Annotated in this window: 48 protein-coding genes (1 of these 48 cut by a window edge); 20 read left to right on the top strand and 28 right to left on the bottom strand. The window is 72.0% G+C overall.

The window, feature by feature from the left end; translation table 11 throughout:
* Positions 1-372 precede the first annotated feature (372 nt).
* The 6 genes from fxsT to ACFYZL_RS04435 form a co-directional block, all read right to left on the bottom strand.
* Entirely contained in the window at positions 373-3,375 is a 3,003-nt protein-coding gene (fxsT, locus tag ACFYZL_RS04460; RefSeq protein ID WP_384756952.1) for an FxSxx-COOH system tetratricopeptide repeat protein, read from the bottom strand.
* Between the two features lie 70 nt (positions 3,376-3,445).
* Positions 3,446-4,765 (bottom strand): HEXXH motif domain-containing protein, encoded by a 1,320-nt coding sequence (locus tag ACFYZL_RS04455; protein ID WP_384756956.1) that lies wholly within the window; start codon positions 4,763-4,765, stop codon positions 3,446-3,448.
* A gap of 90 nt (positions 4,766-4,855) precedes the next feature.
* Positions 4,856-5,047 carry an FxSxx-COOH cyclophane-containing RiPP peptide gene (gene fxsA / locus ACFYZL_RS04450; RefSeq protein ID WP_384591933.1) on the bottom strand — a complete coding sequence of 64 codons (192 nt, stop codon included), beginning with the start codon at positions 5,045-5,047 and terminating at the stop codon, positions 4,856-4,858.
* Between the two features lie 85 nt (positions 5,048-5,132).
* Positions 5,133-8,417, bottom strand: a complete 3,285-nt coding sequence (locus ACFYZL_RS04445) for an SAV_2336 N-terminal domain-related protein (RefSeq protein WP_388675819.1) — start codon at positions 8,415-8,417, stop codon at positions 5,133-5,135.
* Positions 8,418-8,423: 6 nt separating this feature from the next.
* Positions 8,424-9,473, bottom strand: a complete 1,050-nt coding sequence (locus tag ACFYZL_RS04440) for an AAA family ATPase (protein ID WP_384756962.1) — start codon at positions 9,471-9,473, stop codon at positions 8,424-8,426.
* Between the two features lie 32 nt (positions 9,474-9,505).
* Positions 9,506-11,581, bottom strand: a complete 2,076-nt coding sequence (locus ACFYZL_RS04435) for a trypsin-like peptidase domain-containing protein (RefSeq protein ID WP_388675816.1) — start codon at positions 11,579-11,581, stop codon at positions 9,506-9,508.
* Positions 11,582-11,698: 117 nt separating this feature from the next.
* On the opposite strand from ACFYZL_RS04435, the gene ACFYZL_RS04430 reads away from it, so the two are divergent.
* Positions 11,699-11,887, top strand: coding sequence for a DUF6104 family protein (locus ACFYZL_RS04430; RefSeq protein ID WP_030709801.1), 189 nt, complete (start codon positions 11,699-11,701; stop codon positions 11,885-11,887).
* Positions 11,888-12,013: 126 nt separating this feature from the next.
* On the opposite strand, the gene sodN is transcribed toward ACFYZL_RS04430, so the two are convergent.
* Positions 12,014-12,409: a superoxide dismutase, Ni gene (sodN, locus tag ACFYZL_RS04425; protein ID WP_030709803.1), complete on the bottom strand. Its 396-nt coding sequence runs from the start codon at positions 12,407-12,409 to the stop codon at positions 12,014-12,016.
* A 172-nt stretch (positions 12,410-12,581) separates the two neighbouring features.
* Between sodN and sodX the strand changes: the two genes are divergently transcribed.
* Positions 12,582-13,004 carry a nickel-type superoxide dismutase maturation protease gene (gene sodX, locus ACFYZL_RS04420; protein WP_384758068.1) on the top strand — a complete coding sequence of 141 codons (423 nt, stop codon included), beginning with the start codon at positions 12,582-12,584 and terminating at the stop codon, positions 13,002-13,004.
* Here sodX and ACFYZL_RS04415 read toward each other — a convergent pair.
* Positions 12,908-13,537, bottom strand: a complete 630-nt coding sequence (locus ACFYZL_RS04415; protein ID WP_384758065.1) for a CGNR zinc finger domain-containing protein — start codon at positions 13,535-13,537, stop codon at positions 12,908-12,910. The two genes, sodX and ACFYZL_RS04415, sit on opposite strands and share 97 nt — an antisense overlap.
* An 83-nt stretch (positions 13,538-13,620) precedes the next feature.
* Between ACFYZL_RS04415 and ACFYZL_RS04410 the strand changes: the two genes are divergently transcribed.
* Positions 13,621-14,406 (top strand): class I SAM-dependent methyltransferase, encoded by a 786-nt coding sequence (locus tag ACFYZL_RS04410; RefSeq protein ID WP_384758062.1) that lies wholly within the window; start codon positions 13,621-13,623, stop codon positions 14,404-14,406.
* 75 nt (positions 14,407-14,481) lie between these two features.
* Here the strand turns inward: ACFYZL_RS04410 and ACFYZL_RS04405 are convergent, their stop codons facing one another.
* Genes ACFYZL_RS04405 through ACFYZL_RS04395 form a run of 3 tightly spaced genes read right to left on the bottom strand, consistent with a single transcriptional unit; the run spans position 14,482 to position 17,201 of the window.
* Positions 14,482-15,249 (bottom strand): amino acid ABC transporter ATP-binding protein, encoded by a 768-nt coding sequence (locus tag ACFYZL_RS04405; protein WP_384758059.1) that lies wholly within the window; start codon positions 15,247-15,249, stop codon positions 14,482-14,484.
* Complete coding sequence (locus tag ACFYZL_RS04400; protein ID WP_384758056.1) at positions 15,246-16,196, bottom strand: amino acid ABC transporter permease; 951 nt, start codon at positions 16,194-16,196, stop codon at positions 15,246-15,248. The genes ACFYZL_RS04405 and ACFYZL_RS04400 overlap by 4 nt, the downstream gene beginning before the upstream one ends.
* A 45-nt stretch (positions 16,197-16,241) precedes the next feature.
* On the bottom strand, positions 16,242-17,201 hold the full coding sequence (locus ACFYZL_RS04395; protein ID WP_384758053.1) for an ABC transporter substrate-binding protein: 960 nt from the start codon (positions 17,199-17,201) through the stop codon (positions 16,242-16,244).
* 524 nt (positions 17,202-17,725) lie between these two features.
* On the opposite strand from ACFYZL_RS04395, the gene ACFYZL_RS04390 reads away from it, so the two are divergent.
* The 4 genes from ACFYZL_RS04390 (at position 17,726) to ACFYZL_RS04375 (ending at position 20,902) form a co-directional block, all read left to right on the top strand.
* Positions 17,726-18,934 (top strand): NADP-dependent malic enzyme, encoded by a 1,209-nt coding sequence (locus tag ACFYZL_RS04390; RefSeq protein WP_388675809.1) that lies wholly within the window; start codon positions 17,726-17,728, stop codon positions 18,932-18,934.
* 150 nt (positions 18,935-19,084) lie between these two features.
* Positions 19,085-20,047: a zinc-binding dehydrogenase gene (locus ACFYZL_RS04385; RefSeq protein WP_384737089.1), complete on the top strand. Its 963-nt coding sequence runs from the start codon at positions 19,085-19,087 to the stop codon at positions 20,045-20,047.
* A gap of 85 nt (positions 20,048-20,132) precedes the next feature.
* Positions 20,133-20,342 carry a helix-turn-helix domain-containing protein gene (locus ACFYZL_RS04380; protein ID WP_042818984.1) on the top strand — a complete coding sequence of 70 codons (210 nt, stop codon included), beginning with the start codon at positions 20,133-20,135 and terminating at the stop codon, positions 20,340-20,342.
* The gene (locus ACFYZL_RS04375; RefSeq protein ID WP_388675804.1) at positions 20,342-20,902 is read left to right on the top strand and encodes a Clp protease N-terminal domain-containing protein; all 561 of its coding nucleotides are present in this window, start codon (positions 20,342-20,344) and stop codon (positions 20,900-20,902) included. Before ACFYZL_RS04380 ends, ACFYZL_RS04375 begins: the two co-directional genes overlap by 1 nt.
* Positions 20,903-21,007: 105 nt before the next feature.
* On the opposite strand, the gene ACFYZL_RS04370 is transcribed toward ACFYZL_RS04375, so the two are convergent.
* The 3 genes from ACFYZL_RS04370 to ACFYZL_RS04360 form a co-directional block, all read right to left on the bottom strand.
* Positions 21,008-21,928 carry a helix-turn-helix transcriptional regulator gene (locus tag ACFYZL_RS04370; RefSeq protein ID WP_388675801.1) on the bottom strand — a complete coding sequence of 307 codons (921 nt, stop codon included), beginning with the start codon at positions 21,926-21,928 and terminating at the stop codon, positions 21,008-21,010.
* A 1-nt stretch (position 21,929) separates the two neighbouring features.
* Positions 21,930-22,850, bottom strand: coding sequence for a DUF4097 domain-containing protein (locus tag ACFYZL_RS04365; RefSeq protein ID WP_388675798.1), 921 nt, complete (start codon positions 22,848-22,850; stop codon positions 21,930-21,932).
* Positions 22,851-23,581: 731 nt separating this feature from the next.
* A complete protein-coding gene (locus tag ACFYZL_RS04360; RefSeq protein ID WP_384756891.1) occupies positions 23,582-24,517 on the bottom strand; it encodes a LysR substrate-binding domain-containing protein in 936 nt (311 codons plus the stop codon).
* 209 nt (positions 24,518-24,726) lie between these two features.
* Here ACFYZL_RS04360 and snpA point away from each other — a divergent pair, with 209 nt between their 5' ends.
* Positions 24,727-25,383: a snapalysin gene (gene snpA / locus ACFYZL_RS04355; RefSeq protein ID WP_384756894.1), complete on the top strand. Its 657-nt coding sequence runs from the start codon at positions 24,727-24,729 to the stop codon at positions 25,381-25,383.
* 13 nt (positions 25,384-25,396) lie between these two features.
* Here the strand turns inward: snpA and ACFYZL_RS04350 are convergent, their stop codons facing one another.
* From ACFYZL_RS04350 to ACFYZL_RS04330, 5 genes are all read right to left on the bottom strand, one after another.
* Positions 25,397-25,597, bottom strand: coding sequence for a hypothetical protein (locus ACFYZL_RS04350; protein WP_384584586.1), 201 nt, complete (start codon positions 25,595-25,597; stop codon positions 25,397-25,399).
* Positions 25,598-25,633: 36 nt separating this feature from the next.
* Complete coding sequence (locus ACFYZL_RS04345; RefSeq protein ID WP_384756897.1) at positions 25,634-26,218, bottom strand: dihydrofolate reductase family protein; 585 nt, start codon at positions 26,216-26,218, stop codon at positions 25,634-25,636.
* A gap of 89 nt (positions 26,219-26,307) precedes the next feature.
* On the bottom strand, positions 26,308-26,901 hold the full coding sequence (locus ACFYZL_RS04340; RefSeq protein ID WP_384756900.1) for a GNAT family N-acetyltransferase: 594 nt from the start codon (positions 26,899-26,901) through the stop codon (positions 26,308-26,310).
* A gap of 138 nt (positions 26,902-27,039) precedes the next feature.
* Positions 27,040-28,095 carry a family 2 encapsulin nanocompartment cargo protein polyprenyl transferase gene (locus tag ACFYZL_RS04335; protein ID WP_384756903.1) on the bottom strand — a complete coding sequence of 352 codons (1,056 nt, stop codon included), beginning with the start codon at positions 28,093-28,095 and terminating at the stop codon, positions 27,040-27,042.
* 23 nt (positions 28,096-28,118) lie between these two features.
* A complete protein-coding gene (locus ACFYZL_RS04330) occupies positions 28,119-29,525 on the bottom strand; it encodes a family 2B encapsulin nanocompartment shell protein (protein WP_384756906.1) in 1,407 nt (468 codons plus the stop codon).
* Between the two features lie 217 nt (positions 29,526-29,742).
* Between ACFYZL_RS04330 and ACFYZL_RS04325 the strand changes: the two genes are divergently transcribed.
* From ACFYZL_RS04325 to ACFYZL_RS04315, 3 genes are all read left to right on the top strand, one after another.
* Entirely contained in the window at positions 29,743-30,198 is a 456-nt protein-coding gene (locus tag ACFYZL_RS04325; protein WP_384756909.1) for an RrF2 family transcriptional regulator, read from the top strand.
* Between the two features lie 181 nt (positions 30,199-30,379).
* On the top strand, positions 30,380-31,579 hold the full coding sequence (locus ACFYZL_RS04320; RefSeq protein WP_388675790.1) for a globin domain-containing protein: 1,200 nt from the start codon (positions 30,380-30,382) through the stop codon (positions 31,577-31,579).
* A gap of 106 nt (positions 31,580-31,685) precedes the next feature.
* Complete coding sequence (locus ACFYZL_RS04315; protein WP_384756914.1) at positions 31,686-32,276, top strand: N-acetylmuramoyl-L-alanine amidase; 591 nt, start codon at positions 31,686-31,688, stop codon at positions 32,274-32,276.
* 48 nt (positions 32,277-32,324) lie between these two features.
* Here ACFYZL_RS04315 and ACFYZL_RS04310 read toward each other — a convergent pair whose 3' ends face one another.
* On the bottom strand, positions 32,325-33,383 hold the full coding sequence (locus ACFYZL_RS04310) for a helix-turn-helix domain-containing protein (RefSeq protein WP_388675787.1): 1,059 nt from the start codon (positions 33,381-33,383) through the stop codon (positions 32,325-32,327).
* Positions 33,384-33,599: 216 nt separating this feature from the next.
* Between ACFYZL_RS04310 and ACFYZL_RS04305 the strand changes: the two genes are divergently transcribed.
* The gene (locus tag ACFYZL_RS04305; RefSeq protein ID WP_384756919.1) at positions 33,600-33,863 is read left to right on the top strand and encodes a hypothetical protein; all 264 of its coding nucleotides are present in this window, start codon (positions 33,600-33,602) and stop codon (positions 33,861-33,863) included.
* A 102-nt stretch (positions 33,864-33,965) separates the two neighbouring features.
* Positions 33,966-34,859: a 1-aminocyclopropane-1-carboxylate deaminase/D-cysteine desulfhydrase gene (locus ACFYZL_RS04300; RefSeq protein WP_388675784.1), complete on the top strand. Its 894-nt coding sequence runs from the start codon at positions 33,966-33,968 to the stop codon at positions 34,857-34,859.
* Between the two features lie 88 nt (positions 34,860-34,947).
* Here the strand turns inward: ACFYZL_RS04300 and ACFYZL_RS04295 are convergent, their stop codons facing one another.
* A complete protein-coding gene (locus tag ACFYZL_RS04295) occupies positions 34,948-36,525 on the bottom strand; it encodes a Na+/H+ antiporter (RefSeq protein WP_384759172.1) in 1,578 nt (525 codons plus the stop codon).
* 55 nt (positions 36,526-36,580) lie between these two features.
* Between ACFYZL_RS04295 and ACFYZL_RS04290 the strand changes: the two genes are divergently transcribed.
* From ACFYZL_RS04290 to ACFYZL_RS04280, 3 genes are all read left to right on the top strand, one after another.
* Positions 36,581-36,841: a UBP-type zinc finger domain-containing protein gene (locus ACFYZL_RS04290; protein WP_384584551.1), complete on the top strand. Its 261-nt coding sequence runs from the start codon at positions 36,581-36,583 to the stop codon at positions 36,839-36,841.
* A 211-nt stretch (positions 36,842-37,052) separates the two neighbouring features.
* Positions 37,053-37,466 carry an anti-sigma regulatory factor gene (locus ACFYZL_RS04285; RefSeq protein ID WP_365165629.1) on the top strand — a complete coding sequence of 138 codons (414 nt, stop codon included), beginning with the start codon at positions 37,053-37,055 and terminating at the stop codon, positions 37,464-37,466.
* Entirely contained in the window at positions 37,463-38,512 is a 1,050-nt protein-coding gene (locus ACFYZL_RS04280) for an RNA polymerase sigma factor SigF (RefSeq protein WP_388675779.1), read from the top strand. The genes ACFYZL_RS04285 and ACFYZL_RS04280 overlap by 4 nt, the downstream gene beginning before the upstream one ends.
* Positions 38,513-38,542: 30 nt before the next feature.
* On the opposite strand, the gene ACFYZL_RS04275 is transcribed toward ACFYZL_RS04280, so the two are convergent.
* The gene (locus ACFYZL_RS04275) at positions 38,543-39,004 is read right to left on the bottom strand and encodes a hypothetical protein (protein WP_388675776.1); all 462 of its coding nucleotides are present in this window, start codon (positions 39,002-39,004) and stop codon (positions 38,543-38,545) included.
* Positions 39,005-39,088: 84 nt separating this feature from the next.
* Between ACFYZL_RS04275 and ACFYZL_RS04270 the strand changes: the two genes are divergently transcribed.
* Together ACFYZL_RS04270 and ACFYZL_RS04265 are read left to right on the top strand one after the other, a co-directional pair.
* Complete coding sequence (locus tag ACFYZL_RS04270; protein WP_384584542.1) at positions 39,089-40,054, top strand: diacylglycerol/lipid kinase family protein; 966 nt, start codon at positions 39,089-39,091, stop codon at positions 40,052-40,054.
* A gap of 322 nt (positions 40,055-40,376) precedes the next feature.
* The gene (locus ACFYZL_RS04265) at positions 40,377-40,634 is read left to right on the top strand and encodes a WhiB family transcriptional regulator (RefSeq protein WP_003953983.1); all 258 of its coding nucleotides are present in this window, start codon (positions 40,377-40,379) and stop codon (positions 40,632-40,634) included.
* A 147-nt stretch (positions 40,635-40,781) separates the two neighbouring features.
* On the opposite strand, the gene ACFYZL_RS04260 is transcribed toward ACFYZL_RS04265, so the two are convergent.
* Positions 40,782-42,251, bottom strand: coding sequence for a sensor histidine kinase (locus ACFYZL_RS04260; protein ID WP_384758306.1), 1,470 nt, complete (start codon positions 42,249-42,251; stop codon positions 40,782-40,784).
* A gap of 359 nt (positions 42,252-42,610) precedes the next feature.
* Positions 42,611-43,204: a TetR/AcrR family transcriptional regulator gene (locus tag ACFYZL_RS04255; RefSeq protein ID WP_384584538.1), complete on the bottom strand. Its 594-nt coding sequence runs from the start codon at positions 43,202-43,204 to the stop codon at positions 42,611-42,613.
* A gap of 84 nt (positions 43,205-43,288) precedes the next feature.
* Between ACFYZL_RS04255 and ACFYZL_RS04250 the strand changes: the two genes are divergently transcribed.
* A complete protein-coding gene (locus ACFYZL_RS04250; protein WP_384758296.1) occupies positions 43,289-44,050 on the top strand; it encodes an SDR family oxidoreductase in 762 nt (253 codons plus the stop codon).
* 400 nt (positions 44,051-44,450) lie between these two features.
* Positions 44,451-45,236 (top strand): glucosamine-6-phosphate deaminase, encoded by a 786-nt coding sequence (gene nagB / locus ACFYZL_RS04245; RefSeq protein WP_384759369.1) that lies wholly within the window; start codon positions 44,451-44,453, stop codon positions 45,234-45,236.
* Positions 45,237-45,381: 145 nt separating this feature from the next.
* On the opposite strand, the gene ACFYZL_RS04240 is transcribed toward nagB, so the two are convergent.
* The 4 genes from ACFYZL_RS04240 to ACFYZL_RS04225 form a co-directional block, all read right to left on the bottom strand.
* Positions 45,382-46,881 (bottom strand): glycoside hydrolase family 3 protein, encoded by a 1,500-nt coding sequence (locus ACFYZL_RS04240; protein WP_388675772.1) that lies wholly within the window; start codon positions 46,879-46,881, stop codon positions 45,382-45,384.
* A gap of 7 nt (positions 46,882-46,888) precedes the next feature.
* Positions 46,889-47,707 (bottom strand): carbohydrate ABC transporter permease, encoded by an 819-nt coding sequence (locus ACFYZL_RS04235; protein WP_384759151.1) that lies wholly within the window; start codon positions 47,705-47,707, stop codon positions 46,889-46,891.
* A gap of 86 nt (positions 47,708-47,793) precedes the next feature.
* On the bottom strand, positions 47,794-48,813 hold the full coding sequence (locus ACFYZL_RS04230; protein WP_384759144.1) for a carbohydrate ABC transporter permease: 1,020 nt from the start codon (positions 48,811-48,813) through the stop codon (positions 47,794-47,796).
* Positions 48,814-48,942: 129 nt separating this feature from the next.
* Positions 48,943-50,016: the 3' portion of an extracellular solute-binding protein gene (locus tag ACFYZL_RS04225; RefSeq protein ID WP_384751762.1), read on the bottom strand. 210 nt of this gene lie beyond the right edge of the window; the window shows 1,074 of its 1,284 coding nt (coding positions 211-1,284); the start codon falls outside the window, past its right edge; it ends in the stop codon at positions 48,943-48,945.

The following is a 50,016-nucleotide window of genomic DNA, read 5'->3' as shown; positions in this document are numbered from 1 at the left end:
TTCCCGTTGGTCCTTGTCTTTCCGTGGCGGGTCGGTCTGTCAAGGGTCGCCGAAGGCGATCGCGCAGCGACGCGACCGCAGGGAGCGCCCTTGACAGACCGGCCCGACGCGGAAGGACAGTGGGACTGACGGGAAATCCCAACCCTCTCTGGCTGCCGACCGGCCGGGGCACCGACAAACCCCACCCCCGCCGCACTCAGCACCCTCGCCGGGCAGCGCCACCCCCGGATCCCCCGCCCGAAGAATGAGAACCCCCTCCCGCGAGGACACCCGCCACACCCCACCCGCACCCGAGGGGGCGGGTGGGCAACCGCCGAACTGCAGGCGCGGGCAGAGGGGGTGAAAGCCCCGAACGCGGGGCGGGCGTACCGCCTACGGCTGGGGCTCGAAGTCCCAGTACGGGCGGACTCGTTGCTTCGCCGAGATGGTGTGGACGTGCTGGGCGCCCAACGTGCGGGTGAGGGCCTTGATGCCCGCGTCCTCGTGCTTGCCCGCCTCCTCGTCCTCGCGGACGGAGCGCAGGTCCGCGGCCAGGGCGATCTGCGCGCTCAGCGTCATCGGGTGGTCGGGGCCGAGGACCTCCTCCGCGCCGCGCAGGGTCTCCCGGCTCAGGGACAGGGCGTCCTCCCGGTGCCCGGTGATGTTGCGGTGCCCGGTGGCGTTCAGCGCGCAGCCCAGCGTCCACGGGTGGCGGTCGCCGAGCGCGCCCCGCATGCCGACCAGCGCTTGTTCGGCGAGGGAGAGGGCCTCCCTCCGTTCGCCCTGGGCGCGCAGGATCAGGCCCAGGTTGCCGACCGTGCCGATGCTGTACGGGTGGGCGAGGCCGAGTTGCGACTGGTAGCCGCGGACCACGTCCTCGGAGATCCGGCGGGCCTCGCCGACGTCCCCGTACTCCCGCAGGTACGTCGCGTAGTCGGAGGCCACCATCAGCGTCCACGGGTAGTCGACGCCGAAGACGCGCGTGGCCCGCTCCCACACGATCCGCAGCCGCTGGCCCGCGCCGGCGATGTCCCCGGAGCGGCGCAGGCACATGCCGAGGTTGTGCTCGGCCCGCAGGGTCTGCGGGTGGTCGAGTCCCAATACCTGGGTGTTGACCTTGAGGCCCTGTTCCTGGCGGGTCTGCGCCTCCCGGTAGCGGCCCATCAGCCGCAGTCCCATCGCGCAGGCGATGCCCGAGGACAGGGTGGAGATGTGGTGGGCCTTCAGGACGCGTTCGCGGCGGCGCAGGGTGTCCAGGTCGAGGTCGTAGGAGTCCTGGTAGCGGCCGAGGAGGCGGTAGGTGGCGGCGAGGTTGTTCTGGGCGGCCAGGGTGGTGGAGTCGTCCTCGCCGAGCAGTTCGCGGTAGGTGTTCAGGCAGTGCTCGAAGATCTCCCTGGCCGGTTCGAACTTGGCGATGCACAGCAGGACCCCGCCGTACGAGCTGCTGGCGCGCAGGGTTTCCAGGTCCCGGTCGCCGCGTTCCTCGGTGAGTTCGACGGAGCGGGCCCGGGTGAGGATCTCGGCACGCCGGAACAGGCCGAGGTTCCGCAGGGCTCCGCCGTAGTGGTAGCTGAGTTCGCGGACCTTGGGGTGGTCCTCGCCCAGCATGGTCCGCCAGACCTGGTCGGTCTCCTCGGACAGCCTCAGGCAGGTGCGGTACTCGCCGGCGAGGATGAGGTAGCGCAGGCAGTGCAGCAGGAAGGTCTGGATGCGCGGGTTGCTGCTGGTGACGACGCCGGAGGGGCCCAGGTGCGGGATGAGTTCGGCGTACCGGGGCCAGAGCCGGGAGTCGGCGGGCCGGCCGGGGTCGGCGGCGGCGAGGACCTGGCGGACGGCGCGGGAGAGCGGCTCGGCCTCCTCCTCCGAGAGGTTCTCGCGGACGATGCCGTGGACCATGCGGTGCAGCTGCACGGTTTCCAGGCCGCCGCCGCCCTCGTCGACGGACAGGTCCGAGTACTCCAGGCGGACGACGGAGAACTGGACGAGCTTGTTGAGCGCGGCGTTCCACCGGATCTGGTCGTTGATCAGCCCGGCGAGCTGTTCGGGCACGTCGTCGGCGGGGAACTCGCGCAGCAGGCGCAGCGGCACCGGGCCGGGGGCGAAGAAGACGAACAGCCTGAGCAGGGCGAGGGCGTCGGGGAAGTCCTCCCGTACGTTGTTCAGGAGTATGGCCAGGGCGGTGGGGAACGGCAGCGGGTAGTCGTCGGAGACGGTGACGGCCTCGCGGGAGTCCAGCCGGCGCTGGAGCAGCGCCAGGTAGTCGCCGACGGTCAGCGGGGAGTCGGCGAGCCAGCCGGCGGTCTGGTCGAGGGCGAGCGGGTAGTCCTCCAGCGCCTCGGCGAGCTGATCGGCCTCGTCGGTGGTGAGGCGGCGGGCCCGGCGGCGGATGAAGGTGACGGACTCGGGCCGGGCGTAGAGGGGGACTTCGACGAGGCTGGTGTGCCGGGTGGCCCATTCGCGGTTGCGGGAGGTGATGATGACGTCGCCCGCGCCGGAGGGCAGCAGGTCGATGAGGTCGTCGGGGTTGTCGCAGCCGTCGAAGACCATCAGCCAGCGGCTGTACGGGGATCCTCTCCGCAGCGCTTCCAGTACGGCCCGGATCTGCTCGCCGTAGCTGCCCGCGCCGCGCGGCAGGCCGAGGGCGGGGGCGAGGTCGGCGAGGCGTTCGCGCAGGGTGGGCCGGTCCTCCGCGGGGACCCACCACACGACGTCGTACTCGGAGGCGAAGCGGTAGGCGTACTCGGTGGCGACCTGGGTCTTGCCGACGCCGGAGAGCCCGAGGAGGGTGACGGTGGACGCGCCGGGCGGGGCTTCGGCGAGGGCTTCGCGCAGGGTGCCGATGACGTCGTTGCGGCCGGTGAACCGGGGGTTGCGGCGCGGGACGCGGCCCCAGATCTCGGGCGGGTCGTTGGGGAAGCGGGGCCCGCGCCGGCCGGTCTCGGTGCCGATCCGGTCGGTGGGCAGCTCCAGACGGCGCAGCACGCGGTATTCGGCCTCGTAGGCGTCCAGGCCCCACAGGTCGGTCTTCTCCAGCACGGCCACGGCGCTGGGCAGCGGCGCGTCGGTGAGGCAGACCGCCGCGAACCGGTCGGGGTGGTCGTCGGTGACCGTGCGCAGGGCGGCGTTCCACTCCTCGTCGGTGTGGGTGCCGGCGGAGAAGTACCGCTCGGACAGGACGAGGAGGACCCGGCTGCCGGAACGGGCGAGGTCGTCGAGGGCCTGGTCGAGGCCGGTGCTGTTCTGCGGGTCCCAGCGCTGGAGGGAGACGCGGTGGCCGTGCTCCTCCAGGCGGTGGGCGATCCACACGGCCCAGGGGCGGTTGAAGCCCGCGAAGCTGATGACGAAGCGCTGCGGGCCGGTGGCCGGGCCCTGGTCCTGCCGAGTACCGGTGGTCATGCGGCCGTCTCCCTGGAATCCGGGCAGTGGCAGTGGACGGGGTTGAAAACCTACCGCAGCGGACGGTCCGTCAACCCCCGACGAACACGGCGAGTTCGGGGTGTTCCTGGCACCAGGCGCGGCGTTCGCGGTCGACGGCCCGGCGGGCGGCGGCGTGCTGGTCGCCGGGGGGCGGGAGTCCGTCCATGGCCCGTTCCGCGGCGGCCATTGCGTCGGTGAACTCCCGTCCGGCGGGGGTCAGTCGTTCGTGCGAGCACAGCACGGGCAGTACGGCGGCCACCTGTGCGCGGATCCGGGCGTGCTGGGCCCAGGCGCCGCGGGCCCCGTAGAGGGCGGCGTGCTGCCAGTACCCGGCGAGGGCGAGGTGGGCGTAGGTGCCGTGGAGGAGGCCCTCCAGTGGGCGCGGGTCGCCCCGCCAGGGGGCCCAGTGGCGGGGCGTGCGGTCGGCGGTGTGCAGGGTCAGGACGTCGGTGAGGGCGGTCAGTTTGCCGTGCTGCACCTCGTGGACGAGGGTAGCGGCCAGCGCGGGCGGGGCCTGGGCGCGGGCCAGGACGGAGCCCGCGGCGGCGGGGAGGGTGGCGCCGCTGGACCGGGAGCCGCCGCCCAGCGGTACGACGGAGCGCAGCAGCTGGACGGTCTCCTGGGCGCGGGTGGTGTCGTAGCGCTGGAGCAGGGTGAGGGCGCCGGTCCACTGGGTGTCCCAGCGCTTGTGGCCCCTGGGGGTGAGCCGGCGGGCGGGCCGGACGGGTGCGGGGCGGGCGGGGCCGGGTGCCCGGTAGGGGTCGAGGTCGTCGAGGGCGGTGCGGCCGCCGGGGAGGGCGTGCAGGGGCAGGATGCCGGGGTCCTCGGGGTCCCAGGAGCGTTCGGTGAGGGTGAGCGGGCCGGGGCGGTCCGGGCGCAGCAGCCCGAGGGTGGGCAGTACGAGGCGGCCGTGCAGGGGCCGCAGGGTGTGGGTGAAGGCGATGCGGGCGCGCAGGGCGGCGGCGACGGCGAGGGCCCCGAGGTGACCGAGGTCGGCCGGGGGGCCGGAGGGGGCGTGCAGGCGGCGCAGGGTCTCCTCGGCCCAGACCCCGGTGGCCGGGTAGTGCAGTACGTCGCGCACCGCGTCGGGGTCGCGGCGCTCGGCCTCCTCCAGGAGGGCCCAGTGGTCGGCGGCGGCCCCGGAGCGGCCGCCGGGGGCGGCGTCGAGGACGGCGCGCAGCAGGAGCAGCCGCTTGGAGCGCCGTACGTCGCGCACGAGCCGGGTGCCGTCGGCGCTGGGCTCGGTGGAGGCGAGGGCCCGCAGCGTGCGGGAGGGCACGTGGAAGGCGGCGGGCACGGCGCTCACGAGCCGCTCCTCGCCCCGGCCCCTCGGGTCCGCGCCGCTGCCGCTCGTGATCGTCCGGCTCATCGCTGCACCTCCCCGCTGCGGACGGTCCATCCCTGCCCCTCGGCAGGTCCCGGCTAACGGCGGAAAGTGGTCAAACCGCGTGGCCGGACGTCACGTCCCCGGGTCGTCGTAGGCATTCAGGATTTCCGCCGGGTGCGTCACGCGCTCGACCATGCCCTCGATCACGTGGGCGAGCACGGAGTCGTCGATCCCGCGCAGCGCGGCGAGGTCCAGCCCGGAGAGGTCCGGCAGCCTTCCGGAGCACTCGCGGCGCGCGACCGCTTCCTGATGCTGAGTCACCATGGGCTGCCCGTCCCCCTGTTGGTTCGGATTCCTGCGCCTTCGATGGTCCACTGCCCTTTCCCCTCCTCCGGCGTGCGGAAACTGCTCAGAGGTCTGCTTCGAGGGCACGCGTGCGGGCGCGCAGGGCTTCGCGCCGCTCCTCGTCTGCGTCCGGGCCGAGTCGCGTCCACAGGTCCAGTGCGGAGCGGTACGCGTCGAGGGCCGCCCTGGGACGGGCGAGGCGTTCCAGGACCCCTCCGCGCAGCTCCTGCACGTGGGCCGCCAGCCTGAGAGCGCTGTCCGCGCGCTCCTCGTGCTCCTCGCGCTCCCCGTGCTCCAACCGGTCGGCCCGGTCGGCCTCCAGGGCCGCCCGCCAGGCGCGCCGGTAGGAGTCCGCCGCCCGGTCGAGGCGGTCCACGGCCCGGGTGTGGGCGTGGATCTCCTGCTGTACGTCGCCGTGGTCCCGCAGGGCCCGGGCCCGGTCGAGGGGGCTCCGGCTCTGCCGGGCGGCGAGTTCCAGCAGGTGCTCCGCCTCCAGCAGGTCCACCGTGTCGCCCTCGTAGGCGTGGCGCAGCCGCAGGCCGGTGGCCAGGCGCCGCAGTCGGTGTGCGGACCCGGGGTCGGACTGCGGGACCGCCGCCCGGCTGTCGCGCAGTACGCGCACGGCCGCGCCGGTGAACCGGCGCCCGTCGGCGGCGCGTGCCCGCTCCAGGAGTACGTCGCCCCATTCGGGCAGGAGTTCCGCGAAGGCCTCCGCGTCGCGGGGGATCAGACGCCGGGCCCGGCCGTAGGCCTCGGCCGCGTCCTCCAGTGCCGCCGGGTCCGCGTCCCGCGCGTACCGCGCGCGGTGCAGTCGGGCCTGGCACACCAGCGCGGACACCCGCAGTTCCTGGTCCCCGCCGGCTTCCTCCAGCGCGGTGGCCAGCTGCCCGGCCGCCTCCCCCAGCCGCCAGGGCAGGTGGCGCAGCGCTCCCGCCAGCTCGACCCGCACGGCCGCGACCCGTGCGGTGTCGGGGCCGGCGAGGAGGGCGGTGAGGGCCGTGGCCAGGCGGGCCGCGGCCTCCTCGGCGAGGGCCGTGCGGTCGGCCGGGTCCGGGGTGTGCGGCAGCAGCGCCAGCAGGACGCGGCCCAGGGCCAGTTGCAGTTCGGGGTGCGGGACGAAGACCGGGCTCGGGCCGGGGGCGGCGCCCGCCAGGGGTTCGAGGGCGGCGCGGGCCTCGCGCAGGGCGGAGGGGTCCTCGCGCAGGGCGCTCAGCCGGATCAGGGTGTCGGCCCGCCGGACGGCGCAGTCCCGGCGCAGCCGCGGGTCCTCCGTGGCGGCGCCGGCCGCGGCGAACTCCCGGTCGGCCGCCTCCAGCAGCTCTCCGTCGGGTACGGCCGCCAGGGCCCGTTCGTACAGCGCCCGGCCCCGTACGGCCCGCGCGTGCGGGCTCCGCGTGCCGTTCAGGGCCCGCTCGGCCTCGGTGAGCAGCTCCGGGTCCCGCTGGGCGGCCCACAGTCGCAGCAGCGCCCCGGCCAGCTCGGTCTCGGCCTCCTCCGGCGGGTCCCCGGGTCCGGGCGGGGCGGCGACCGCGCGTCGCAGCAGGGCCACGGCCTCGTACAGCGTCCGCGGGTCGCCGTCGATGGCGCCGTCGGCGAGCCGGGCGCGGGCGGCCCGTACGGCCCGGGCCCGTACCGGCGGCGGCAGCGGTGCCCGGACCGGCGCGTCCTCTCCCGGTTCCTCTCCGGGGATCCCCGGGAGGTAGCGGCGTACGACCTTCGCGGAGACCTCGGCGAAGGCCTGCGGGAGCCTGCCGGGGCGTTCCCCGGCGGCGGCGTCCGGCGGGGCCTCGGCGGCGGGGGCCGGCGCTCCGGTGAGCTGGGAGACGGCCAGCGCGGGGAAGTTGCGCACGCCCCGGCCGAAGTGCGCCAGTACGTACTCCGAGCAGTGTTTGAGCACCAGCGCGGCCTCGTCCCGCCCCAGCGGGCCCAGCAGTACGTCCTGTACTCCGGGCACGTACTCGTACCACTGGTCGGCGGTCGGTCCGGTGCGCCGCAGCAGGCCGCCGAGCAGCACCTCGGCGAGGTCCGAGGGCTCCGAGTCGGGCAGCATCGTGCGCTGCACGAGCCGCATAACGGGCAGGGTGAGCGGGGCGGCCGAGAGGTACACGGCGAGTTGTACGGCCCGGGGCGCGGCCGAGGAGCGGAACCGGGCCACCAGTTCGCGCGGCGGCCGGGCGGCCCTGGGCGGCGGCGGGGGCGCGCCGGGGTGGTCGGCGAGCACCCGGCCGACCTCGGCCGGTACCGGTCCGCTGCCCAGGCCGGCGACGAGGCGGGCCCAGGCCCCGAGGGCGGTGGCGCTCGGCGGCAGGACGGGCACGGTCAGCCCGCCGGTGAGCCGTCCGGGCAGTGGCGGCCGGTCGGGCCGGAACCGCAGCTTCCCGCCGCCTCCCTCGACCCGGGCGAGGGTGCCGCGCTCGGTCGGCAGCCAGCTGCGTCCCCAGAGCCGCTGCGGCAGCGGCTGGACGACCACGCAGGGGGTGCATTCGGCCCACCGGTGCAGGAGCCGCTGGGCCGATCCCTCGCGCCACATGGGTCCGGCGCAGTCGGAGACCACCATGGTCAGGGCCCGTCCGGTCGGGTCGCGCAGTTGGTCCGCGGAGCGCGCTCCGGCGCCCGCGACGGGGCCTCGGCCGAGGACCACCGTGCCGTCGTCGAGCCGGTGCAGGTAGTGCGCCTGGACGTCGCGGAAGGCGCCGAGCCGTTCGCAGACGGAGCGCAGTTCCTCGAACATGTCCTGCCAGACCGCCATCGAGGGCGAGGCGTCCATCACCAGCCGTACGATCGCTTCGCGCCGGCTCTCCGGCCTGAGCACCGGGATCACCAGTCCGAGGGCGCGTGCGCTGGCCTCGGCGGTGGCCGGTTCGTCGAGCACCCTGCGGGTGGGCGGGGCGGGCGGCCGGTGCCGCTGGAGGGCGCGCAGGGCCCGTTGGATGTCGAGGATCCGGGGCAGCGCGGCGGCGCCCGGGACACGTACGGGCACGGCGGACCGTCCGGGGAACCCGGGCCCTTGCGTTTCCGTTTCCGCGGGCGGGTGGGATCCGGGTGCGTAGAGCCTGACCTGGTCCTCCTCCGGCTCGGCCCGTTCGGGCTCGGTCGGGGGCGGCCTGACCGGTTCTCCCTCCTCCTCGGTCCCGGGCGCGCGCACCCGCCCCGGGGCGGCTTCGGTCCGCTCCCCCGGGCGCCGGATGCGCCCGGCGAGCCACAGCGCGTCGGCGATCTCCTCGGGGGACGGGTCGAGCCCGGCCGCGCCGAGCAGCGCGGCGAGTTCACGGATGGCGGGTGCGGCCGGTTCGGGCACGGCGGAGGCGGGGGCGGTGGGTTCGGGCGCGGTTGGGTCGGGTTCGGGCACGGCCGGTCACCTCGGGCGGTCGAGGCGCTGGATGAGCAGGTCCGCGAGGTCCTCCCGGGTGGGCGGGGCCGCGTAGTGCGTGAGGTAGACGGCGTTGAGCAGTTGGTCCGCGGCGACGAGTTCCGACTGGGAGCGGCTGAGGAACTCCCGGATCAGGTCGGCGCCCGAGCGGGCTGCCTCCTCGCCGAGGTGGGCGCGGACCATGGTGGCAAGCCGCTTCTCGCCGGGCTGGCCGAGTTTGAGCTGGATGCAGCGGCGCAGCAGGGCGGCCGGGAAGTCCCGTTCGCCGTTGCTGGTCAGGATGATGAAGGGGAAGGCCCGGCACCGGACGCGGCCGCCGCGGACGGTCACCTTCGCGCCGTCGTCGGTGAGGACCCGCACCTCGGGTTCGGTGTCGGCGACCCGTTCGAGCTCGGGGAGGGCGAACTCGCCTTCCTCCAGCACGTTGAGCAGGTCGTTCGGCAGGTCGATGTCGCTCTTGTCGAGCTCGTCGATCAGCAGCACCCTGGGCCGCTCGGTGGGCAGCAGGGCCGTCCCCAGCGGTCCCAGCCGGATGTACTTCCCGATCCCGGGCACGCCGCCGGGGCCTGCGGCGCGGGCGCCTCCGCTCGCGGCGATCTGCACGTCCTGGAGGCGCGCGAGGGCGTCGTAGCGGTACAGGCCGTCCTGGAGCACGGTCCGCGAGACCACGGGCCAGCGCAGCACCCGGCCGAGCTTCAGCTCGTGGGCCACCGCGTGGGCGAGCGTGGACTTGCCGGTGCCGGGGAATCCCGTGACGAGCAGGGGCCGCCGCAGGTACAACGCCGCGTTGATGGCCTCCAGTTCCTCGGGCTCGGGCCGGTGCAGTTCGGCGGCCTGCCGGTGGGCCCCGAGCCGCCGGGCGATGGCCCCGTCGGCGGGCCGGGCGGCCGGGGGCGCGCCGTCGGGTGCTTCCGGGTCGTCCGGTTCGCCGGCGGGGGCGCCGTCGAAGTCCCGCCAGGGCGGCGGGTCGGGCAGTGCGTCGATCCCGTCGTGGGGTTCGCCGACACCGCGGTAGATGAGCCACTCGTCGTTCATGGACTGCTCCCTCTTCGAGTCCCGCCGCGCCGTCACAGATCGCCTTGCAGAGGCTCGTCGTCCGGCAGCGGCCGCGCCGGGTCCTCCCACACCAGTCCCGATCCCGCGGCCCAGTAGGCGTCGGGATCCGCCTCGTACATCCGTCTGCGCAGGAGCTGCAGGCGTCCGGGCAGTGCCTCGCCACGGAGGGCGTCGCCCAGTTCCTCCCGCTGCCCGCGGTGGTACGGCGCGCACGGTGCCGCCGGGTCGGCGGGGGGCCGCCGCAGCATCACGACCCCGTAGCCGGCGTCCCGTACGGCGTGCAGCGAGCCGAGGGCCGGTTCCCGCGCCGGGGCCCGGCAGTGGACGGGCACCGTGTTGTCGGGGAGCCCGGCCAGCCACAACGGGGACGGGCTGCGGGGGCGGCCGCGCACGCAGTCGGCCCGTTCGTCCAGGGCCGGTCCCGCCTGGACGCGGGCCCACCGGGCGGCGGCCGCGGGCGTGGGCGGCCGGCTGCCGGCCGCCCACCGGAAGACGACCGGCCGCTGTACCCCCACGGGCAGGCCGCCCGCCAGCTTCCAGTCGTCCACGGCGGCTCCGAACAGTTCCGGGTCGACGGCGACTTCGAGCATGGCGGGCGCCTCGTCCGTGTCCGCCCGGCGGAAGGCCTCGGCGAGCGGGGCCCTCAGCACCTCGGGCAGCTCCCGCATCAGGGCCCGTACGCCCGAGTCCACCGGGGTCAGCCGTCCCGGGTGCGCGGGGCCGGCGAGCACCGAGACCCGCCAGTCGTACAGGTCGGTCTCCCAGGCGTGTGCCCACAGCTCCAGCAGGGCCGAGGCCCCGGCGGGCAGGCCGCTCTGCTGTCGGGCGGCGGGGCCGCGCTGCACCCGCCCGGCCGGGGCGCGCATGCGCTCCGCCCGGTCCAGCAGGCCTCGTTCCCGGCGTTCGCCCAGTTCGCGCCGCTGGGGGCGCCACAGCCGGACGGCGGCGGCCCGGGTCCACTCCCACAGGTCCTCGTCCGCGCCGGAGGGGGACGGCTCGCGGTGGTCGGCCACGCTCACGTCGGTGGCGTAGCGGAGCATCGCCTCGGCCTCGCCGCGCCCGCTCGGCGGGTCGTACAGCATGCCGATCCCGTCGCGCCAGCTCAGTGGGGCGGGCGGATGGGGGTCGGGTTCCTCCCCGCGGGCCGCTTCGACGAGGGCGCGCACGGCCTCGGAGGAGCCCGGCGGGGGCAGTTCGGCGAGCAGCCCGAACAGCGTGGCGCGTTCGCCGGGGGCGAGCCGGCCGCGGCCGCCGTACGGGTCGCCGTCCGGGGCGGCGAGCTCGTCCTGCACGTCGGTCCAGGTCCGGCGGGTGTCGAGGTCGCTGAGGTGTTCGTCGTAGTGGTGGCGATCGTGGGCCTGCATGACGCGGTGGTAGAGCCCTCCCTGCCCGTGCTCGGCCGCCGGCAGGGTCCTCAGTTGGACCACGGACACGGCGAGTCCGCCGCCACCGCTGTGCCGGCGGGCCTTGACCACGCCGACGACCTCGCCGCGGGCGAGGTCGACCACGGGCCCGCCGGACATCCCGGGCTCGATCTCGTCGTCGTCGCCGAGCCGGATGGCGGCGCCGTTGCCCGCGATGCCGAGCAGCCGGGTGGTGCGCCCGGTGATCTCGGGGGTGCCGAGGTCCTCGGTGCATCCGAAGTAGGCGGCCTCGTCGAAGCGGGGCCTGGAGCGGTCGGTCAGCCAGACGCAGGCGTGCGAGACGGGCGAGAGCACCTTCACGAGGGCCAGGTCGGGCAGGTCCCACAGGGCGCCCCTGGCGGGACGCCGTTCCTCCAGCCGTTCGGGCAGCACGCGTTCCACGCGCCCGACGACGGTGCAGGTGGCGCCGCCGGCGCCGGAGGGGAAGGTGATGCCGACCTCGCGCCCGGTGATGCGCATGGTGGCCCCACCCCCTTCGCCGACCACGTGCGCGCACGTCAGGACCCAGCCGGGGGCGATGAAGAAGCCGCTGCCCCAGGTGGCCCCGGGCCCAGGGGTTCCATACCCGTCCGGCGGCTCGTGGACGCGTACGGTCGCGGCCAGAACGAGGGGCTCCAGGAGCTCGTAGGCGCGTCCGGACCCGCCCGTGCGCCCGTCCGTCATCCGCGCCCCCCGCTCGTGAGGCGTCCAGGCTAGACCCGGGGCCGCCGCCGGCGGGAGGTTCCCGGCGACGGGCGGATTATCCTGGCGGGAAACACCCCCCTGGACACGGAGCCCGACTTGTACTTCACCGATCGCGGCATCGAGGAGCTGGAGAAGCGGCGCGGCGAGGAGGAGGTCACCTTCGAGTGGCTGGCCGAGCAGCTGCGGACCTTCGTCGACCTGAACCCGGACTTCGAGGTCCCGGTCGAGCGCCTGGCGACCTGGCTGGCGCGTCTGGACGACGAGGACGACGACGCCGACGAGTGAGCGCGGGCGCCGGCGGAAACGCCCGCGACGACGAGAACGGCCCGACCGCCATGAGGCGGTCGGGCCGTTCTCGCGTGCGCGCCGGGCAGCGGCGCGCACGGTGCACCGGGTGTGCGGGGCGCCGGATCAGGCGGCCTTGGTCTCCCAGAAGATGCGGTCGATCTCGGCGATGAGCTCGAGGGCCTTCGCGCCGGTCGCCGGGTCGTTCGACGCCTTGGCGGCCGAGAGGGCCTTCAGGGTGTCGTTGACCAGGGTGTGCAGCTGCGGGTACTTCTCGAAGTGCGGGGGCTTGAAGTAGTCGCTCCACAGCACCGAGACGTGGTGCTTCGCGAGCTCGGCGCGCTGCTCCTTGATGGTGATGGCGCGCGCGCGGAAGTCGGCGTCGTCGTTGGCCTGGTACTTCTCCTGCACGGCCTTGACGGACTCGGCCTCGATGCGGGCCTGGGCAGGGTCGTACACGCCGCACGGCAGGTCGCAGTGGGCGGAGACCTTCGCCTTGGGGGCGAAGAGGCGGGAAAGCATTGGAGTGTGTCCTCCTCGTGATCGTCTTCTCAAGGGGGAGATTACTCGCTGGAGAAGAGGATTTCGCGGGCGCCCCCATGGGCTTAGGACAAAAGTCCAGGTGCTCGGCCGGACCGGTGAGCGAACGTACGGGACGGTGCGGCAGCATGCGCGTGTGACGAGGAGGACACGGATGGTGGAGAACAGACGCCCGCGGAAGCAGTTCGGGTTGGTCGAGGTGACGGGGGCGTCGATGGTGCCCACGCTGCTGAGCGGCGACCAACTGCTGGTCCGTTACGGGGCCCGGGTGCGGCCGGGTGCGGTGGTCGTGCTGCGCCACCCCTTCCAGCAGGACCTGCTGGTGGTCAAGCGGGCGACGGAGCGGCGGCCGGGCGGCTGCTGGTGGGTGCTGGGCGACAACCCGTACAACGAGACCGGCGACAGCACCGTCTACGGGCCGGTTCCCGACGAGCTGGTGCTGGCGACGGCGGTGTTGCGGCTACGGGCGCGCGAGGAGGGTCAGCGTTCGCTGAGGGCGTGGCTGTCCTGGGCGGTGTCGGCGCTGCGGCCGTTGCGGGCGGACGCCTCGGCCTCCAGTCGCTTGCGGGCCCGGTAGGCGGCGACGTTGGCGCGGGTGGCGCAGCGGTCGGAGCAGTAGCGCCGGGAGCGGTTGGTGGAGGTGTCGAGGTAGGCGTTGCGGCAGGGGGCGGCCTGGCAGAGGCCGAGGCGGTCGGGGCCGTGCGCGGTGAGGTGGAAGGCCAGCCCGAAGGAGGCGATGGCGGCGTAGCCGGCCGACGCGTTCGAGGGGTGGTCGGCGAGGTGGATGTGCCAGTCGGGGCGTCCGGTCTCGTCGAGGGTCTCGTGGCCGGAGACCTGGGGGCTGACGGGGAACTCCATGAGCAGGGAGTTCAGGAGGTCGACGGCGAGGACGTGGTCGCCGCCGTCGGCGGCCTCGAAGACGGCGCGCAGCCGGGCGCGGACGTTGCGGAAGCGGGTCACGTCGGTGTCGGTGACGCGGCGGGCCATCTGCTGGCTGTCGCCGAACAGGGCGCGGACGGCGTCCACCGAGGTGAGCGAGTCCTTGTTGCGGGCCGGCTCCTCGGTGTTGACCAGGCGCACGGCGAAGTCCGAGTAATGGGCCAGTTCCACTTGTAGTCCTTACGGATGCGGATTAGTGTCTCGGGGTAAGAGCTGAGACGTCTTCGAGGGTATTACGTACGGAGGGGTTCGTGATGGCGGATACGGCGACGACGGCAACACCCGACAACACCGCGGGGTACTGGCAGGCCTGGCAGGACAGCTGGGACCGGCAGCAGGAGTGGTACATGCCCGACCGCGAGGAGCGGTTCCGGGTGATGCTGGACATGGTCGAGGCGCTGGTCGGCCCCACCCCCCGGGTACTTGATCTCGCGTGCGGTACGGGAAGTATTACGGACCGCGTCCTCAAGCGGTTCCCGGGAGCCACCAGTACGGGCGTCGATCTCGACCCGGCCCTGTTGACGATCGCCGGGGGGCACTTCGCCGGCGACCCGCGCGTCACCTTCGTCACCGCCGACCTCAAGGACCCCGACTGGCGCGCCGCGCTCCCCCACGAGACGTACGACGCGGTCCTGACGGCCACGGCCCTGCACTGGCTGCACAGCGAGGACCTCGCCGTCCTCTACGGGCAGCTCGCGCCGCTGGTGGCGCCGGGCGGGGTGTTCATGAACGCCGACCACATGCCCGACCCGGCCACCCCCCGCATCGACGCGGCCGAGCACGCCCACCGGCACGCCGCCATGGACGGGGCCAAGGCGGCCGGGGTCGCGGACTGGCGCGAGTGGTGGGCGCTGGCCGCCGCGGACCCGCTGCTGGCCGAGCCGGTCAAGCGGCGTTTCGCGATCTACGGGGAGCACGCCGACGGCGACACCCCGCCGGAGGCCTGGCACGTCCGCACGCTCCTCGACGCCGGGTTCGCCGAGGCCCGTGCGGTCTGGCGCTCCCCCTCGGACGCACTGGTCCTAGGCCTGAAGCAGTAATTTTCCGGCGGCAGCGGAAAGGGGCGATACGGATGTCCGTACCGCCCCTTTCCGTTTCGCCGTTCCCGCGGAGCGCTAGAGCACCTTGGAGAGGAACGCCTTCGTGCGGTCGTGCTGGGGGTTGCCCAGCACGTCGCGCGGATTGCCGGATTCCACGACGACGCCGCCGTCCATGAAGACGAGGTTGTCGCCGACCTCGCGGGCGAAGCCCATCTCGTGCGTGACCACGATCATGGTCATGCCCGATTCGGCGAGGTCCCGCATGACGTCCAGGACGTCACCCACCAGCTCCGGGTCGAGCGCCGAGGTGGGCTCGTCGAAGAGCATCAGCTTCGGCTCCATGGCCAGCGCGCGGGCGATCGCCACGCGCTGCTGCTGACCGCCGGAGAGCTGGGTGGGGTAGTTCCCGGCCCTGTCTCCGAGGCCCACGCGGTCCAGGAGGCGCACGGCGCGCTCGCGCGCCACCGCCTTGGACTCGCCCTTGACCATGACCGGGGCTTCCATGACGTTCTCGAGGGCCGTCATGTGCGGGAAGAGGTTGAAGCGCTGGAAGACCATGCCGATGTCCCGGCGCTGGGCCGCGACCTCGCTGTCCTTCAGCTCGTAGAGCTTGTCGCCCTTCTGCTTGTACCCCACCAGCTGGCCGTCGACCGAGAGCCGGCCGGCGTTGATGCGCTCCAGGTGGTTGATGCACCGCAGGAAGGTCGACTTGCCGGAGCCGGACGGACCGACCAGGCAGAAGACCTCACGGGGGGCGACCTCCAGGTCGATCCCGCGGAGGATGTGGGCGGCGCCGTACGACTTGTGGACGCCCTCGGCCTTGACCATCGGCTGAGCGGTCATCGCGCGACCTCCGTGCGGCGGAACATGTTCAGGTTGGCCTTCAGACGCTGGAACGGCGTCGGCGGCAGGTTCCGGCTGGAACCACGGGCGAAGCGGCGCTCCAGGTAGTACTGGCCGACGCTGAACACACTGGTCAGGGCCAGGTACCAGAAGGAGGCCACGAACAGCATCTCCATGATGGCACCGGCCGTGTTGCCGATGTTCGACGAGGCCCGCAGGAGTTCCGTGTACTGCACCGCCGAGACCAGGGACGAGGTCTTCAGCATGTTGATGAACTCGTTGCCCGTCGGCGGGATGATCACGCGCATCGCCTGCGGGAGCACGACCCGGCGCATGGTCTTCGTCTGCGACATGCCGAGCGCGTGGGCGGCCTCGGTCTGGCCCTCGTCGACCGACTGGATGCCGGCCCGGACGATCTCCGCCATGTAGGCGCCCTCGTTCAGGCCGAGGCCCAGGAGGGCGACCATGAACGGGGTCATGACGTCGACGGTGTAGTTCTTGTAGATCGGACCGAGGTTGATGTACTGGAAGATCAGCGACAGGTTGAACCACACCAGCAGCTGGACGTACACCGGGGTGCCGCGGAAGAACCAGATGTAGAGCCAGGAGACGGCGCCCGTCACCGGGTTCTTGGACAGGCGCATCACCGCGAACAGGATGCCGAGCGCGAGGCCCAGCGCCATGGCCGAGACGCTGATGATCACGGTGTTGCCGAGACCGCTCAGGACCGCCGGGTCGAACAGCTTGTCACGGACCGTCGCCCAGATGACGTTGCCGTTGGCGAACGCGTAGACGATCCAGCCCAGCAGCGCGACGACGATCACGCCGCTGACGTAGCGGCCGTAGTGCCGCACCGGAATCGCCTTGATGGCCTCGTACGGGGTACCCGAGGCGCCGGGTCCGGCCGGCGGGTTGTCGGCCGGACCCTTTTCGATCTTGTCAGTCACAATGACTGCCCTTCAGTGGAGCGTGAAGCGTGGGGCGGGACTGACCTACTGGCCGGCGTTGATCGTCGCGGACTTGACGGCACTGTCCTGCACGTTCCACTTCTCCAGCGCCTTGGCGTAGGAGCCGTCCTTGATCGCGGCGTCGAGGGCCTGCTTCAGGGCGTCGCGGAGCTGGGTGTTCTCCTTGCTCACGCCGATGCCGAAGAGGCCGACGTCGCTCTGCTGGCCGGCGATCTCGAAGTCGTTGCCGCCACCGGAGGTCTTCACCGTGTAGGCGGCGACCGGGTAGTCGTTCAGGTCGGCGACGGCGCCGCCGGCCTTGACGCGGGTCTGCGCCTCGGCGTCGGTGTCGAAGGCCTGGATGGTGAGCTTCTTGTCGCCGCACTTCTCGGCCTGGGCCTTGAAGGTGTCCTCGTAGATCGTGCCGCGCTGGACGGCCACGGTCTTGCCGCAGAGGTCGTCCATGGACTTGATGCCCTCGGGGTTGCCCTTCTTGACGAGGAGCGAGAGGCCGGAGGAGAAGTAGTCGACGAAGTCGATCCCCTTGCCGATCTTCTGGCCCTTGTCGTCCAGGCCCTCCTGGCGCTTCTTGTTGTCCGTGATCGAGGACATGATCGCGTCCTCGCGGCCCGTGTAGATCGAGGTGATCAGGCCGTCGAAGGTGCCCGCGGTGAACTGGAACTTCACACCGAGCTGCTTGCCCAGCGCCTCGGCGATGTCGGGGTCGACACCGACGATCTTGCCGTTCTCGACGAACTCCATCGGGGCGTAGGCGGAGTCCGTGCCGACCTTGATGACACCGGCGTCCTGGATCTTCTTCGGCAGGGCCGAGAAGAGCGGGGCGGAGCTGTCCTTCTGCGTGCCACCGGAGGGGGTCGAGGAGGAGCTGCTCTTCGTCTGGTCGCCACAGCCGGTGAGGACCAGGGCGCCGGCGACCGCGATCGCGCCGACCGCGGCGATCCGGGACCGGGCGGCGGTCGTACGACGGGTGGTGCTTGCGGTCATGGCTTCGTTCCTCCGGCTGATGGAAAAGGATCGAGAAGCGGTCGGACACGCACCATCGGGTGTCGCGACCTTGTGTGATTACGGCATCTTGCCATTCGGACTGAGACATTCAGGGTGCCCGTCAGGTCAAAATCGCATAACGGGCGACGGGGGTGACCCAACAGGACTGCGGAGCAGGGCCGTCGATGCCGCAGATACTGCCGTGACCAGGGGTTTTCTCAAGAGTTTCTTCTGTCCGTCTCGCCTGTCGGACATCAAGCTTTGGACTTTTGGCCAAAAGCGGGACAGAAGACCTACAGTCGAGGCGGAATCGACTCGTCTGGGTGAGCGTTCTTCGGGTAGAACAGATCCTTACACCCCTCATCCGGGGCTCAGGGCGCGCGTGCGGCGCGCCCGCGCGTACGAACCTCCCCTCCGCGGAGACGGGCCAACCGTCGAAGCGGAGTACGTACTCGGTGCCCGCCCACCCCTTAACCAGGAGTGGCCACCCTCAACGATTCAAAGGACTTAAGGGGTCACATCAAGTGGCAGCGGAGATCGTCAACCCTCGCAGCGACAGCAGCGTTACGGACAACAACCCGGACGCGGTGTTCGCGCTGCACCGGGGCGGCAAGATGGCCGTCCAGGCCACCGTCCCGGTCACCAACAAGGACGACCTGTCCCTGGCTTACACGCCGGGCGTGGCGAAGGTGTGCACCGCCATCGCCGAGCAGCCCGAGCTCGTGAACGAGTACACCTGGAAGTCCAACGTGGTCGCCGTCGTCACCGACGGCACGGCCGTGCTCGGACTCGGTGACATCGGTCCCGAGGCCTCCCTCCCCGTGATGGAGGGCAAGGCAATCCTCTTCAAGCAGTTCGGTGGCGTCGACGCGGTTCCGATCGCGCTCGCGACCAAGGACACGGACGAGATCGTCGAGACGGTCATCCGCCTCGCGCCGTCCTTCGGCGGCGTGAACCTGGAGGACATCTCCGCTCCGCGCTGCTTCGAGATCGAGCGCCGCCTGCAGGAGGCCCTCGACATCCCGATCTTCCACGACGACCAGCACGGCACGGCCATCGTGACGCTGGCCGCCATGCGCAACGCCGCGAAGCTCACCGGGCGCACGCTCGGCGACCTGCGCGCCGTGATCTCGGGCGCCGGCGCCGCGGGCATCGCCATCGCGAAGATCCTCGTGGACGCGGGTATCGGCGACGTCTGCGTCACCGACCGCAAGGGCGTCGTCTCGGCGGACCGCACCGACCTGACGGACGTCAAGGCGGAGATCGCGGGCCTGACCAACAAGACCGGCCAGACCGGTTCGCTGGAGCAGGCGCTGGCCGGCGCGGACGTCTTCATCGGCGTCTCCGGCGGCACCGTTCCGGAGGAGGCCGTGGCCTCGATGGCGAAGGACGCCTTCGTCTTCGCCATGGCGAACCCGAACCCGGAGGTCCACCCGGACGTCGCGCACAAGTACGCGGCGGTCGTGGCCACCGGTCGCTCGGACTTCCCGAACCAGATCAACAACGTTCTGGCGTTCCCGGGCATCTTCGCGGGCGCCTTCAAGGTCCGCGCCTCCCGGATCACCGAGAACATGAAGATCGCGGCCGCCGACGCCATCGCCGGTGTCGTCGCCGACGACGAGCTCACCGCCGACTACGTGATCCCGTCGCCGTTCGACACGCGCGTCGCCGAGGCCGTCGCCACGGCCGTGGCCGCCGCGGCCAAGGCCGACGGCGTGGCCCGCCTGACCTGAGCACCGGGCTGAGCAGTACGGGCGGGGCCCGGCCGGAGTGATCCGGCCGGGCCCCGCCCGCTTTCGTACCGGCACGGTGCGACGAAGACCTCACCGTCCCGGTCCCGGAGGGGCTGGAACCCCGCACCTACCCAGCGGTAGCGTCGCGTCATGTTCGCTGCCTATGCCGCCCGAATCGACCGTGACCAGCCGCTGAACGGCCTCGAGCTGGGCGAACGCCCCGCGCCCGAGGCCCGGCCCGGCTGGGTGACCGTGAACGTCAAGGCCGCCTCCCTCAACCACCACGACCTGTGGTCGCTGCGCGGGGTCGGTCTCGGCGAGGAGAAACTCCCGATGATCCTCGGCTGCGACGCCGCCGGGATCGACCAGGACGGCAACGAGGTCGTCCTGCACTCCGTGATCGGCCAGAGCGGCCACGGAGTCGGCCCGGACGAGCCCCGTTCGATCCTGACCGAGCGCTACCAGGGCACCTTCGCCGAGCAGGTGTCCGTGCCCGCCTGGAACGTGCTGCGCAAGCCCGCCGAGCTGTCCTTCGAGGAGGCCGCCTGCCTTCCGACGGCCTGGCTGACCGCGTACCGCATGCTCTTCACCAACGCGGGCGTCCGCCCCGGGGATTCCGTCCTGGTCCAGGGCGCGGGCGGCGGGGTCGCGACCGCCGCCATCGCCCTGGGCAAGGCGGCCGGCCTGCGGGTCTACGCCACCAGCCGCGACGAGGCCAAGCGCAAGCGGGCCGTGGAACTGGGGGCGGCGGACGCCTTCGAGCCGGGCGCCCGCCTCCCGCACCGCGTCGACGCGGTGATCGAGACGGTCGGCGCGGCGACCTGGTCCCACTCGGTGAAGTCCCTGCGCCCCGGCGGCACCCTGGTCATCTCCGGCGCCACGAGCGGAGACCGCCCGGCGCACGCCGAGCTGACCCGGATCTTCTTCCTGGAGCTGAAGGTCGTCGGCTCGACGATGGGCTCGAAGGACGAGCTGGAGGACCTGCTGTCGTTCTGCGCCACGACGGGCCTGCGGCCGGTCATCGACGAGGTCCTGCCGCTGGACCGGGCTCGCGAGGGCTTCGAGAAGGTCGCGTCGGGCGATCTCTTCGGCAAGGTGGTCCTGACGCCCTGAAGCCCTGAAGCCCTGAAGCCCGCCGCCCGGTCATGCGCGTCAACCGGGGTTGACGACCCTCCCGCGTCAACCTACATTGACACACATGACGGAAGCTACCGATCTCGCCGAACGGGCCGGTGACCGTGACCCGCGCGTGGGCCTGCGTGCCGTGGCCGCCCTCCGCAGACTGCTGGAGCAGTTGGAGGCCGTACAGGTACGCAGCGCCCGCGCGCAGGGGTGGTCCTGGCAGGAGATCGCGGCCGAGCTGGGCGTGAGCCGGCAGGCCGTGCACAAGAAGCACGGGAGGCTTTGATGTTCGAGCGATTCACGAGTGAGGCCCGGTCCACCGTGAAGGGCGCGGTGGACGAGGCCCGGCAGGCGGGCGCCGCCACGGTCACCGAGGAACACCTGCTCCTCTCCCTGCTGGCCTTGGGCGCCCTGGACCCCCTGGGCGTCGACCGGGCCGCGGTGACCGCGGACCTCGCCGCGGCCCGCCGCCGGGGCGGCATGTCCAGGGCGGACGAGGAGGCCCTGGCGGACCTGGGCATCGACCTCGCCGAAATCATCTCCCGCGTGGAGGAGACCCACGGCGAGGGAGCCCTGTCCTCCCCCGCGCCGCGCAAGCGCACCCTGGGCTCCTCGCTCCGCTCGGCCCTGGGCCGCCCGGAACCGGAGGCCCGTCACGTCCCCTTCACGCAGGGCGCGAAGAAGGCCCTGGAACAGTCCCTGCGCATCGCGCTGGGCCGCAAGGACCGCCACATCGGCACCCTGCACCTGCTCCTGGCCCTCCTCTCCCGCCCCGGCACCCCTTCCGAGGTCCTGACGGACCACGGGGTCACGTACACGACGGCGGAATCGACGTTGGCGGCCTGAGGGGTCCACGGGGCGAATCGGACCGCTCGGGGCCCCACCCGGCCCCGCCGGCGTTTGAGGCGCGGGGTCCGGGGCGGAGCCCCGGCGGCGGCGCCGCGGCCGGGCCTACGCCTTGCCGCGGAAGGTCGCCGACAGCCGGGCCGCCGCCGCCGCGAGGTCGGCCCGGGCCTCGGCCACCCGTGCCGCCGTCACCCCGTGGTCGCGCGCCGCATCGCGGACCTCGTCGCGGAAGCGGTCCAGCAGCCGGTCCAGGTCGCGGGCCGGGTCCCCGGACGGGACCAGGTCCTCGGCCCAGTCCGCCGCCGCGGTGGTGGCGGCGGCCCCGGCAGGCGCAGTCGACGTACCGCCACCGGCGCCACCGCCACTGCCACTGCCACTGCCACCGCCCAGCCACGCACCGGCCAGATTCCCCAGCACGCCACCCGACTTGGCGAGCTGCTCCTGCAGCTGCCCCGCGATCCGCTGGACCTCCTCACGGGCCCGCTCCTGCGCCTCCTTGGCCTGGCGGCGTGCCGCCTGCGCCTCCTCGCGGGCCCGGCGGCTCTCGTCCTTCGCCCGGCGCGCCTGTTCCTTCCACTCCGCGCGCGCCTTGCTCATCTCCTCCTTGATCGTCTGCCAGGACTCGTCGTCGACCCGGGTCGCCGAGGCGGACGCCGCGGCCCTCATCTCGCGCCGCAGGTCACCCGCCGCCCCCCGGACGTCGTCGCGGATCTCCGCGGCCAGTTCCGTCACGGAGTCGCGGATCTCCAGCTCCAGATCGGCGAGTTCGCCGGAGCGGTCGGCCAGTTCGGCGCGGCCCGCCTCGGTGATGGAGTACACCTTGCGCCCGCCCTCGGTGGCGTACGTGACCAGGCCTTCGGCCTCCAGTTTGGCCAGGCGCGGGTACACCGTGCCCGCGGAGGGGGCGTAGAGGCCCTGGAAGCGTTCCTCCAGGAGGCGGATCACCTCGTATCCGTGGCGGGGCGCCTCGTCCAGGAGCTTGAGGAGGTAGAGGCGGAGGCGGCCGTGGGCGAAGACGGGCGGCATGTCAGAGCACCTTCTTGTCGAGCGCGAGGGGGGTTTCCGCGGTGTCGGCGGCCGGGCGGCGCAGCAGCGCGATCCCACCGGAGACGGTGGTGGCCCGCAGCGTGCCGGTACCGGCGCCGAGCGTGCCGGTGATCCGCTTGGAGCCGAGGTGGCCGGAGACCCGCAGGTCCTCGAAGGCGTTGGAGACGCCGCCGGTGGCGGTGTTGGCCTCGATGCGCGCGTCGGCGGGGTGCGGGAGGCGGATCGCGACCTGGCCGGAGACCGAGTTGAGGGCGATGTCCACGGGCCGGGCCGCGACCGGGTCGAGGTCCAGGTCGATGAGCATGTCACCGCTGACCGAGTCGGCCCGTACGTTCGTCGCCGTTCCGTCGACCACGGTGAGACCGCCGGAGACCGAGTGGAACCCCAGCTCGCCGGTGACGGACTGGGCCTCGACGCTGCCGGAGACGGTGTGCGCCTTGACCTGGCCGGAGAGAGCCACGAGGGTGGCGTCGCCGGACACCCCGTTGACGTCGGTGCCGCCGGAGATCCCGGACACGAACGTGGTCGCGTCGACCACGCCGACGCGTACGTGCGTCGCGGCGGGGACCATGAGGGTGACCGCGGCGCTGCGCTCCCAGGCCTTGCGGCCGTTGGCGAACTTGCCGGCCCACGCCTTCCACGGCTTGGTGTCGAACCACTCCTTGAAGCCGTGGGAGCCGTTCCAGGGCAGGTCCTCGTAGGAGACGGTGAGGGTGCCGTCCTCCTGCACCACGTACAGCGGCGGCCCGTCGACCTCGGCGATCTCCAGGCGGGCGGGGCCTTCCTCGGTCGCGACGACGTTGACCGTACCGCTCACGAGCCGGACGCGGAGCTCGGTCACCGGCTCCTCGAAGGTGAGCTTCTGCGGTTCGGCGACCGACCACGTCTTCTGCTCTGCCATGGTGCTGATCCTTTCTCGGTGCGTGCGGGGGCCGGACTCTTTGCGACGCTCGCAACATATCGCGTCTTCTGATGAACACGATATATCGCGGTTGCGCGAAGTCAAGGGAATGCGATGACGGGCTCCGCGGGGGGGCGCGCGGGGGGGCGGTCTCGCGGGGGCGCGGGCAGGCCCAGCGCGCCCGGCGGCACGGGCGGGCCCGAGGCCGTGGGCCGGCGGGCGCGGCACGGGCGGGGCCGAGGCCGTGGGCCGGCGGGCCGGGCTGGAGTGGCCGGTGCAGTGGCGCGGGGCGGGGTGAGGGGTTACGGGTGCCGCTGCGCGGAGCCTCTCCCCGCCCCGCCCTTCCACCGTTCCCCGGGCTCCGCCCGGACCCTCCCCCGGCTACCGCCGGGAGGTGCCCCTGCCTCAAACGCCGGCGGGGCTGGATTCGCCTCCGGCGGCTCCTCAAACGCCGGAGGGGCTGAAGTTGCCCTGCGGGCAATCCAGCCGCGCCGGGCGGACGGCAGGAGCGAAATCCAGCCCCGCCGGCGTTTGAGGCGCGGGGTCTGGGGCGGAGCCCCAGGTCTTTGAGCCGCGCCGCGCTTCAGGCGCGGTGGCCGAGGGGCGGAGCCCCGGGCATTCGGGGCGGGAGCCGGGGCGGAGGCCCGGAGGCGGGGCTGGGGCGGAGGCCCAGGGGCGGGGCCCGGGCGGAGGCTCGGGGGTGGGGTCGGGGCGGAGGCCCGGGGGTGGGGTCAGGCCGCTTCCAGGAGGGGGCTTGCGTGGTGGTGGAGCCAGGCACGGTACGGCGCGGCGCGCAGGGCCGCTTCGCGGTACGCGGCGCGGAGGTCCTCGAAGACCTCCGCATGCGCCCCGGGCCGCGTGGCCAACAGCAGCCGCACCGCCAGCGGATCCCCGCACAACGGCCGGATGGCCATGTCGTCCCGCGGCCCGGACGTCGGCTGGCACGGCGCCACCGCCTCGCCGGAGACGATCAGCGAGGTCGCCGTGTGGTAGTCCGCGTGCAGTACCGGCGGGTCGAGCCCGGCCCCCGCGAACACCCGCCGCAGGCCGTCCCATTCGCCGTCCACCGAGGGGTCCACCGTCCATCGGTCCCGCGCGAGGTCCCGTAACGCCACCACCGGCGAGCTCGCGGCCGGATGGTCCTTGGCCATCGACACGAACTGCGGCTCCCGCTCCATCAGCACCCGCAGCTCCAGCCCCGCCGGCACCGTCAGCGGGCTGCCCTCCACCTCGTGCACGAACGCCACGTCCAGCTGCCCGGAAGCCACCATCCGCAGCAGCGCGTTGGCGGATACGTCCACCACGAGGGAGGTCTCGGTGTCCGGCAGCCGCCGGTGCAGCCGGCGCAGCCACCCCGGCAGGGCGCGGCTGGCCGTGGAGCCGATGCTCAGCCGCGGCCCGCGGGCCTGCGCCCGCGCCTCCGCGACGAGCGCGGCCATGTCGGCGAGCAGCGGTCGGGCCCGGCCGAGGACCGCGTGCCCGAAGGGGGTGGGCCGGCAGCCGGTGCGCTCGCGCAGGAACAGGTCGCCCTCCAGGGCCCGTTCGATGCGGCGCAGCTGAGTCGTCAGGGCGGGCTGGCTCACGCCGAGCTGCCGGGCGGCCTTGTGCAGACTGCCGGCGTCGGCGATGGCGCACAGCGCCCGCAGGTGCCTGACCTCAAGCTCCATGCCCAGAGGGTAGGCCGGGCCGGGCGAACCGCACCACCGTCAACGGGCCCCCGAATCCCGCCATTCTCATGGAGGTCGGCCTTCCGAAACCTCCCCGATAAGGCCGCGTTATCGGCGGCTGACATCATCCGCCGTCCGCTTTCGCTCCCGCAGACTCCGGTACCGAACGACCACCCCCCACCGCACCGGACGAGTAGGAGCTCCCCCACATGCGCCACTCCCGTAAGGCCGCGCTGGCCGGAACCATCGGCCTCGGTCTCGCCGCCGCCCTCGGCGGAATCGCCCCGACCGCCAGCGCCGCGCCCGCCGCCGGCAATGCCTCGACGTACTCCGCGTACGCGAACTCCACGGAGAACGAGGCCGCCAACCGCGCCTTCTTCGAGGCCGTGCAGCGTTCGGTCGCCGAGCAGCGCGCCGCGAACCCCGGCGTGCTGGCCGTGACCGTCACGTACAACACCCGCAGCGCGCCGAGCTTCCGTACGCAGATAGCCCGCTCCACCCAGATATGGAACAGCTCGGTGTCCAACGTCAAGCTGCAGGAGGTGTCCTCGGGCGGGAACTTCTCGTACCGCGAGGGCAATGACTCCCGCGGCTCGTACGCGAGCACGGACGGGCACGGCCGGGGCTACATCTTCCTGGACTACCGGCAGAACCAGCAGTACGACTCCACCCGGGTGACCGCGCACGAGACCGGTCACGTGCTCGGCCTGCCGGACCACTACTCGGGCCCGTGCAGCGAGCTGATGTCGGGCGGCGGCCCGGGCACGTCGTGCACGAACCCCTACCCGAACAGCACCGAGCGGTCGCGCGTGAACCAGCTGTGGGCCAATGGCCTGGTCGCCTCCGGCCTGGGGTCGAAGGGCTGATCCGCGCCCCCCGCTAACCCTCCGCGGCGGCGTACTCCGGGCACTCCGGGTTCCGACAGGGGCCCGGGGTCCAGTACGGGATGAAGATCCCCAGTGACTTGCGCCGTCTGAGCACCGTGTCGACGGGGCTCCCGCACGTCGGGCACGTCTGCTGCTCGTGCCCGGCGTGCGGGGCGATCGTCTCGTGCGGGCGCCACTGCTGTTCACCGGCCATACCTCTACGGTAGGCCGGTTTTCCGCTTTTGCCCGGTCAGCGCTTGACGGCGTACGAGGTGATGACCTGGCCGCCGCCGAGGGCGGTGCAGCCGGTGAGCTCCAGCGGGCGCACCCCGAATCCGGCGCGGGACATCGGCATGCCGGTCCCCACGAACACCGGGTACGTCTTGACGATGTACTCGTCGATCTCGTCCACCAGCTGGGCCGCGAGGTCGGCGCCGCCGCAGAGCCAGATGTCCAGGCCGTCCTGCGCCTTGAGCTCGCGGACCTTGGCGACGAGGTCGCCGCTGATCAGCCGCACCTGCGGGTCCGGCGCCTCCACCAGGGAGCGCGAGACGACGTACTGCTCGCGCATGTGGCCGTAGGGGTTGGGCATGCCGACCTTGAGGCCCGGCTCGTACGTGTTCCGCCCCATGATCACCGTGTCGAAGCGCTTGGACGCGGCGTCCGCGATCCCGAGCTGCTCGCGCCCGCCGGCGGAGATGGTCTCCGGGTACTCGACCTTCAGGTGGTCGACGAACTCGGGGTCGACGAACGCGTAGATGAAATCGGCATCGCCGTCCGGGGCTCCGATGAAGCCGTCGACGGTGGTGGCGATGAAGTACGTGAGCTTGCGCAAGCGAATCTCTTCCGTTCGGCAGTGCCACCGCACCGGGGCACGTCGAGTAAAGTACTTCAGCCGTAGTGGTTACGCAAGCACCTATCCGTCTAGGCCCGCGGCTTGCGCCACATCGGCCACATCAGCGGCCCGTCCGGCAGTCGGACCGCCTCCCCCGTGAACTCCCACCCGAGCCGCTCGTAGAGCGCCTTGCTGCGCTCGCTGCTCGCCTCCAGGTACGCCGGCACGCCCTCGCGGTCGCAGCGCTCCAGCACCGGGCGCATCAGCGCGCTGCCCAGCCCCTCTCCCTGCCGGCCGGGGGCGACGGCGATCATCAGCAGGTACTCGTGCTCCTCCGCCGTGGGGTGCACCGCGCCGGTCAGTCGGCCGACCAGCTCGCAGCGCTCGTTGTCCGGGTCGGCGACGGCGCGCATCTTCGCCGGGATCTCGTCCTCGCCCTCCGGCTCCCCCGCCGGGATCCGCAGCCACAGCGCCGCCGCCGAGCCGTCCGCGGCGTAGTCGATGCGGCCCTCGGCGAGCGCCACGTCCACGAAGACCCCGAGGAACTTTCCGTGCACCGCGGCCATGTGGGCGGGCTCCGGGAAGACCCAGCTGCTCACCGGGTCGGTGCGGAAGGCCTCGTCGAGCAGCCGCGCCACCGCGTCCCGGTCCGACCGATCCGCCTGACGTATCTCCAGTACCACTGGGCAAACCCTTCGCTCGAGTCCCAACGTCCTTGAGGGATCCTAGAGTTGGCCCCGGCATGCGGAAAGGCCTGTTCCGGCGCCGTACGGTGCCGGAACAGGCCTTGCCCCTCCCGCTCGCCACGTGTTCACACGTGTTCACCTCGTGCGGCGCGTGACGAACTCCGCCAGCGCCAGCAGCCCGCCCGCCGCCCCCAGGTCCGCGACCGCCCGGGACAGCTGCTGCACCGCCCGGCCCATCCGGTCCGCGGCGTGGGCCTGCGCCCAGTCGCGCCCGCCGGCCCGCTCCACCGCGTCGGCGGCCCTGCGTACGTCCTCCCCGGTCATGGGACCCGCGTACAGGGCGGCCAGCTCCTCGCCCGCCGAGGTGCCCGAGTTGAGGGCGGCGACGACCGGCAGGGACTTCTTGCGGGCGATCAGATCCGCCCCGGCGGGCTTGCCGGTGTGTCCCGGATCCCCCCAGATGCCGATCAGGTCGTCGATCAGCTGGAAGGCCAGCCCGGCCTCCCGGCCGAAGGCGTCCATCGCCTCGACCTCCTCCGACCCGGCACCGGCGTACAGCGCGCCCAGCGCGCAGGCGCAGCCGAGCAGCGCCCCGGTCTTGGCGGTGGCCATGGTGAGGCACTCGTCGAGCGAGACGTGCGGGCGCTGTTCGAAGGCGCAGTCCGCCTGCTGGCCCCCGCACAACTCGATGACGCAGGCCGTGAGCCGGGCCGCGGCCTCCGCCGAGGCCGGGTGCGGGTCCTCGGCGAGCAGCCGCAGCGCGAGCGCCATCATGGCGTCGCCCGTGATGATCGCGTCGGGAATCCCGAAGACGGTCCAGGCCGTGGACCGGCCGCGCCGCTGGACGTCGCGGTCGATGACGTCGTCGTGCAGCAGCGTGAAGTTGTGCGCCAGCTCCACGGCGACCGCCGCCGCCCGTACCGCGTCCTCCACCTCCCCGCCCGGCCCCCGCAGGGCCTGGGCGGCGGCCAGGACCAGGGCCGGCCGGATGGCCTTCCCCGTGCTGCCCGCGGCGGGCGTGCCGTCCGCGTGCTCCCAGCCGAAGTGGTACATCGCGACCCGCCGCATGGAACCGGGCAGGCTCTCGACCGCCCGGCGCAGCTGCGGGTTGACCGTTTCCCTCGTCCGCTCCAGCAGGGCGGCGGCCTCCTGGCCCTCGCCCGCGGTCAGGGCGGCGCTCAAGGCGTTCACGGTGCTCCCCGTGCTCGGCGCGCTCAGCGCCAGCGGCCGATCTCGACGTTCTCCAGTACGCCGATCGCGTCCGGCACCAGCACCGCGGCGGAGAAGTAGGCGGTGACCAGGTACGAGATGATCGCCTGGTCGCTGATCCCCATGAAGCGGACCGACAGGCTCGGCTCGATCTCGTCGGGGATGCCGGGCTGGTGCAGGCCGATCACGCCCTGCTCCTCCTCGCCGGTGCGCATGCAGAGGATGGAGGTGGTGCGGGCGTCACTGATCGGGATCTTGCTGCTCGGGAAGATGGGCACCCCGCGCCAGGACGGCACGCGGTGGCCGTCGACCTCCACCGATTCCGGGTAGAGCCCGCGCTTGTTGCACTCGCGGCCGAAGGCGGCGATCGCCTTGGGGTGCGCGAGGAACATCTTGGAGCCGCGCCGCATGCTGAGCAGCTGGTCCATGTCGTCGGGGCTGGGCGCGCCGTCGTGGGGCTGGATGCGCTGGTCGTAGTCGGCGTTGTGGAGCAGGCCGAAGTCGGTGTTGTTGAGCATCTCGTGCTCCTGGCGCTCGCGCAGCGCCTCGACCGTGAGCCGCAACTGCTGCTCGGTCTGGTTCATCGGCTGGTTGTAGAGGTCGGCGACGCGCGTGTGCACCCGCAGGACCGTCTGCGCGATGGAGAGTTCGTACTCGCGCGGGTGGGCCTCGTAGTCGACGAAGGTCCCGGGGAGCACGGCCTCGCCCTGGTGGCCGGCGGAGAGGTCGATGGCGGCCTCGCCGTACTTGTTGGTGCGCTGCGCGGGCAGGGTCCGTACGCGCTCCACGTGCGCGCGCAGGGAGTCGACGCGGTCGGCGAGCAACTGGAAGTCCTGGCGGGTCAGGACCAGGGCGGTGCCGGAGGTGGCGGCGCGGGCGGTGTACTCCCAAATCGATTCTTCGTCGACGAGCGAGTCCTCGCCGAAGAAGGCGCCGTCGGCGACGGTCTGCAGGACGGCGTCGTCACCGTAGGGGCCGGGGCCGACGTGGTCGATGCGGCCGTGGGCGAGGAGGAACACCTGGTCCGAAGGGCTGCCGAAGGAGGTCAGCTCCTGGCCGGGCTCGAAGTCGATCTGGCGGCAGCGCTGGGCGAGTTCGGTGAGCACCGCCTCGTCCTCGTAGTCGCGCAGGAGGGGGAGTTCGCCGAGCTCGGCGGGGATGACCTGGACCTGGGTGCCGGTTTTGATGAACTCGACGATGCCGTTGCCGACGGAGTAGCTGAGCCGGCGGTTGACGCGGTAGGTGCCGCCCTGCACCGAGACCCACGGGAGCATCTTCAGGAGCCACCGCGAGGTGATTTCCTGCATCTGCGGCGCGGACTTGGTCGTGGTTGCCAAGTTCCGTGCGGCCGAAGTCCCGAGACTGCGCTGCGGCGTCTGGGTCTCGGATTCGGAACCTGCCTGGACCGACATGAATTTTCCCCTTCGATCACTCCATGGATCTGCGGGGTGCAGCCTTTCAGCACGTAGCGCGATGAGACCATTACACAAAAGGGTGGGACTACTCCGTACGGGTGCTGGGCACCCTCTCGGGTCCACCCCCTCCCCCACGCGCCTCCCGCGCCCCTCGGACCCCGCCACTTTCGGCCATTAATTTGCATCAAGGATGCAAGTTTTCTACGGTCGACCCATGAGGCTGACCCGATTCACCGACCTGGCGCTGCGCATCCTGATGCGCCTGGCCGTCGCGGAGACGGACCTGCCGACCACGCGCGACGTCGCGGCGACCATGCGGGTCCCGTACACGCACACTGCCAAAGTGGTCGCCAGGCTGCAGCATCTCGGCCTGGTCGAGGCCCGTCGCGGCCGCGGCGGCGGGCTCGCCCTGACCACCGCCGGGCGGGCCGCCTCGGTGGGCGGGGTGGTCCGCGAACTGGAGGGGCCGGGCGACGTCGTGGACTGCGACGGCACCGTCCCCTGCCCGCTGCGCTCGGCCTGCATCCTGCGCGGCGCGCTGCGCCGGGCACAGGAGGCCTTCTTCGCCGAGCTGGACCCGCTGACGGTGAACGACCTGGTCGCGACCCCGACGGGGCCGCTGCTGCTGGGCATTTCGGGCGGCCCTCCGCCAGGGGCCGAAAGCCCCTGACGATCCGGGCCGGATGGCCGGTTTCCGCCCACCTTCGACCTGCCCGGGCTCAGGCTGACGGCAGGCTCGAACGGAGGTCCGCACCGCGGCGGACCTTTTTTCGGCCTCAAAATACGCATCTCAGATGCCAATTAAATGACCCATCCGCACCGCCGCACCACGCACACGCGAGGAGTCCCACATGCTTTCCGAGAAGTCGACGGCGACCGTACGAGCCACCCTGCCCGCCGTCGGAGCCGCCATCGGCGAGATCACGGGGCTCTTCTACACGAAGCTCTTCGCGGCCCACCCGGAGCTGATCCGCGACCTCTTCAACCGGGGCAACCAGAACGCAGGCCTCCAGAAGCAGGCCCTCGCCGGCTCCATCGCGGCCTTCGCCACGCACCTCGTCGAGCACCCCGACACCCGCCCCGACGTGATGCTGGGCCGCATCGCCCACAAGCACGCCTCGCTCGGCGTCACCCGCGAGCAGTACGCGGTCGTCCACCGGCACCTGTTCGAGGCCATCGTCGAGGTGCTCGGCGAGGCCGTCACCCCCGAGGTCGCCGCCGCCTGGGACGAGGTCTACTGGCTGATGGCGAACGCCCTCATCGCCATCGAGGAGCGCCTCTACGCCGAGCGGCAGGTACTGGCCGGCGACGTCTGGCGCGAGTGGACGGTGACCGAGCGCATCGAGGAGACCGCGGACTGCGCCACCTTCCGGCTCGCCCCGGCGGACGGCGCCCCCGCCCCCGCACACCTGCCCGGCCAGTACGTCTCCGTCCAGGTCGAACTCCCGGACGGCGCCCGCCAGATCCGCCAGTACAGCCTCTCCACCTCCCCCGGCTCCCCGGTCCGCGCCATCACCGTCAAGCGGGTGCACGGCCCGGCCGCCTCGGGTCCCGACGGCGAGGTCTCGGGACACCTGCACGCCCACGTCCGGGCCGGCGACACCCTGCGCGTCTCGGTGCCCTACGGCGACCTGACGCTGCGGGACTCCGCCGCGCCGGTCCTGCTCGCCTCCGCGGGGATCGGCTGCACCCCGATGCTCTCGATGCTGGAGCACCTGGCCGACACCGCGCACCCGGCCCCGGTCACCGTGCTGCACGCCGACCGCTCCCCCGCCGACCACCCGCTGCGCGGCGACCACCGGGCCCTGACCCACAAGCTCGCGGACGCCTCCGCCCACTTCTGGTACGAGGAATCGGCCGAGCCCGGGCACCGCACCGGCCTCATGGACCTCGACCCCGTCCCCGTCGCCCCCGGCACCCAGGCCTACCTCTGCGGCCCGCTCCCCTTCATGCGGGCGGTGCGCGAGCAGTTGCTCGCCAAGGGCGTGGCCGCCGCGGACATCCACTACGAGGTCTTCGGGCCCGACATGTGGCTGGCTTCCGTCCGATAAGTGGCCGGATTCCGCCCTAGCGGCGGAAGGGCTGCCTCCGCTAAACCGTAGCGTGACCATCCGGACACACACGGTGTCCGATTGCACCGCAACGAAGGAGGCGGCCATGGCCGCACCCATGTCCGCGGACCGGTTCATCAACGCACTGAGGCACGAAGGGCTGACCGTCGTCGAGGTCGGCGCCTGGCGCACCCACAACCGCAACCACAAGGGCCCCTGGGGCCCGGTGAACGGTGTGATGATCCACCACACCGTCACCCACGGCACCGCCTACACCGTCCGGCTGTGCCGCGAGGGAGACGAGGACCTCCCCGGCCCCCTCTGCCACGGCGTGATCACCAAGGACGGCCGCGTCCACCTGGTCGGCTACGGCCGGGCCAACCACGCGGGCGCCGGGGACTCCGACGTCCTGGCGGCCGTCATCGCGGAGAAGCGCCTCCCGCCCGACAACGAGGCGGACACCGACGGAAACCGCCACTTCTACGGCTTCGAATGCGAGAACCTCGGCGACGGCAAGGACCCGTGGCCGGCGGTCCAACTGGACGCCATCGCCCGCGCGGCGGCGGCGGTCTGCCGGGTCCACGGCTGGACGTCCCGCTCGGTCATCGGCCACCTGGAATGGCAACCGGGCAAGATCGACCCGAAGGGCTTCACGATGGCCTCCATGCGCGACCGCATCGCGGAACGCCTGAAGTGACCCGGACTGCGCTCCGCCCCGGACCCCGCGCGAGGCGGCGGAGCGCAGCTACGACGACGGGGACTCCATGCCGGGTGGAAGTCGCAGGACGTATTCGCCCGCAGTGGGATCGAACACCCACAGATCGGGCCAATCGACGCCGGGTGGGAGAGTGATCGAGGGCAGGACCGGCTGGTACTCGCCCCGGTTCCACTCCTGCGGGTCCGGTTTCTTCCTCGACGGATCCTGAACGGGAATCAGGACGCTTTTGTAGTAAGGCCGGACCAGGGAAGGGTCCCCGGAAGGACGGGTCTGTCCGTCCTCCGTTCCCCTTCCGTTCCTGGCCTCTTCGAGCAGCCTGATCTTCTCGTTCAGCTCTGCGATCACTTCCAAGTACAGCGTGTCGGGGGCGGATCCCTCCTTCGCGTCTCCGGATTCGGCTTCGCGGACCTCGGCCCGTTCCAGCTGGTGCGCGAGCTGCTCGCATTTCGCATCCGCCAGGACCACCGACTGGTGCGCGTCCGCCAGCTCCAAGCGCAGGGCCTCGACCTGTTGCTCCAGGCGCAGCTTTTCGGCCCGTAACCCCTCCACCTCCCTGAGGTGGTCGGCCATGGCGGCCTCGTGCTCCTCCCGGTCCAGACCGCGCGCGGCCTCCACGGACCGCAGCTGGATCTCTATGGCCGCGACCCGCTGTTGCCGCTCCTGCAACAACTCGACGGCCACGGCCTCGCGCGCACGGAAGCCGTCGACCTCCTGTTCCGCTTCCTCCAACAGGTGTTGCAGCTCCTGCACCCTGTTCGTGGCCCGCCCCGACGGCACCGCACGCCGGTGCACCCTGCGCAGATGGGTCACCGCGTCCCGGGCCGTCGCCTTGCCCAGCCGACGGGCCGACATGGCCATCAGCTTCTCGACGAACGCCCACGGGGGAACGCTCTTCCCGCTCAGATAGCGCGAGACCGCGCTCGGCTCGTACCCGCATTGAGCGGAGAACCTGCGAAGCGAGACGCCCAACCCCGCGTACACGGTCCGCAGCTCTTCCGCCAACAGCCTGGCCTCGGGCGATACGTCGTCGCCGATCGGTTTCAGGCGTCCACCGGCTCCGTCGCCCACGTGTTCCAGCTCGGCCATTTCCCCTCCACGGCTGTTGCGCCAAGAAGTCAACATGTCCGGCTTGCTGCAACGCCCTGTCTCCGAGGGAGCCTTGAACGGCCACCCCCGACACCTCCCACCGACAGGAAGCAGAACCCGGTCATGTGCCACCACCCGGATGATCCCACCGTCCTCCCCGGCTCACCTCGGGAACCGGAGGAGAAGGGGGCGCGCCCCCTGCCGCGAGACCCCTCCATGCCGGCCCGGCTGTGGAACGGAGTGATCTTCGCCGGCATCCTCGTGTTCGTACTCGCCCTCGTACTGCACGGAACGGGCGCGGCGACCCTCGCCGCCGTCGGAGTGCTCGTGGGGGCCTGCGGCCGCGCGTGGCAGTCCATGAACCGCCGCGCCGCCGACCCGGACGGGTTCCGGCGGTCGAAGATTCATTTCAAGGTCGCCGGTGACCGTCCGCTCGGCGAGTACCGGCGCGAAGAGCGGGCCGGTGGGACTTCGCCGTGACCGTCTGACGATCCGGCTCCGGCCCCGCTCACACGCCCCGACGGGTGTCGGCGGGGCTCCGACGTGCGACGCCTCCGGCACGGAGCGCCGCACAATGGACGGGTGGACCATCCCGAACTGCGCCCCCGCCCGCCCTCGCCGCTGCACGAAGTACGTGACGAGCGGTTCGGCCGGCGCGGTGTGCGGCTGCTCCTGAAGCGGGACGACCTCGTCCACCCCGAACTGCCCGGGAACAAGTGGCGCAAGCTCGCGCCGAACCTGCGGGCCGCCCTGGCGGCGGGGCACGGGACCCTGGTCACCTTCGGCGGGGCGTACTCGAACCACCTGCGGGCCACCGCCGCCGCCGGCCGGCTGCTCGGGATGGCGACCGTCGGGATCGTGCGCGGGGACGAACTGGCCGGGCGACCGCTGAACGAATCCCTGGCCCGGTGCGCGGCCGACGGGATGCGGCTGCACTTCGTGACGCGGTCGGAGTACCGGAGCAAGGCCGAGCCGGAGGTGCTGGCGCGGCTGGTGAACGGGGCCGGTGCGGAGGGTGCGTACGTGGTTCCGGAGGGCGGGAGCAACGCCCTCGCCCTGCACGGCTGCGCCGAGCTGGGCCGTGAACTGCGCGGTGCGGCCGATGTGGTCGCCGTGGCCTGCGGGACCGGTGGAACCCTGGCCGGCCTGGCCGCCGGGCTGGCGCCCGGGCAGCGGGCCCTGGGCGTGCCGGTGCTGGCGGGCGGGTTCCTGGGCGCGGAGATACGTTCCCTCCAGGCGGCCGCGTTCGGGGGGCGGGCCGGGGAGTGGAGCCTGGCCGAGGGCTACGACCACGGCGGGTACGCCCGCGTCCCCGCGCCGCTCGAAGCCTTCGCCGCGGACTTCGAGCACCGGCACGCGCTGCCGGTGGAGCGGATCTACGTGGCGAAGCTCCTGTGGGCCCTGACGGACCTCACGACATCCGGTGCCTTCCCTCACGGGAGCACGGTCGCCGCCGTCATCACGGGCCACCCATGACGGTGCGAACCCGGCCCCGCCGGCGTTCGAGGCGCGGGGTCGGGGCCCCGACCGGCAAATCCGGCCCCGCCGGCGGGGGGACAGCGGGTCAGCCCTGTTCGCGGTAGGCCGCCGCTTCCTCCAGGTCCAGACGGCGCAACAGCGCCCTCAGCATCTCGTCGTCGATCCGCCGATGGTCCCGCAGCTGCACGAACACCTCCCGCTCGGCCTCGATCATCTCGCCCGCGAGCCGCCGGTAGATGTCGTCCGCCGACTCCCCCGTCACCGGGTTGACCTCCCCCAGCCGCTCCCACACCGCGTTGCGCCGGCGCTCCAGCACCGTCCGCAGCCGGTCCGCCAGCGGTGGCGGCAGGGTGCTGTTCTCCGGCTGTTCCAGGAGCTCCGACAGGCGGTCCTCCGCCGCCCGCGAGGCCTCGCTCTGCGCCTGTGCCTCGGCCAGGGTCTCCGCCTGCACGTCCTTCGGCGGCAGCTTCAGCAGCCTGATCAGCGGCGGGAGGGTGAGGCCCTGCACGACCAGGGTGCCGATGACCGTCGTGAAGGTCAGGAAGAGGATCAGGTTCCGGTGCGGGACGGTGACCGGGATGGAGAAGGCGATGGCCAGCGAGACCACCCCGCGCATCCCGGCCCAGCCCACGATCACCGGCGCCTTCCAGTCGGTGTCGGGCTCCCGGTCGCGGATCCGTTCCGAGAGCCTCGGCAGGAAGGTCGCCGGGAAGACCCAGACGAAGCGGGCCACCACCACCGCGAGGAACACCGCGATCGCGTACCAGGCCGCGCTCAGGCCCTCGTACTCCGTCAGCCCCTTCAGGACCACCGGCAGTTGGAGGCCGATCAGCGCGAAGACCACCGACTCCAGTACGAAGGCGATCACCTTCCACACCGCCTCCTCCTGGAGCCGGGTCGCGAAGTCGACCTGCCAGTTGCGGTGTCCGAGGTACAGCGCGACGACGACCACCGCGAGCACCCCCGAGGCGTGCACCCGCTCGGCCGCCGCGTACGCCACGAAGGGGATCAGCAGCGACAGGGTGTTCTGGAGCAGCGGCTCCTTCAACCGGGTGCGCAGGTGGTGGATCGGCACCATCAGCAGCAGGCCGACCCCGACCCCGCCCACCGAGGCGACCAGGAATTCCGCGATCCCGCCCGCCCAGCCGGCGCTCGTGCCGATCACCGCCGCCACGGCGACGTTGTACGCGGTGATGGCGGTGGCGTCGTTGACCAGGGACTCGCCCTGGAGGATGGTCGTGATCCGGTTCGGCAGGCCGAGCTTGCGCGCGATCGCCGTGGCGGCGACCGCGTCGGGCGGCGCGATGACCGCGCCGAGCACCAGGGCGACCGGCAGGGTGAGCGCCGGCATCACCAGGTACGCCGCGTAGCCGACGGCGAGCGTCGCGAAGAGCACGTAGCCGACCGAGAGCAGCGCGACGGGCCGGATGTTCGCCCGGAGGTCCAGGTACGAGCTGTCGACCGCGGCGGTGTACAGCAGCGGCGGGAGCAGCAGCGGCAGCACGATGTGCGGGTCGAGGGCGTACGAGGGCACGCCGGGGACGTACGCGGCCACCAGCCCCACCGCGACCAGCAGCAGCGGCGCCGGCACCGGCGTGCGGCGGGCCGCCCCGGCTACGGCGGCGCTGCCCGCGATCAGCGCCACCAGCGGCAATACCTCCATCGAAGATCCATCCTCATCCGTCGCGCGCCCGCACCCTGGCCGTACGCTGGCAATCATGAGCGAGTGCACCCACGTTGCCGAACTGCCGCGCCCCGAGCCCATCCCCTCTGCCCAGACCTGCCCGGAATGTCTGGCGCTCGGAAGCCACCCCGTCCAGCTACGGATGTGCCTGGGGTGCGGACACGTGGCCTGCTGCGACTCCTCGCCCCACCGGCACGCCACGGCGCACCACCAGCAGACCGGTCATCCGGTGATGCGGAGCTTCGAGCCGGGCGAGACCTGGCGGTGGTGTTTTGTCGACGGTTCGATCGTCTGAAGCGGGGTAGGTCAACCCTCCGCCGGTTCCCTTGATTTGGACCCCGCAGACCTCTAGCCACTGTGCGTACCCATGGGCTTACCATCAGTCACTGGGCAGCGGCATGGTCGGCCGGGGTGTTCCAGCGGGGCCACAGGGGTGCCGCGACACGATCGCCCGGATCGCGATAGCGTCACCGGCGAACAGAGCTCGTACCACCTTGGAGGTGAGGGTGTCCCAGATCGCAGGCGAGCCCGGGACCCAGGACTTCGTGGAAGTCCGGCTGCCCGCTGCGGGTGCCTACCTGTCGGTGCTGCGAACGGCCACGGCCGGTCTCGCGGCACGTTTGGACTTCACCCTCGACGAGATCGAGGACCTCCGCATCGCGGTGGACGAGGCCTGCGCGATCCTGCTCCAGCAGGCCGTGCCGGGCTCCGTCCTCAGCTGCGTCTTCCGCCTCATCGGGGATTCGCTGGAGGTGACCGTGTCCGCGCCGACCACCGACGGTCGCGCGCCGGAGCGCGACACGTTCGCGTGGACGGTCCTGTCGGCGCTGGCCGGCAAGGTCGAGGCCACGGTCGAGGAGAACCGGACGGTGAGCATCAGTCTCTACAAACAGCGCGGCGCGGGACCAGGCCCGGCGTGAGCGGCGGGGAGATCCCGGTGCGGGGCGGGGATCGGCCCCGGGTACGGCACGAGGTCGACGGCGGCATCCCTGAACAGCAGCACGCCCGGCCGCACCCGGCTGAAGCGGATGCGGAAGACGGCTTTTTGGACTCGGCGGAGCGACGGGCGGGCCCTATGAGCGAGAACCAGCACGATCAAGTACAGCCGCCGGAGGCCGCTGCCAAGCCTCCGGAGGCCTTCCCCGGCGCCCCGGAGGGCGCCGGGGCGCCGGCGCCACCGGTGCCCCCGGTTTCGCCGGCGCTGCCGGACCCGCGCGACCGGAGCGGTGCGCGGGCCCTCTTCATCGAGCTGCGGGCGCTGCCCGACGGCTCGCCGGAGAAGGCGGAGCTGCGCAACCGCCTGGTGCGGATGCACCTGCCGCTGGTGGAGCACCTGGCGCGGCGGTTCCGCAACCGCGGTGAGCCGCTGGACGACCTGACCCAGGTCGCGACGATCGGTCTGATCAAGTCGGTGGACCGGTTCGACCCGGACCGCGGGGTCGAGTTCTCCACGTACGCCACGCCCACGGTGGTCGGCGAGATCAAGCGCCACTTCCGGGACAAGGGCTGGGCGGTACGGGTCCCCCGACGCCTCCAGGAACTGCGGCTCTCGCTGACGACGGCGACCGCGGAACTGTCCCAGCAGCACGGCCGCTCCCCCACCGTGCACGAGCTGGCCGAGCGGCTGGGGATCTCCGAGGAGGAGGTGCTGGAGGGGCTGGAATCGGCCAACGCCTACAGCACGCTCTCGCTGGACGTCCCGGACACCGACGACGAGTCGCCGGCGGTCGCGGACACCCTGGGCGCGGAGGACGAGGCCCTGGAGGGCGTCGAGTACCGCGAGTCGCTCAAGCCGCTGCTGGAGGGACTGCCGCCCCGAGAGAAGCGGATCCTGTTGCTCCGTTTCTTCGGGAACATGACCCAGTCGCAGATCGCGCAGGAGGTCGGCATCTCCCAGATGCACGTCTCGCGCCTGCTGGCCCGCACCCTGGCCCAGCTCCGCGACAAGCTCCTCGTCGAGGAGTAGGCGGAGCCGGAGGCGTAGGACGTACGAGGGTTATCGGGCCTGCTCGCCGGGCCCGATGCCGAGGGCTTCGGTCGCGGTGGGGTTCACCAGGAGCACCAGGACGGCCACCGCCGCCAGGGCCAGGGCCACGGCGGCGGCGATCATCGCGCCGCCCGTGCTGTACAGGGTGTAGGCCACCGGCAGCGCCATCAGCTGGGTGATCATTGCCGGGCCGCGGCTCCAGCGGCGGCCCAGGCGCAGGCCACGCGCGCCGATCAGCGGCAAGGCGGCCAGGACGAGGAGGGTGATCCCGCCGGTCTCGGCCTGCTGCGGGGAATCGGGGTCTCCCGCGATGCCCACGAAGAGCATGTAGACGCCGAGTCCGGCCAGCGCCAGCCCCTCCAGGGCGGTGAGCGCGGCGGCGGCGGTCAGCCGCCGGGGCAGCGCGGAGGCGGGTGCGGGTGCGGCGGCGGGTGCGGCGGCGGAGGCCTTCTCGGGCTGCTTCTTACTCACCCAAGCAGGGTAGCCGCGCGGCCCGGGCCCCCGAGGGGACGGGCAGTAGGGTCGGCATATGCGGGGGTGGGTAGGCTGGCGCCCATGCGTGCACTTCTCGTGGCCAACCCAGCAGCGACGACCACCAGTGCGCGCACGCGCGACGTCCTGACCCACGCCCTGGCCAGCGAAATGAAGCTGGAGGCGGTGACCACGGAGTACCGGGGGCACGCCCGGGACCTGGGGCGCAAGGCCGCGCACGAAGGACTCGACCTCGTGGTGGCCCTGGGCGGCGACGGCACGGTCAACGAGGTGGTCAACGGGCTGCTGCACGACGGGCCCGATCCGGACAACCTGCCCCGGCTGGCGGTGGTCCCCGGCGGGTCGACCAATGTGTTCGCACGCGCACTCGGTCTGCCGAACGACGCGGTCGAGGCGACCGGCGCCCTGCTGGACGCGCTGCGGGAGCAGCGCGAGCGGACGATCGGTCTGGGCCTGGCGGCCGGCGCCCCCGGCACGGAGGACGAGTCGGTTCCGTCGCGCTGGTTCACGTTCTGCGCCGGCTTCGGATTCGACGCGGGAGTGGTCGGCCGGGTCGAGCAGCAGCGGGAGCGGGGCAAGCGTTCGACGCACGCCCTCTACGTACGACAGCTGATGCGCCAGTTCTGGGAGGAACCCAATCGGCGGCACGGCACGGTCACGCTGGAGCGCCCCGGCGCCGATCCCGTGACCGATCTGGTGCTGTCGATAGTGTGCAACACCTCACCGTGGACGTATCTGGGGAATCGTCCGCTTTACGCCTCCCCGGAGGCGTCGTTCGATACTGCGCTTGACGTATTGGCGCTGGACCGTTTGTCAACTCCGGCGGTCGCTCGGTACGCGACACAGCTCCTGACCTCGACTCCTGAGCGGGGTCCACACGGCAAGCACGCGGTGTCTCTGCACGATCTGACCGACTTCACCTTGCATTCGAAGGTTCCGCTCCCGTTCCAGATGGACGGCGATCACCTCGGCTTGCGCACCAGCGTTCGGTTCGCAGGCGTTCGGCGAGCACTGCGTGTGATTGTGTGAGTAGAAGGGCCCAAAGTCCTTTCACTCGAACGTTTACACGCCGGTCCACCCTCACGATGTAGGGCTGTGACCTAGTAGACACCGACGAATCAAAAAAAACTTTCCGGAAGGGGTTGTATCCCCGTCCGAGGTTTGCGAATCTCTTCATGGCGATCGGGACAGCCCGCAGAACCCGGCACCCACACAGAGCGCCAGAACCCCTCCACGAATCTCTGACTGATCACCCGGGAAACCAGGCGATCGACCTTCCCTCACGGGGGGATTCGTGAAAGCGTTCACATTCACAAGCAACCTGCCCGCAATACAAGGAGATGGAGCAGCCATGGACTGGCGTCACAACGCCGTTTGTCGTGAGGAAGACCCGGAACTCTTCTTCCCCATCGGCAACACCGGTCCTGCGCTGCTGCAGATCGAGGAAGCCAAGGCCGTCTGCCGCCGTTGCCCCGTCATGGAGCAGTGCCTGCAGTGGGCGCTCGAGTCCGGTCAGGACTCCGGCGTCTGGGGCGGTCTCAGCGAGGACGAGCGCCGCGCGATGAAGCGCCGCGCCGCTCGCAACCGGGCGCGCAACGCCAGCGCCTGACAACGACTTTCGAGCCTCGACGTGCAGCGCGTAGTACCCGAATAAGCGCTTGGCAACGTGCTCTTGGACCCCGGACCGATCACCATTCGGTCCGGGGTTCAGTGCTGTCCGGGGCGCCTCGCGTCACTTTGAGTGACGATACCGCTGCTACTTCTGCGGGCTGGAGGGGATGTCGAGGACGACCTTCGTGCCGTGCGGCTCCGCCGGCACCATGTCGAAGGTGCCGCCGAGCTCGCCCTCCACGAGGGTCCGTACGATCTGCAGCCCGAGGTTCCCGGCCCGCTGGGGGTCGAATCCCTCGGGCAGGCCCCGGCCGTCGTCGACGACCGTGATGAGCAGCCGGCCGTCGGCCCGGCCCGTCCCGGAGCGGGCCGCCGAGACCTCCACCGTGCCCCGTTCGGCCGGGGCGAAGGCGTGCTCCAGGGCGTTCTGCAGGATCTCGGTCAGCACCATCGACAGCGGAGTGGCGACCTCCGCGTCCAGGATCCCGAAGCGGCCGGTGCGCCGGCAGTCGACCTTGCCCGGGGAGATCTCCGAGACCATCGCGATCACCCGGTCGGCGATCTCGTCGAACTCGACCCGCTCGTCCAGGTTCTGGGACAGCGTCTCGTGCACGATCGCGATCGAACCGACCCGGCGCACGGCCTCGTTGAGAGCCTCGCGCCCCTGAGGCGAATCCATCCGGCGGGACTGGAGACGCAGCAGCGCGGCCACGGTCTGGAGGTTGTTCTTCACCCGGTGGTGGATCTCCCGGATGGTCGCGTCCTTGGTGATCAATTCGCGTTCGCGACGGCGCAGTTCGGTGACGTCGCGGCAGAGCACCAGGGAACCGATGCGGGTTCCCTTGGGCTTGAGCGGGATCGCGCGGAGCTGGATGACCCCGCCGTTGCCCTCAACCTCGGTCTCCCGAGGGGCCCAGCCGCTGGCGAGCTTCACGATCGCCTCGTCCACCGGGCCCCGGGTCGGGGCGAGTTCGGCGGTGGTGTTGCCCAGGTGCTGGCCGACGAGGTCGGAGGCGAGGCCGAGCCGGTGGTACGCGGAGAGGGCGTTTGGGGAGGCGTAGGTGACCACGCCGTCGGCGTCGAGCCGGATCAGGCCGTCGCCGACGCGCGGCGAGGCGTCCATGTCGACCTGTTGGCCGGGGAACGGGAAGGCGCCCGCCGCGATCATCTGGGCCAGGTCCGAGGCGGACTGGAGGTAGGTCAGCTCCAGCCGGCTCGGTGTACGCACAGTGAGCAGGTTGGTATTGCGCGCGATCACTCCGAGTACCCGGCCTTCGCGGCGGACGGGGATCGACTCGACGCGGACGGGCACCTCCTCGCGCCACTCCGGATCGCCCTCGCGCACGATGCGGCCCTCGTCGAGGGCGGCGTCGAGCAGCGGACGGCGGCCCCGCGGCACCAGGTGGCCGACCATGTCGTCCTGGTACGAGGTGGGACCGGTGTTCGGGCGCATCTGCGCGACGGAGACGTACCGGCTGCCGTCGAGCGTGGGCACCCACAGCACGAGGTCGGCGAAGGAGAGGTCGGAGAGCAGCTGCCACTCGGAGACCAGCAGGTGGAGCCACTCCAGGTCGGTTTCACCGAGAGCGGTGTGCTGGCGTACGAGGTCGTTCATGGAGGGCACGTGGCGAGCGTACCCCGGGTACGCCGCATGACTTTCCCCACGAGGGTACTCAGGAGTATCCAGAATGCCCGGGGGCCGCGTACTGTTGGAGGAAGTGACGGTATTCATCCCCCCGTCATTGGATGGACAGAACAGAATGGTCTAGTCCACAATTGCTTCAAGCTTCCGCCCTCCCCGCACAGGAGGACGGATCGAGGTAAGCCGCGTGATCTGCCCTGACCGCGCAGGCGCCTCTCCACGGCCGCCCGGGAACCGCACACCCGCCGGCCGTAAGTACTCCGGGCTACGGTGCCGGACGGGTTGAGGGTCCCGTCGGGCACCGTGGCCCAGAGGAATGAAATTCCCGCGGTTCACTCCGGCCAGGCGAGCAGCGCCCGAGCCGCCACCGCCTCCAGCTCCTCCCGGCTCGCGCCGTCGCGCGACTGCTGTGACATCCCCTGAAGCACGGCTCCGGCGTACCGGGCCAGCGCCCGCGCGTCCGTGTCCGCGGGTAGCACGCCGGTGGCCATGTCGGCCCGGATCCGACGCTCGAAGAGTTCCAGGTTGGCGTTGCGCCGTTCGCGCAGGGCCTCGGCCACCTCCTCCGAGGTGGTGTTGACCGCCGCGCTGATCACCATGCAGCCGGGCGGATGGGCCGGGTCGGTGTAGACCTCGGCGGCCTCGCGCAGGATCCGGCCGACCGCGGCGCGGGCGGTGGGCTCCTCGGCCAGGGCGACGCTCGCGAAGTCGGCGTACCGCCGGCCGTAGACCACCACGACCTCGTCGAAGAGCTTGCGCTTGTCCCCGAACGCGGCGTAGAGGCTGGGCGCGCCGATGCCGAGCGAGGCGGTCAGGTCGGAGATCGAGGTCGCCTCGTAGCCGCGTTCCCAGAAGGCGAGCATCGCCTTGTCGAGGGCGGCGTCACGGTCGAAGGAGCGGGGCCTGCCGCGCTGTCCTGTCACCATGCACAGATTCTATAGCGGTCGTTAGGGAATCTGATACGGTCCTTTCTGTAGCGACCACTAGCGAATTGCGAAGGGGGGCGCGTCATGGGCGTGCTCAAGGGGAAGACGGCGCTGGTCACGGGTGGCAGCAGGGGTATCGGACGGGCCGTGTCGGAGCGGCTGGCGCGGGACGGCGCGCTGGTCGCGGTGCACTACGGGCGCGACGGGGCGGCCGCGGCGGAGACGGTGGCCGCGATCGAGGCGGCCGGCGGTTCGGCCTTCGCGATCCGTGCGGAGCTCGGCGTGCCGGGGGACGCGCGGGCGCTGTGGGCGGCGTACGAGGCCCATCCCGCGCACACGGAGGGCGTGGACATCCTGGTCAACAACGCGGGGGCGGCGGCCTTCGCGGGCATCGAGGAGATCGACGAGGAGACGTACGACCGCACGCTGGCCCTGAACGCGAAGGCGCCGCTGTTCGTGATCAAGTACGGGCTGGCGCGGCTGCGGGACGGCGGCCGGATCGTGAACGTGACCGGCACCCCGGACCTGGCCCTGCCGGCGATCCTGGCGACGATCACGGCGAAGGCGGCGACGAACGCGTTGACGCGCTCGCTCGCGGCGGAGCTCGCGCCGCGCGGGATCACCGTGAACTCGGTCGGCCCCGGCATCACGGAGACCGACCTGAACGCGGGCCTCCTCGCGGACGCGGGGACCCGGGCGCACCTGGCGTCCCGCTCGGTCTTCCACCGCATCGGCGAGGCGGAGGAGGTCGCGGACGTGGTGGCCTTCCTGTCCTCCCCGGACTCCCGCTGGATCACGGGCCAACACCTGAACGCCACGGGCGGCCTCCAGCTGGCCCTGGTCTAGCCCCGGCCCCCTCCGCCTCAAGCGCCGGCGGGGCTCGGCCTTCGCCGCCACCGGTGCGGCCGCCGCCACCGGTGCGGCCCAAAGACCCTGGGCTCCGCCCCGGACCCCGCTCCTCAAACGCCGGAGGGGCCGGATTTTCACCCGGCAGGCTGGAACGGTCCGACAGCCGAAGGCCTACGTCGGCCAAATCCAGCCCCGCCGGCGTTTGAGGCGCGGGTCTGGGCGGAGCCCAGGGTGCCGCGCAGCGGCATCCGGCCTCGCCCGCGTCCGGGCCCCGGCCCGGCAGGCCGGACGGAGCCATCCGGATCACCATGGGACTTGGGCGGAGCCCGGCGAAGAAGGGCCCGACTCTGGTAGATTGGTCTATACCACCACCGCACTCCAGATGGGCAGGCCCCGCGTGGAAGTTGTCATCGTCCCGAACGCCAAGGCAGGCGGCGAGCTCATCGCGGAGGCCATGGCCGCCCTGGTGCGCCGCAAGCCCGACGCCCTGCTCGGCGTGGCGACCGGCTCCACCCCGCTGCCCATCTACGAGGCCCTCGCCGCCAAGGTCGGGGCCGGTGAGGTCGACGTCTCCAAGGCCCGCATCTGCCAGCTCGACGAGTACGTCGGACTGCCGGCCGGGCACCCCGAGTCCTACCGGGCCGTCGTGCTGCGCGAGGTCGTGGAGCCCCTCGGCCTGTCCGAGGCCTCCTTCATGGGCCCCGACGGCTCCGCCGAGGACATCGTCGCCGCCTGCGAGGCGTACGACCGGGCGCTCGCCGCGGCCGGCGGCGTCGACCTCCAGCTGCTGGGCATCGGCACCGACGGGCACATCGGCTTCAACGAGCCCTGCTCCTCCCTCGCCTCCCGCACCCGGATCAAGACGCTGACCGAGCAGACCCGCGTGGACAACGCGCGCTTCTTCGACGGCGACATGGACCAGGTGCCCCACCACGTCATCACCCAGGGCATCGGCACCATCCTCGACGCCCGTCACCTGGTCCTGCTCGCCACTGGCGAGGGCAAGGCCGAGGCGGTCGCGCAGACCGTCGAGGGTCCGCTGTCCGCGCTGGTCCCGGCCTCCGCCCTGCAGCTGCACCGGCACGCCACCGTCGTCGTGGACGAGGCCGCCGCGTCGAAGCTGAAGCTGGCCGACTACTTCCGCCACACCTACGCCAACAAGCCGGCCTGGCAGGGGCTCTAGCCCCACGCAGGCCTCGTGAACGCGGACGGCCGGACCCCCACAGGCGGTGGGGCCCGGCCGTCCGTCACGTCCGCACACGGCAGAGGCCGGGCTCCCCCGAGGGGAGGCCCGGCCTCTGCCGTATGTGGCGAACCGACGACGGACCCTAGGCCCCCGCGATGACCTCCGCCGCCGCGCGCCCGCAGACGCGCGAGGCGCCGTGCGTGGCGATGTGCAGCGCCCCGCGGGGCTCCGCGCGCGGCAGGCCCATCTCGACCACCACCGTGTCCGGCCGGGCGGCGACCAGCGCGTCCAGAACCCGCGTCATCCACGGGTGCCGGTGCGCGTCGCGGACCACGGCGACGACCGGGCGGTCCCCCGCCGCCGCCAGGACGTCCGCGGCCGCGGCGCCCTGCGGGTAGACGCCCGCCTCCGTGCCCGGGAGCAACGAGGCCAGCTCGGCCGCCACGCCCCACGGGGTCTCGTCGCCCACCGCGATGTTCGCGACGGGGGCGAGCGTGGCGACGTACGGCGCGGTGAGCGGCTTGGCCCCGCCCGTGACGACCAGGGCGCGCCGGGCGGCCTCCAGGCCGATGCCGGACGCGCGGCTCCCCTCCTGCCGCGCGTCCGGCCTGGCCCGGCGGGTCCACTCGGCGAGCGCGCGCACCCGGGCCGCGGCGTCGGCGAGCCGCTCCTCGGCGAGCGTGCCCTCGCGGACGGCCGTGACCAGTGCGTCCCGCAGCCGCAGGACGGTCGCCTCGTCGGCGAGTCCGCCGCCGACGCAGATGGCGTCGGCGCCGGCCGCGATGGCGAGCACGGAGCCACGTTCGATCCCGTAGGTCCCGGCGATGGCGTTCATCTCCATGCCGTCGGTGACGATGAGGCCCTCGTATCCGAGCTCCCCGCGCAGCAGGCCGGTGAGGATCTGCGGGCTGAGGGTGGCCGGGCGGGTGGGGTCGAGGGCGGGCACCAGGATGTGCGCGCTCATCACGGCCTTGGTGCCGGCCTCCATCGCGGCCTTGAACGGGACCAGTTCGCGTGCGGCCAGCGTGTCGAGGTCGACGTCGATGCGCGGCAGCGCGTGGTGCGAGTCGACGCTGGTGTCGCCGTGGCCCGGGAAGTGCTTGGTGCAGGCGGCGACGCCGGCGGCCTGGAGGCCCTCGACGTAGGCGGCGGTGTGCCGGGCGGCGAGGTGGGTGTCGGCGCCGAAGGACCGTACGCCGATGACCGGGTTGTCCGGGTTGGAGTTGACGTCCGCGGACGGGGCCCAGTTGAGGTTGACCCCGCACTCGGCGAGGCGGCGGCCCAGCTCGCGGGCGACCTCTCGGGTCAGCGCGGTGTCGTCGACGGCGCCGAGGGCCAGGTTGCCGGGGAAGGAGGAACCGGCCCGTACTTCGAGGCGGGTGACGTCGCCGCCCTCCTCGTCGATGGCGACGAGGACGTCGTCGCGCTCGGCGCGCAGCTGCGCCGTGAGCGCGGCGAGCTGTTCGGCCGAGGCGATGTTGCGGCCGAAGAGGCCCACGGCGGTGAGGCCTTCGCCGACCTGTCGCAGCAGCCAGGCCGGCGCGGTGGTGCCCTCGAAGCCGGGCTGGAGGACGGCGAGGGCGTCCCGGGTCAGCTCCTCGTCTCCATTGGACGCAGTCGTGTGGTGCGCAAGGACAGTCATGGTGCCGTTATCCCTTCACGGCGCCGGAGGTCATGCCGCCGACGGCCTTGCGCTGGAGGAAGATGAAGATCAGCAGGACGGGGACCGCGAAGAGCGAGGACGCTGCCATGGTGGCGCCCCAGTCGTTGCCGAAGGCCGTCATGAACTCGGTCAGCCACAGCGGCAGGGTCTGGGCGGTCTTGTCCTTGTTGAGGATCAGGACCATCGCGAACTCGTTCCAGGCGGTGATGAAGCCGAAGAGCGAGGTGGACATCAGGCCGGGGGCCAGCAGGGGGAAGATCACCTTGCGGAAGGCCTGGCCGCGGGTGCATCCGTCGATCTGGGCGGCCTCCTCCAGGGTCACCGGGACGGCGGCGATGAAGCCCCGCAGGGTCCAGATGGTGAAGGGGAGGATCATCACGAAGTAGATCGCGGTGAGCAGCGGCAGGCTGTTCAGCATCTCGCCGTCGCGGGCGATCATGTACATCGCGATGACCATGACCTCCCAGGGGGCCATCTGGGCCATCATCACCGTGAGGACGAGTCCCTTGCGGCCCTTGAACCGCATCCGGGCGATGGCGAAGCTCGCGGCGAGGGCGACGAGCAGGGCCAGCAGGACGGCGCCGACGGTGACCAGGACGCTGTTGGTGACGTACGTCCAGAAGTTCTCGACCCCGGTGGCCTTGGCGAAGTTGTCCAGCGTCGGCGTGAAGACGAAGACGGGGTCCTTCGTCAGCATCTGGTCGGACGGCTTGAGCGCCGAGGAGAACATCCAGTAGACGGGGAAGACGAAGACCAGGGCCAGCAGGAGCGCGCCGACGTTCTTGGCGACGGCTCCGGGGCGCAGCGGGCGGCGCGTGCGGAGCTTCTGCGCGGGCGCGGGCCGGGGGCCGGCGGGCTGCGGGGCGGTGGCCTTCGGGGCGGTGGTCGTGCTCACTGCTCCTCCTCCTGCTTCAGGATCAGGCGGAAGTAGAAGGACATGACGATCACGAGGATGAGGATCGTCAGGACGGAGATCGCGGCGGCGAGGCCGTAGTGGGCCTGGCTCTGGCCCTCGACGTAGGCGAAGACGGGCAGGATCTCGGAGGCGCGGTCGGGACCGCCCTTGTTCATCGCGTAGACCTGGGTGAAGGCCTTGAAGACCCAGATCACCTCGAGGAACGTGGTGATGAGGAAGAAGGGCTTGAGGTTCGGGAAGACGATCTTCCAGAAGGTCTGCCAGCCGTTGGCGCCGTCCATCCGCGCGGCCTCGTACAGCTCGGCGCCGACCGTGGTCAGTCCGGCGTACATGTTGAGCGCGACGAAGGGGATGGAGCCCCAGACGACCAGGACGGTGACGATGACCAGGGTGGACAGGCCGGTGGCCATCCAGTTGTGCTGCTCGTAACCGGAGAACCCGGCGGTGCGCATGACCCAGTTCATGACGCCGAACTGCTCGTCGAACAGCCACTTGAAGACCTGTACGGAGGCGACGATCGGCATGGCCCAGGCCATCACCAGCGCCATCGACAGGACCAGGCGCATCCACTTGCCGAGCTTGTTCAGCAGGATGCCGATGAGGCTGCCGAGCACCATGATCAGTGCGACGTTGGCCAGGGTGAAGGCGAAGCTGCGGACCACGACGGTCCAGAAGTTCGAGTCGCCGAGCAGCTCGGTGTAGTTGGCGAAGCCGGCGAAGGGGTACTTCCGCTGGATGAACTCGATCTTGTTGATGTCCTGGAAGGACAGGATCACGTTCTTGATCAGCGGGTACAGCAGGAGGGTCGCGAGGCTGAGCACCGCGGGCCCGATCAGCAGGTAGGGCAGCCACCCCGAGGGGAGCGGCTTTCTGCCCCCGCGAGGAGACGGACGACTGGGGCCGGTCCGGGTGGCGTTCGCCTCGGGACGTCCGGCGGACTCGAGTGGTGCGTCCTCTGGAGCGCTGGTCGCCGCTCCCTGGGAGTGCACGGTCATGGCTGGCTTCCTCGCGGTTGACTGTGGAGTCAAATGCGCGACCGGGGGCACGGCAGGCGTCTGGGCGCCTGCCGTGCCCCCCGGTGCGTTCACACTGCTGGGTAGTGCTTGCTGCGGTACTGCGGGGTGTTACTTGTTGATGCGCTTGGTGATCTCCGCGTCCGCGGCCGCGCCCGCCTTGGCGGCGTCCTCACCGTTCAGGACCTTGGTCATGAACTCCTTGACCGGGTTCGGCTCGGTCTCGACGTTCGCCCAGCCCGCGGTGACCGGGGTGATCTTGCCGTTGGCGCCGGCCTTGGCCATCGACTCGGCGAAGGAGCCCGCGGCGGGGGCGAAGTTCGCACCGGCCTGGTTCGGGAGCAGCGCGCCCTTGGTCTCGGCCGCGTACTTGGTCATCTGGTCCTTGCCGGCGGCGAGGGCCAGCCACTCCTTGGCGAGCTCCTTGTTCTTGGAGCGCTCGGCCACGGCGAGGTTGGAGCCGCCGAGGAAGACGGTGCCGGGCTTGTCGGCGGTCTTGCCCGGGATCGGGAAGTAGCCGAAGTCGGCCTCCTTGCCCGCGTCCTTCAGGGCCTTCTCCGCTCCGGCGGCCTCCCAGCCGAGACCGATCCAGGAGGCGACGCCGCCCTTGGGGACGATGTCGGTGGACTGCTGCGGGGTGGCCTCGTCCTTGTCCTTGGGCGCGGTGGAGAAGGAGGCGAGCTTCTTGTAGAACTCCATCGCGGAGGCGGCCTGCGGGGTGCCCAGGGCGCCCTTCCACTTGCCGCCGTCCTTGACGGCCAGGTCGCCGCCCTCGTCCCAGACGAAGCCGGCGAGGACGTACCAGCTCTGGCCGGGCAGGTAGATCGGCTGCGTGGCCGGGTCGGCCGCCTTCAGCTTCTCCAGGCCGGCCACCCACTCGTCACGGGTCTTCGGTGCGGTCACGCCGGCCTTCTCGAAGGCCTTCTTGTCGTAGACGACGACGCGGTTGGCCGCGTACCAGGGAGCGGAGTAGAGCTTGCCGTCGATCTCGGACGAGGACGTCATGCCCTTCGACCAGGCGTCACCGCCGAGCTTGGCCTTGTCCTTCGTCAGGTCGGCGAGGCCACCGGTGACCGCGTAGCCGGCGGTCTGGGTGTTGCCGAGCTCGATGACGTCCGGCGGGGTGTTCTCGGAGAGGGCCGTGGTGACCTTCTCCTGGATGCCGGTCCACTTCTGCTCCTCGAC

The sequence above is a fragment of the Streptomyces sp. NPDC001717 genome, from assembly GCF_042892775.1.
Classification (GTDB): domain Bacteria; phylum Actinomycetota; class Actinomycetes; order Streptomycetales; family Streptomycetaceae; genus Streptomyces.
The sequence above is the reverse complement of the archived record's forward strand: the minus strand, read 5'-3'. Positions and strand labels throughout refer to the sequence as shown.

What these genes read in the sequence shown, in the direction of transcription:
- ACFYZL_RS04270 (WP_384584542.1), top strand. Translation starts at nt 39,089, where the DNA reads ATGCGTGCACTTCTCGTGGCCAACCCAGCAGCGACGACCACCAGTGCG.
- ACFYZL_RS04310 (WP_388675787.1), bottom strand. Translation starts at nt 33,383, where the DNA reads ATGGCCGAGCTGGAACACGTGGGCGACGGAGCCGGTGGACGCCTGAAA.
- ACFYZL_RS04265 (WP_003953983.1), top strand. Translation starts at nt 40,377, where the DNA reads ATGGACTGGCGTCACAACGCCGTTTGTCGTGAGGAAGACCCGGAACTC.
- sodX (WP_384758068.1), top strand. Translation starts at nt 12,582, where the DNA reads ATGGTGGAGAACAGACGCCCGCGGAAGCAGTTCGGGTTGGTCGAGGTG.
- snpA (WP_384756894.1), top strand. Translation starts at nt 24,727, where the DNA reads ATGCGCCACTCCCGTAAGGCCGCGCTGGCCGGAACCATCGGCCTCGGT.
- ACFYZL_RS04385 (WP_384737089.1), top strand. Translation starts at nt 19,085, where the DNA reads ATGTTCGCTGCCTATGCCGCCCGAATCGACCGTGACCAGCCGCTGAAC.
- sodN (WP_030709803.1), bottom strand. Translation starts at nt 12,409, where the DNA reads ATGCTTTCCCGCCTCTTCGCCCCCAAGGCGAAGGTCTCCGCCCACTGC.
- ACFYZL_RS04240 (WP_388675772.1), bottom strand. Translation starts at nt 46,881, where the DNA reads ATGACTGTCCTTGCGCACCACACGACTGCGTCCAATGGAGACGAGGAG.
- ACFYZL_RS04330 (WP_384756906.1), bottom strand. Translation starts at nt 29,525, where the DNA reads ATGTCGGTCCAGGCAGGTTCCGAATCCGAGACCCAGACGCCGCAGCGC.
- ACFYZL_RS04455 (WP_384756956.1), bottom strand. Translation starts at nt 4,765, where the DNA reads ATGAGCCGGACGATCACGAGCGGCAGCGGCGCGGACCCGAGGGGCCGG.
- ACFYZL_RS04360 (WP_384756891.1), bottom strand. Translation starts at nt 24,517, where the DNA reads ATGGAGCTTGAGGTCAGGCACCTGCGGGCGCTGTGCGCCATCGCCGAC.
- ACFYZL_RS04325 (WP_384756909.1), top strand. Translation starts at nt 29,743, where the DNA reads ATGAGGCTGACCCGATTCACCGACCTGGCGCTGCGCATCCTGATGCGC.
- ACFYZL_RS04380 (WP_042818984.1), top strand. Translation starts at nt 20,133, where the DNA reads ATGACGGAAGCTACCGATCTCGCCGAACGGGCCGGTGACCGTGACCCG.
- ACFYZL_RS04375 (WP_388675804.1), top strand. Translation starts at nt 20,342, where the DNA reads ATGTTCGAGCGATTCACGAGTGAGGCCCGGTCCACCGTGAAGGGCGCG.
- ACFYZL_RS04405 (WP_384758059.1), bottom strand. Translation starts at nt 15,249, where the DNA reads ATGACCGCTCAGCCGATGGTCAAGGCCGAGGGCGTCCACAAGTCGTAC.
- ACFYZL_RS04410 (WP_384758062.1), top strand. Translation starts at nt 13,621, where the DNA reads ATGGCGGATACGGCGACGACGGCAACACCCGACAACACCGCGGGGTAC.
- ACFYZL_RS04290 (WP_384584551.1), top strand. Translation starts at nt 36,581, where the DNA reads ATGAGCGAGTGCACCCACGTTGCCGAACTGCCGCGCCCCGAGCCCATC.
- ACFYZL_RS04305 (WP_384756919.1), top strand. Translation starts at nt 33,600, where the DNA reads ATGCCGGCCCGGCTGTGGAACGGAGTGATCTTCGCCGGCATCCTCGTG.
- ACFYZL_RS04440 (WP_384756962.1), bottom strand. Translation starts at nt 9,473, where the DNA reads ATGAACGACGAGTGGCTCATCTACCGCGGTGTCGGCGAACCCCACGAC.
- fxsT (WP_384756952.1), bottom strand. Translation starts at nt 3,375, where the DNA reads ATGACCACCGGTACTCGGCAGGACCAGGGCCCGGCCACCGGCCCGCAG.
- ACFYZL_RS04370 (WP_388675801.1), bottom strand. Translation starts at nt 21,928, where the DNA reads ATGCCGCCCGTCTTCGCCCACGGCCGCCTCCGCCTCTACCTCCTCAAG.
- ACFYZL_RS04255 (WP_384584538.1), bottom strand. Translation starts at nt 43,204, where the DNA reads ATGGTGACAGGACAGCGCGGCAGGCCCCGCTCCTTCGACCGTGACGCC.
- ACFYZL_RS04250 (WP_384758296.1), top strand. Translation starts at nt 43,289, where the DNA reads ATGGGCGTGCTCAAGGGGAAGACGGCGCTGGTCACGGGTGGCAGCAGG.
- ACFYZL_RS04435 (WP_388675816.1), bottom strand. Translation starts at nt 11,581, where the DNA reads ATGACGGACGGGCGCACGGGCGGGTCCGGACGCGCCTACGAGCTCCTG.
- ACFYZL_RS04365 (WP_388675798.1), bottom strand. Translation starts at nt 22,850, where the DNA reads ATGGCAGAGCAGAAGACGTGGTCGGTCGCCGAACCGCAGAAGCTCACC.
- ACFYZL_RS04320 (WP_388675790.1), top strand. Translation starts at nt 30,380, where the DNA reads ATGCTTTCCGAGAAGTCGACGGCGACCGTACGAGCCACCCTGCCCGCC.
- ACFYZL_RS04230 (WP_384759144.1), bottom strand. Translation starts at nt 48,813, where the DNA reads ATGACCGTGCACTCCCAGGGAGCGGCGACCAGCGCTCCAGAGGACGCA.
- ACFYZL_RS04395 (WP_384758053.1), bottom strand. Translation starts at nt 17,201, where the DNA reads ATGACCGCAAGCACCACCCGTCGTACGACCGCCGCCCGGTCCCGGATC.
- ACFYZL_RS04295 (WP_384759172.1), bottom strand. Translation starts at nt 36,525, where the DNA reads ATGGAGGTATTGCCGCTGGTGGCGCTGATCGCGGGCAGCGCCGCCGTA.
- fxsA (WP_384591933.1), bottom strand. Translation starts at nt 5,047, where the DNA reads ATGGTGACTCAGCATCAGGAAGCGGTCGCGCGCCGCGAGTGCTCCGGA.
- ACFYZL_RS04315 (WP_384756914.1), top strand. Translation starts at nt 31,686, where the DNA reads ATGGCCGCACCCATGTCCGCGGACCGGTTCATCAACGCACTGAGGCAC.
- ACFYZL_RS04350 (WP_384584586.1), bottom strand. Translation starts at nt 25,597, where the DNA reads ATGGCCGGTGAACAGCAGTGGCGCCCGCACGAGACGATCGCCCCGCAC.
- ACFYZL_RS04260 (WP_384758306.1), bottom strand. Translation starts at nt 42,251, where the DNA reads ATGAACGACCTCGTACGCCAGCACACCGCTCTCGGTGAAACCGACCTG.